The organism is Flavilitoribacter nigricans DSM 23189 = NBRC 102662, assembly GCF_002646595.1.
Classification (GTDB): Bacteria; Bacteroidota; Bacteroidia; order Chitinophagales; family Saprospiraceae; genus Flavilitoribacter; species Flavilitoribacter nigricans.
In genome coordinates, this window is the sequence record NZ_PDUD01000027.1 from 57,672 (window position 1) to 115,342 (window position 57,671).

At 50.0% G+C, this 57,671-nt stretch carries 40 protein-coding genes (2 of these 40 cut by a window edge); 23 read left to right on the plus strand and 17 right to left on the minus strand.

What is annotated here, in order from left to right:
* The 5 genes from CRP01_RS22990 to CRP01_RS23010 all read left to right on the plus strand — a co-directional run.
* Window positions 1-289: the 3' end of a nitroreductase family protein gene (locus CRP01_RS22990; RefSeq protein ID WP_099152457.1), read on the plus strand. It extends 392 nt beyond the left edge of the window; the window shows 289 of its 681 coding nt (coding positions 393-681); the start codon falls outside the window, past its left edge; its stop codon occupies window positions 287-289.
* A 334-nt stretch (window positions 290-623) separates the two neighbouring features.
* Window positions 624-1,493 carry a sigma-70 family RNA polymerase sigma factor gene (locus CRP01_RS22995; protein WP_099152458.1) on the plus strand — a complete coding sequence of 290 codons (870 nt, stop codon included), beginning with the start codon at window positions 624-626 and terminating at the stop codon, window positions 1,491-1,493.
* A 401-nt stretch (window positions 1,494-1,894) separates the two neighbouring features.
* A complete protein-coding gene (locus tag CRP01_RS23000; protein ID WP_099152459.1) occupies window positions 1,895-2,500 on the plus strand; it encodes a hypothetical protein in 606 nt (201 codons plus the stop codon).
* 838 nt (window positions 2,501-3,338) lie between these two features.
* Entirely contained in the window at window positions 3,339-4,481 is a 1,143-nt protein-coding gene (locus CRP01_RS23005; protein ID WP_143473502.1) for a hypothetical protein, read from the plus strand.
* Window positions 4,482-4,625: 144 nt separating this feature from the next.
* Window positions 4,626-4,850, plus strand: a complete 225-nt coding sequence (locus CRP01_RS23010) for a hypothetical protein (RefSeq protein WP_099152461.1) — start codon at window positions 4,626-4,628, stop codon at window positions 4,848-4,850.
* 91 nt (window positions 4,851-4,941) lie between these two features.
* On the opposite strand, the gene CRP01_RS23015 is transcribed toward CRP01_RS23010, so the two are convergent.
* From CRP01_RS23015 to CRP01_RS23040, 5 genes are all read right to left on the minus strand, one after another.
* A complete protein-coding gene (locus CRP01_RS23015) occupies window positions 4,942-5,166 on the minus strand; it encodes a hypothetical protein (protein WP_099152462.1) in 225 nt (74 codons plus the stop codon).
* A 66-nt stretch (window positions 5,167-5,232) separates the two neighbouring features.
* Window positions 5,233-5,661 carry a hypothetical protein gene (locus tag CRP01_RS23020; protein ID WP_143473503.1) on the minus strand — a complete coding sequence of 143 codons (429 nt, stop codon included), beginning with the start codon at window positions 5,659-5,661 and terminating at the stop codon, window positions 5,233-5,235.
* 12 nt (window positions 5,662-5,673) lie between these two features.
* Complete coding sequence (locus CRP01_RS23025; protein ID WP_099152464.1) at window positions 5,674-5,925, minus strand: hypothetical protein; 252 nt, start codon at window positions 5,923-5,925, stop codon at window positions 5,674-5,676.
* A 1,274-nt stretch (window positions 5,926-7,199) separates the two neighbouring features.
* Entirely contained in the window at window positions 7,200-8,723 is a 1,524-nt protein-coding gene (locus CRP01_RS23035) for a hypothetical protein (protein ID WP_099152466.1), read from the minus strand.
* A gap of 157 nt (window positions 8,724-8,880) precedes the next feature.
* Entirely contained in the window at window positions 8,881-9,462 is a 582-nt protein-coding gene (locus CRP01_RS23040) for an RNA polymerase sigma factor (protein WP_099152467.1), read from the minus strand.
* Window positions 9,463-10,274: 812 nt separating this feature from the next.
* Here CRP01_RS23040 and CRP01_RS23045 point away from each other — a divergent pair.
* Complete coding sequence (locus CRP01_RS23045) at window positions 10,275-11,705, plus strand: hypothetical protein (RefSeq protein ID WP_099152468.1); 1,431 nt, start codon at window positions 10,275-10,277, stop codon at window positions 11,703-11,705.
* Window positions 11,706-12,164: 459 nt separating this feature from the next.
* Complete coding sequence (locus tag CRP01_RS23050) at window positions 12,165-12,368, plus strand: hypothetical protein (RefSeq protein WP_099152469.1); 204 nt, start codon at window positions 12,165-12,167, stop codon at window positions 12,366-12,368.
* Between the two features lie 81 nt (window positions 12,369-12,449).
* On the opposite strand, the gene CRP01_RS23055 is transcribed toward CRP01_RS23050, so the two are convergent.
* Both CRP01_RS23055 and CRP01_RS23065 read right to left on the minus strand, forming a co-directional pair.
* Window positions 12,450-13,634, minus strand: coding sequence for a hypothetical protein (locus CRP01_RS23055; protein ID WP_099152470.1), 1,185 nt, complete (start codon window positions 13,632-13,634; stop codon window positions 12,450-12,452).
* An 803-nt stretch (window positions 13,635-14,437) separates the two neighbouring features.
* A complete protein-coding gene (locus CRP01_RS23065) occupies window positions 14,438-17,071 on the minus strand; it encodes an MGH1-like glycoside hydrolase domain-containing protein (RefSeq protein ID WP_099152472.1) in 2,634 nt (877 codons plus the stop codon).
* A 216-nt stretch (window positions 17,072-17,287) separates the two neighbouring features.
* Here CRP01_RS23065 and CRP01_RS23070 point away from each other — a divergent pair, with 216 nt between their 5' ends.
* The 3 genes from CRP01_RS23070 to CRP01_RS23075 all read left to right on the plus strand — a co-directional run bounded on the left by CRP01_RS23070 (window position 17,288) and on the right by CRP01_RS23075 (window position 19,685).
* Complete coding sequence (locus CRP01_RS23070; protein ID WP_099152473.1) at window positions 17,288-18,481, plus strand: MFS transporter; 1,194 nt, start codon at window positions 17,288-17,290, stop codon at window positions 18,479-18,481.
* Between the two features lie 150 nt (window positions 18,482-18,631).
* Window positions 18,632-18,784 (plus strand): hypothetical protein, encoded by a 153-nt coding sequence (locus CRP01_RS42415; protein ID WP_170110502.1) that lies wholly within the window; start codon window positions 18,632-18,634, stop codon window positions 18,782-18,784.
* A gap of 118 nt (window positions 18,785-18,902) precedes the next feature.
* Complete coding sequence (locus CRP01_RS23075) at window positions 18,903-19,685, plus strand: hypothetical protein (RefSeq protein WP_099152474.1); 783 nt, start codon at window positions 18,903-18,905, stop codon at window positions 19,683-19,685.
* 63 nt (window positions 19,686-19,748) lie between these two features.
* Here CRP01_RS23075 and CRP01_RS23080 read toward each other — a convergent pair whose 3' ends face one another.
* Complete coding sequence (locus CRP01_RS23080; RefSeq protein ID WP_099152475.1) at window positions 19,749-20,561, minus strand: sterol desaturase family protein; 813 nt, start codon at window positions 20,559-20,561, stop codon at window positions 19,749-19,751.
* A 355-nt stretch (window positions 20,562-20,916) separates the two neighbouring features.
* On the opposite strand from CRP01_RS23080, the gene CRP01_RS23085 reads away from it, so the two are divergent.
* Together CRP01_RS23085 and CRP01_RS23090 are read left to right on the plus strand one after the other, a co-directional pair.
* The gene (locus CRP01_RS23085; protein ID WP_099152476.1) at window positions 20,917-21,879 is read left to right on the plus strand and encodes an ROK family protein; all 963 of its coding nucleotides are present in this window, start codon (window positions 20,917-20,919) and stop codon (window positions 21,877-21,879) included.
* A gap of 373 nt (window positions 21,880-22,252) precedes the next feature.
* A complete protein-coding gene (locus CRP01_RS23090; protein WP_099152477.1) occupies window positions 22,253-23,164 on the plus strand; it encodes a TIGR01777 family oxidoreductase in 912 nt (303 codons plus the stop codon).
* Between the two features lie 437 nt (window positions 23,165-23,601).
* On the opposite strand, the gene CRP01_RS23095 is transcribed toward CRP01_RS23090, so the two are convergent.
* Together CRP01_RS23095 and CRP01_RS23100 are read right to left on the minus strand one after the other, a co-directional pair.
* Window positions 23,602-24,033 carry an LNS2 domain-containing protein gene (locus tag CRP01_RS23095; protein ID WP_099152579.1) on the minus strand — a complete coding sequence of 144 codons (432 nt, stop codon included), beginning with the start codon at window positions 24,031-24,033 and terminating at the stop codon, window positions 23,602-23,604.
* 106 nt (window positions 24,034-24,139) lie between these two features.
* Window positions 24,140-25,045 carry a M23 family metallopeptidase gene (locus CRP01_RS23100; protein ID WP_099152478.1) on the minus strand — a complete coding sequence of 302 codons (906 nt, stop codon included), beginning with the start codon at window positions 25,043-25,045 and terminating at the stop codon, window positions 24,140-24,142.
* 198 nt (window positions 25,046-25,243) lie between these two features.
* Between CRP01_RS23100 and porW the strand changes: the two genes are divergently transcribed.
* Window positions 25,244-28,243 carry a type IX secretion system periplasmic lipoprotein PorW/SprE gene (gene porW, locus CRP01_RS23105; protein WP_099152479.1) on the plus strand — a complete coding sequence of 1,000 codons (3,000 nt, stop codon included), beginning with the start codon at window positions 25,244-25,246 and terminating at the stop codon, window positions 28,241-28,243.
* Between the two features lie 119 nt (window positions 28,244-28,362).
* On the opposite strand, the gene mscL is transcribed toward porW, so the two are convergent.
* Together mscL and CRP01_RS23115 are read right to left on the minus strand one after the other, a co-directional pair.
* Complete coding sequence (mscL, locus tag CRP01_RS23110; RefSeq protein WP_099152480.1) at window positions 28,363-28,788, minus strand: large-conductance mechanosensitive channel protein MscL; 426 nt, start codon at window positions 28,786-28,788, stop codon at window positions 28,363-28,365.
* Between the two features lie 312 nt (window positions 28,789-29,100).
* Window positions 29,101-31,380 carry an aconitate hydratase gene (locus tag CRP01_RS23115; protein ID WP_099152481.1) on the minus strand — a complete coding sequence of 760 codons (2,280 nt, stop codon included), beginning with the start codon at window positions 31,378-31,380 and terminating at the stop codon, window positions 29,101-29,103.
* Between the two features lie 298 nt (window positions 31,381-31,678).
* On the opposite strand from CRP01_RS23115, the gene proB reads away from it, so the two are divergent.
* A complete protein-coding gene (gene proB / locus CRP01_RS23120; RefSeq protein WP_099152482.1) occupies window positions 31,679-32,776 on the plus strand; it encodes a glutamate 5-kinase in 1,098 nt (365 codons plus the stop codon).
* A 435-nt stretch (window positions 32,777-33,211) separates the two neighbouring features.
* Complete coding sequence (locus CRP01_RS23125; RefSeq protein WP_099152483.1) at window positions 33,212-34,165, plus strand: fasciclin domain-containing protein; 954 nt, start codon at window positions 33,212-33,214, stop codon at window positions 34,163-34,165.
* Between the two features lie 215 nt (window positions 34,166-34,380).
* Here the strand turns inward: CRP01_RS23125 and CRP01_RS23130 are convergent, their stop codons facing one another.
* The gene (locus CRP01_RS23130) at window positions 34,381-35,511 is read right to left on the minus strand and encodes a radical SAM family protein (RefSeq protein WP_099152484.1); all 1,131 of its coding nucleotides are present in this window, start codon (window positions 35,509-35,511) and stop codon (window positions 34,381-34,383) included.
* 590 nt (window positions 35,512-36,101) lie between these two features.
* Here CRP01_RS23130 and CRP01_RS23135 point away from each other — a divergent pair.
* From CRP01_RS23135 to CRP01_RS43475, 3 genes are all read left to right on the plus strand, one after another.
* On the plus strand, window positions 36,102-40,253 hold the full coding sequence (locus tag CRP01_RS23135; RefSeq protein ID WP_099152485.1) for an ATP-binding protein: 4,152 nt from the start codon (window positions 36,102-36,104) through the stop codon (window positions 40,251-40,253).
* A gap of 177 nt (window positions 40,254-40,430) precedes the next feature.
* Entirely contained in the window at window positions 40,431-40,802 is a 372-nt protein-coding gene (locus CRP01_RS23140) for a four helix bundle protein (protein WP_099152486.1), read from the plus strand.
* A 485-nt stretch (window positions 40,803-41,287) separates the two neighbouring features.
* Entirely contained in the window at window positions 41,288-47,131 is a 5,844-nt protein-coding gene (locus CRP01_RS43475; protein WP_099152487.1) for an HYR domain-containing protein, read from the plus strand.
* Between the two features lie 179 nt (window positions 47,132-47,310).
* On the opposite strand, the gene CRP01_RS23150 is transcribed toward CRP01_RS43475, so the two are convergent.
* On the minus strand, window positions 47,311-48,639 hold the full coding sequence (locus CRP01_RS23150) for an adenylate/guanylate cyclase domain-containing protein (protein WP_099152488.1): 1,329 nt from the start codon (window positions 48,637-48,639) through the stop codon (window positions 47,311-47,313).
* Between the two features lie 261 nt (window positions 48,640-48,900).
* Here CRP01_RS23150 and CRP01_RS23155 point away from each other — a divergent pair, with 261 nt between their 5' ends.
* The 5 genes from CRP01_RS23155 (at window position 48,901) to CRP01_RS23175 (ending at window position 55,637) form a co-directional block, all read left to right on the plus strand.
* Entirely contained in the window at window positions 48,901-50,646 is a 1,746-nt protein-coding gene (locus tag CRP01_RS23155; RefSeq protein WP_099152489.1) for a BamA/TamA family outer membrane protein, read from the plus strand.
* A gap of 479 nt (window positions 50,647-51,125) precedes the next feature.
* The gene (locus tag CRP01_RS23160) at window positions 51,126-52,652 is read left to right on the plus strand and encodes a sensor histidine kinase (protein ID WP_099152490.1); all 1,527 of its coding nucleotides are present in this window, start codon (window positions 51,126-51,128) and stop codon (window positions 52,650-52,652) included.
* Window positions 52,653-53,038: 386 nt separating this feature from the next.
* A complete protein-coding gene (locus CRP01_RS23165) occupies window positions 53,039-53,767 on the plus strand; it encodes a response regulator transcription factor (protein WP_099152491.1) in 729 nt (242 codons plus the stop codon).
* A 213-nt stretch (window positions 53,768-53,980) separates the two neighbouring features.
* Window positions 53,981-55,066: a hypothetical protein gene (locus CRP01_RS23170; protein WP_099152492.1), complete on the plus strand. Its 1,086-nt coding sequence runs from the start codon at window positions 53,981-53,983 to the stop codon at window positions 55,064-55,066.
* 124 nt (window positions 55,067-55,190) lie between these two features.
* Entirely contained in the window at window positions 55,191-55,637 is a 447-nt protein-coding gene (locus CRP01_RS23175) for a nucleoside deaminase (protein WP_099152493.1), read from the plus strand.
* A gap of 132 nt (window positions 55,638-55,769) precedes the next feature.
* Here the strand turns inward: CRP01_RS23175 and CRP01_RS23180 are convergent, their stop codons facing one another.
* The 3 genes from CRP01_RS23180 to surE all read right to left on the minus strand — a co-directional run.
* Window positions 55,770-56,915 (minus strand): cystathionine gamma-synthase, encoded by a 1,146-nt coding sequence (locus tag CRP01_RS23180; protein WP_099152494.1) that lies wholly within the window; start codon window positions 56,913-56,915, stop codon window positions 55,770-55,772.
* Between the two features lie 120 nt (window positions 56,916-57,035).
* Window positions 57,036-57,323 (minus strand): hypothetical protein, encoded by a 288-nt coding sequence (locus CRP01_RS23185; protein WP_099152495.1) that lies wholly within the window; start codon window positions 57,321-57,323, stop codon window positions 57,036-57,038.
* A gap of 144 nt (window positions 57,324-57,467) precedes the next feature.
* On the minus strand, window positions 57,468-57,671 hold the 3' end of the coding sequence (surE, locus tag CRP01_RS23190; protein ID WP_099152496.1) for a 5'/3'-nucleotidase SurE. 600 nt of this gene lie beyond the right edge of the window; the window shows 204 of its 804 coding nt (coding positions 601-804); its start codon lies beyond the right edge, outside the window; it ends in the stop codon at window positions 57,468-57,470.

Consider the following 57,671-nt stretch of genomic DNA (forward strand, 5'->3'; position numbering starts at 1 on the left):
AAAGGCCTACGATCTGGTAAACGGAGAAAAGCACAAGAATTACTACGTAAACGAATCGGTCGGAATTGCCACGGGCGTATTGCTGACCGCGATCCATAATGCCGGGCTGGTCTCATTGACCCACACACCGAGTCCGATGAATTTTTTGCATGAGATCCTGGATCGTCCCGAAAATGAAAGAGCCTTTTTGCTGATCCCGGTCGGCTATGCGGACAAAGAAGCCAAGGTGCCTAATCTGCAGCGGAAAACGAAGGAAGAAGTGGTGGTTTATTATAAGGATAAGTCCTGATCCGGTACCGCTCTAAATTTTTTTGTAGGAAAAACGGGAAAATAGAACTAATTCCGGGCAAACTACGTTTAATAATTGATGGAGGCAAAAACTATATAGACTGCACCCAATCTCAAGCAGAGAAACGATTTTAACCAGCCTAATATCACGAGCTAACACACACAGCCTGGATATCGCCGAAGCAGATGCTTTGGATGACACTAACACACCCTCCAGCCAAACACCTAAAAGTGCCCTAGGTAGCAAGCCTAATCACACGTTAACTTTACTTTACAAAGATTTGTTAGATGCCGGTCTGGTGATCGGATATTTATCACGGTAGAAAACAAAATTCATGCGAGCATTAGTTATTACTCATAACATTACCCGTCGGGACAGTATGTCGATTGAGAAGTACCTCAATGAGGTCTCTAAATACGATGTACTCACCCCAGAGGAAGAACTACGTCTGTTCCGCCGGTTCAAAGATGGAGACGAGGCTGCTTTTCAAAAGATTATTCGCAGTAACCTTCGCTTTGTCATCTCTGTAGCCAAGCAATACCAGCATACTGGTTTGAGCCTGGACGATCTGATCAACGAAGGCAATATAGGTTTGATAAAAGCTGCCCAACGGTTTGATGAAACCCGCGGGTTCAAATTTATTTCCTACGCCGTCTGGTGGATTCGCCAGTCCATTTTGCAGGCGATCGGTGAGAAATCGAAAAAGATCCGCCTCCCGGCCAACTACCAATCCCGTATTCAGGAAGTAGTACGTACCCGTAACGAACTGTACCAGGAACTGGAACGCGAACCCAGCCTGGCCGAGATCGCTGCGGTAACGGACCTGAAGGAAAGCGATATTGAGAACTGCCTGCGGGACGTCAAATACTGTAAATCTCTGAACGAACCGGTAGGTGAGGACGAAGACAGTGCTTCTCTCGAAGAAATGCTGGCCGATGCCGTACTGCCCAGTCCGGACTCCGATCTGGTAGGTACCGAATCACTGCGTATCGAGCTGACCGAACTACTGGGTTCCCTGAGTGCGAGAGAAGCCGAGATCCTGTCCATGTATTTTGGACTGAATCGCAAGCAGCCGCTGAGCCTGCAGGACATCAGTGATTATCTGGACCTCAGCCGCGAACGGGTGCGTCAGATCAAAGATCGTGCACTCCGGAAACTGAAACGCAAAATATTTAACGAAGGAATGGTTTTTAGTGTGAACTAAATCGGTGGGCAAGGCCGTCCGCAGGACCGTCAACCTACCGCTAATGCACGTTTAAACCGAGATATACCGGGCACCCAGGCCGCCAATGTGTGGTCTGGGTGTCCTGCATTTTGGACCCACGGTACGGGCGTATGTTTCCGTAAGGGGATATTGTAAATGCAATTTTCCCGCTGGGCCCGCGCCTGGGACCGGCTTTTCGTCCACACCTGATACAAAGTGATCTGGTCCTGACGGATTTGCACCGTCGGGATTCCCAACCAATTTCACGTCAGTACACCTCGTCCGATCTTCACAAAGAGCGAAGTGGAAGAGTATACTTAATACAGCTTGCCGCACTGCAAGTTGTTCGTATGCAATTCCGGTTTCGGCCGGTATTTATTCATCCACTAAAAAATCGGACAATGAAACAATTAGTCAGCGGTTTCCTGGTCGGGATCTCGGTCCTCTTCGCCCTGGAAGGGTGGTGGAGTGATCAACTGGAAATGACCATTCAGGAAACCACCAAAGAACGGGACGAATACTGGGCGCAGTATTACTCCGCCAAACTCTCGGAAGAGCGATCGGATTGTTTTCAACTCAGAGAGCAAGATCGACTGGATTGTGAGGATCAACTAAAAGCGACCTGGAAGGAGGCCTACCGTCAGGGGGAAGCTGCCGGAAAAAGTGAGGCCAAAAACAAGTATGAGGACCTGCTTGCCCGGAACCGGGAATTTATCCACGTGCTTTTCCGGCAAAGAGATTCATTGCGGGTAGAAATGAAGAAGATCAAACTGAACCGGAAAACGCCGGTCTACCGGGATCATTCAGCTCCAAGGTCGGCCAAAGTAGTGCGGAGTACCCAGGAGGAGCCACCCATTGCGATTGCCAGAGGTAGTGTGGCCCCCGGTACTTCGAAGTTGCCGCTACTCGCGACTTATGTGCTCGGAATGATCTTCCTTGTGCTCATCATTACTCTGCTGCTACTGCGTCTGCGGCAAAACAGAAAACGCAGAAGATTTCGCCTGTAAGTAATGGCACTCCGTGCTCGTAATATGAAATCTCTTTGATATCTGGATTTATTGAGGAGAAGATCGTATCGAACGTTTACCAACCATTCCCAAATTTGCTGATCGTGAGGATAGATCCCACGCTCGTACTGCCAGCCTTAGCAAATTTAAATTTCACCATAGTTTTACACGGCACCCGGAAGAACTCCGTCGGGTGGAAACAGCGGCGGAAGTGAGCTTATGCGCTGCGTGAGGTCTAAAGGAAGCCTCCGCCCCAAAAGCCCGTCCACTTGGCTAAAGGAGGCAGAAGCTACCGAAAGGCCAAAAATTAAAATGCCCGCGTGACATAGATCTAAGGTTTAGTTTAATTATGAAAAATGGATTTAAGTCGACATCCTTTTGACTGTCGAACAATAGTGTTTCTGAAAATCTCTTTGGCCGGCAAAGCGATCTTTAGGAACACTTTTTCTTTATGTCCGGGCTCAGGGACGAAAACTTTTAGACATCCCTTTTGGGTCGGAAAACTTACGGCCTGTGCAACTGTGGCAAGGCCGTGTTTTGCTGATGTAGTAAAGATAATAATTGTTTTTAATTAACTGAAATTCAATTTATTATCGAATCGAGTAGTGGGAAGGCAAGAGCCGGGGAAGGCGACTTCAAACGCCAAGTTTGGAGACTTAGGCGAAAATTTTCGCCTACCGGGATAACTGATCAGTCTTGCCTTCGGATTTTGGAGAGCGATCAACGCAAAGCGATCGGACGGATGCCTTTTTTAGCTTCTATATTAGTTTTTTTTACTGAATGTTAAATTTTCAATATTTTTAAGGCGAATGACTGCACCTCAGTTAAAAGCAGGGTAATGACAGCAAAACAAGACGAACACAAAAAAAGGAGCAACCGGTTTAGAGATGCTATTGATCAACACTTAGAAAAGATAAACATGCCTCCGGAGGAGCTGTATGCCTTTTTTAAAGTGGAACGGAAGTATTTTCGGAGTGCCAAGTTTAATTTTCCCAACAATCCGGCGCAGCAGAAGCCCTTCACGATCGACTTTGTGAGTAAGATCGTAGCTTACTGCGGGATCAAGCCGACCACCTTTCTGCTCACCAGGGACGAGTTCGAAAACTGGGAAAATAACTTTCCGGAGGAAAAAGACCCAAAGCATTACTATTTACGGGCTTCTGATCTGAAAGGGTGGAATAATCAGCACGACAACCGTAAAGTTATCGACTTGGATTATTCCCCTGGCGATGAACGCGAGCGGGACGAATTTGCTACGCGTTACCGGGAAGCTATAACTCCGTTCATTACTAAAACTACGGACATTTTTTATGTTTCCGAATTTTTGGGTAAGGGGTCATTTCTGGAACCTGGAGTGATCATGGATGCTTACCAAAAAGCCCATGAGGATATTTTTCTGGAAATAGAGAAACAATTGGAAGCAAATAAGGATTTTAAATACACACGCATTCTGCGTTTACCGGCCAGTCGGTTTTACAACCGTTCCCTACCTTCTGAAAAAATAGTAGAAGCTATTAAATATTGCAGCATTCCCACTTTCCAGCATATCTACCGTTGTTTACAGAAATATGAGCAACAGGTGTCTTTTATTGTAGCACCCGTTACCCATTTATTGTCTTTTGGCCTTTTGCAGGGAAGCACAAAAGTCATATTATCGGAGCAGTATAAATATATTCACGATGAAATTCTTGATCCTAATGACCTGATTGTGCCCGCAGTTTTATATATTGATGAGTGTCCCGAGGGAGAACATCCTTTAAACAATCTTTGGGATATTTATCTAAAGGAATTCAAGAAGATGTTCTGGCGACAGAATATCCGTATCAATAAGCTCAATATCATGGGCGTAACAAAAAAGGCCCACGATGAAGTTACTACCAGCTCGGCGGCAATAATGGATGATGCCGAACTGGATCTTCCGTCTGCATTAAAAGAAAACATCTGCGCCAAGCTGGATTTCATCCGGGATTATACACTTTAACCTATCCTTTAGAGATAGGAAAAACTATCTTTGCGCGCATTTCGTTTTTTGTGAGAACTATAATTGTTAACTAAACCAATTTCTAAATTTAGAGTATGCGTTCATTACTATTATTTCATACTCTAAACTAAGGATCATTATGATATGAGCAATAAAGAGAAAGATATTGAAGAGATAAAACTCCAGACATTCCGCGAGACCGTAAAATTCCTGAAGCGTTACGCCAGTATTCCCCCCAACGGAGTAATTCCTTATAACTTTTTTGTGGAAAGTGGATTTGATGCGGAAAAAGCCCTGCGGCTGAGAGATGAATATTCCAGGAAGCTGGATAAGAAGTATGGGCTGGATGATATTAAAAAGTCATTGTAAAGCCAGGTAGCAAAAGTCCAATAGCGGAAAATTTAAGCGCCCGGCGGTTGACTGCCCGGCGCATGAAGTATTAAATATACCCTACCTTCTTTTAGAAAGTAGGAAACAGATCATGATCCCTGGCTGAATGAAAATCCTCTCCAATCGAATAAACCGAATAAAGATCTTTTGATTCAAAATCATTCGTTAGCTGGCGCTGATCGGTGTCTACCGAAGGTTCGCATTCCGTAGCCGGTAAATAATCCTCCCGCAAAGAATAGGAGGGGAGTGTCTCGCCTGGGATGTAGGGAATGTCCCAAAAATCAGAATTGTGCATTTTATTTGTTTTTGGTGAAGCAATAAGTCTTCAGACACATCCGGACCTGCTCCAGGATCGTTCGTATTACAAAGATGCCTGGTCGTAGTGTCTTTGCCTGAATTCCGTTTCCTTGGTCTTGAAATAAATGAAGTTGATATCTCCTCTCTGAAAAACCGGCTTCACAATCCCTAATGCAGATATCTCACTTCCTTCGGGCGGAGGTACCTTATTGGTGAAACAAATTATGGATTGCTTGCCTTTCAGATCTCGTAGAAAATAGAACCCTCCTAAATGATTAATGAAAAAAGAGGCGGTCACTTCTCCTACCGCAACGACCGGCCGGTTGACCTGTTCCTGAACGTCAAAGTATATGGAGCTGATATTCAGCTCATCCTCAGAAGATCCGGAATCGATCGAGGGGGGCAGACAGGTGATATAAAATACCACCAGTAAACCGAACAGAACAAATAATCTAAATTTAATGAGGGCTAATCTTCTACTTCTCATTCTCATGACAAAATGGATTTAGTGAGTGTTGCGAAATATCCGGGAACGATTTTCGGAAAGCAGCCGGTTTCTGGATTGCTCCCCTTTTTGGTAGAGATACTGTTCAACGGCCTGCCGGGATCCCAGCTTCCTTTTCAGTAGATTGATCCCGCTAATTGCGGAAAAGGTGGCTTCATCCCGGATCAGTTCCTCTTCAATACTTCGGCACTGATCGGCGGGCAATTCGTTAAAACAGTATTTCAGCAGATTTTTGAAATTTGCGTTTTTCATGGCAGTAATGGAATGTTTAATGAATTGGTTATGGTTTGGTGACTATGAAATGCAGCCGTTGCCAACTGCGATTTTCTAAAGTGTTTAGAACCAATGCTGATTAATATTTCTGTATTGGCAATTGTATTAGTTATACTTCACTGCGGATGGAAACGTGAGTGCTAAAACTGATTTTTTTATTTTTTTCTTCAAAGGCAAGAAAAATGAGTTGCAATTAGCCTTTTATTGTCCGAAAATGCAGCTTAGATTGAATTTTAAAATATTGATTATCAATATTTTATGTTTTTAGCCTCTTTTTTATTAAAGATTTAGCCAGTCTTATGAAGGGGGTGGAAATTTTGGGAAATCTTGTGTTGGGCTATAAATTTGTATATGTGATTAAAAGTCTGCCAAACAACAATAGTAGAAATGCTATGTATTTGTAAACCAGGTTTTTAATCAATTATTTGTCTAATGTCCGGGCTAAAAAACTGGTCCGGAATCTGATCATCTTCGGCCATCTTTGCCCAAAATCTGTAGGGTAAAAATTACACATGAATTGATTTACAGATTGGAGCAAAAAACATTTCGAAAGCCAACAATTACCGAAAATGCAAGACCCTATTACCGGAGGTCCGATCGCATTCGGTTAATGAGAAAATTTTCAACAACAAGGTTCTAATTACACGATTAAATACCTGAACCCTCCAGTTTGGTAGGGAGAGACTTTTTGCTAAATTTGGAAGCCATTCCCAATTAACGCCTGCGAATGGTACTGCTATCCATCAGAGCAACCAGTGATCAGTTGATACTGTCCGACTTACACCAAAAAAAGTCCCCAGAGGCTGCCACCTCCGGGGATCCAAGAAAAACACAAACCATTCCACTTGAAAAACACAGTTTTTAACTGGTGTAGTTGGCTCTCAAGTATTCTAAATCAGTATCAGCTGATCCTTTTATGTTGACTTTTCAAAATGGATGGTTATTTCAATTCAAAACGGCAGATTACACAATATCGATGTCGTTTTCAATGACGTTACACCTGAACAGTAAAGGCCATACCGACCTAAGTATTCGATGAGGAAATATTTTCTCCTCCTTTAAGGTATACTGATGAGCTGGGGCATTTTGTGAGACTAGCTGATAAATTTCTCTGTCTCGGGCATAACTAAAAACTGACCAGGGGACCGCTAAGCTTATGTAATCCGGGGCTATTAAGCGGCCAAGGCGATGCAACAAAAACTTCAAGTTTTTCATGATTAATTATTTTGTGGACTAAGAATATGTTTAAGCCATTATTGGCTGAGTAAATCATGTATAAATTCCCAGAGCGTCTCGTACGGAATGATCTCCATTTCTGTATCCATTTGGGCATTCCGGAGTTTTTTCAACCAGTCGGCGGCGTGTCGTTCTACCGCAACGGGATGAAAGTTAGCACTGGGCAGACACAGCAGCATGTGAAGAAAATACAACCCGCGATTTTTGGGTCTTTTCTTCTGCTGAAGTCGATAGATATAGGTTTTCCAGCTCTCCATTTTGTCAATAATGATGTTGAACCGCTTGCGATGTAAGGAAAACAATACGTTCAGGGCGATCAGATCAATATTGTAGCCGAACTTATCCTTACTGAAAATGGGGAGCTCATTTAGCATTCTCCCAATACGGAACTTTTGAAATTTCTGCGGCTCCGGCGGCGTAATTTTCCCGATACTGATCAGGAACTGGAGATAGGCGTTTATCAGCGTCCATCGCTCTTGGGCGACCTGGTATTGTCTATTAAATTGCTCTTTATTCGACTTAGCCTGGTGGTAAATATCAAAGGCTTCTTTGTATTCTCCGGTGCGGAAGCAAAGTAAAATGCGGCAGTACTGCACGTGTAGCCAGTCGCTGTAAGCCTTTTGCTTGTCGAGCAACTGTTCGCAGTCCGTGGCAGCCTGTCTGGCCGCCTCGTACTGTTTGGCCTGAATAAACGCCTGGAGTTTTTTGAAGGCAAAAGTAAACTGGATGGTATTGTGTGCCCCCCTTTTGTTTTTCCCGAAATATTCAATAGCCTCATCACAAACTTCAATAGTCTTCCGACTGTCCCCCTGAATTTCGTGCTGAAGGATGCGCACCATAAAATATAGCTGTGAAAATCGGAACGACTTCACATTCAGTTGTTTAAAGGTCTTCTTTAACTTCTCGCTGTACTCCTTCGCTTCCTGATAAAGCACCGGATCGGTGGATCTTTTCCGGGTAGCTTTTACCATAAGCAAGGCATAGTACTTTTCGGCCTCCTGCTCGGCGTGGCGCAGTTCGCTGTAGTCTTCTACGATTTTGTCGTAGTACCGGCACTGTGCTTCTGTTCCGCCGTTGACGGCGTAGTGGATCCGTAGATCAGCGGCCAGTTCCATGGCCACCTGCGTGATCTCGAACTTCATCGCTTTGCGCAAGGTCTTTTCGGCGAGAGGGATGGCTGCCTTCCGGGCACCTTTACCGATCAGGATCTTGACTGCCGCGAGTTGCTTGAAGCAGTAGTAATAAGCGGTTTGAGTCTTTTTGTAGCGCGCCTCGTTGGGGCTGATGAAAAACACCGTATTGTACAGGCGTTTCTGGAGACGCAGCTTTAACTTCTGGTAGGCGGCCCGCGTGGTCTCGGAGGGATCCGGCCCATACAGTTCCTCGAGGGCACTGTCGTCATTGAGGAAGCGGCCGTTGGCAATCCCGGCAAAGAGCTTGTCTAACTTACCCTGAGTTGCGCTGGTTTTTCGACCAACGATCTCTATTTGCCGGATCTTCTGTTTAGTAGTTAGATTAACCAGAGATATAAGATCTTCCATGTGGATCGAATAATTACCGCTGTAAGCCGATCCCTAACGCCGGAGCGTTCCGGGTGGATCACCCACAGCGGGGTGATTTTGCTGGTTCCCGACCCTGGGGCCGGGAACCAAAGTTTCTTTAATTCAGATGACGTTCAGAGAATGACGGTCAAATTATTTAGGCCAGGATCTTCTCCCGGCTGATCAGTTTGCGCAGTTTATTTTTCGCCTGCTGGAAATATTGGCGCGCATTCTCCTCCGATGTCAAATTCAGATCTTCAGCGATCTCACGGTAAGGATAACCGTTCAATCGCAGGCTAAAGACCTGTCTTTGGGTTTCACTCAGTTCTGCAAGCAGATGCTTCAGGAAGTCAGAGTATTGGAGCTCGTACTCGAAGTCATCAGCTTCCTGGTCGTTACGGGTTTCCGGGACCTCGTTCAGGCTGTAGCACGAGTGCTTACTTCCTTCTCTTCGGTCAATGTCGTAAGTGTGGTTAACAGTGATCTTACTCAACAGATTCAGTAACGTTTCCAGTTTTTCGGCAGTGAACCGATAAATGTCGTATCGGGTGTAAAACGTTAAGAATACATCTTGGACGACATCTTCCGGTTGGAATACTCTGCCGAGCTGGTTTTGGCGATTTACCGCGATCGCGAAGATTTTGTGGCGATAGGCATTGTAGACCAGATTGAAAAATAGTTCCCAGTTCTTGGCCTCCATGGCCCGCAGTAAACGCCTGCGAAGTTTGGTTTCCATCATGATTGCTCATTTTACATCATCCTGCTAAGGAGGGATGGTTAAAAAATGGATTTCAAATACCAGTACCTTTGTACATGGTGGTCTGAGTTCTTCTGATGGAAATGGTAATTTGTGTTTCAGCTTGTTTTTTGCCAGCAAATGGTCAAGCTCATAATTCATATACTTACCGGTGATAAAAAACGTGAGCCCTCTGCTCACTTTTTTTCAAAAAGCACCCATAAAGCACCGAATTGGATCTGTAGACTGCATTAGTAGGGCACTCGATCGATGACATAGGAATCCCCTGTCTATGCGGTACCATTGAGCATAGATTGATCATCTATCGGTTAGACCAATAGCAGTCCCGTGTACCGCATTGGCAGTTGCGGCTTCGGCTTACGCGGGTAGTTGTAATTGTTGGGTAAAAACTTTGTTGTGGACTGGTAAACGCACTAAATTGTACTCGGCGAATAATCTACCTAAAATGTGCGAACCGGATCTGGCAGGATCCATACGGTCCGAACGACCGGGAATTATTCGCATGCTAATAATTGCGAATGACTATGAAATTTTTGGCTGTGGGCACCTTACTTCGGTGCAATAGTCTTCTTTGGCCTTTGTGGACGGGAAAGGACGTGCTTATTTTGGAGATTAAATGATTTGCTTACCTGCAATTAAACCCTTTTTCTTAAAAAACGGTGAAAATTTATTATAAAAAGCAAGCAAACTGCCGAAAAAGATTCTACTAAATGCTAATATGTCGATCTTTTCATCCGATAGTTGGATAATTTTTGGATATTTATCCAATCAGGATAATCTAAACCCACATACACTTGGAACTCAATCAGCAGGACCGCGATCTTTTCTGGTTAGCGCTCCGGCAAAAATACCGTGAAGACTGCCGGGATAAGAACATGAAACCGACTGACAGTACCAGTTCTCCGCTATTTGGTTACGGGGAATATGATCCTACCGTTTCCCTGGCCACTCACCGATCATCGCCGACCATTAAAAAATTCATGATGGATCAGGGGGTCCTCAATCGAGTTGAAGCCGCCAGATTTAATGCCGACCACCTGTATAAAAAGCTGATCAATAAAGAACCACCCATCAAGTTAAATGACTTTTATCTTAAAGCTTGCCTGCGGTATATCAACGGGACGACCACTTTCCCGGAATTCCGGACAAAATTCAAACAAAAACTGGAGCAGGAAAAAGTATACTATCGGGGATTCATTTTTTCGAAAAACCTCAGAATAGTCAAGGAATTTTCCTTTTCTGCAAATTTTTCCATGCCATCACCTTTTCCCATCGAGCAATGGAGGCTGCATAAAAGCAGCCATATTGATGAGGATGTACTCTACTCCGGAAAGGGGGAACGATTGGGCGGTAATCTTTACTGTCAGCTCGATAATGTGGCGTCTAATCGCAGAATGTTCTTCATTCTGTATACCGGCTACGGTGACTTCCGGACCCTGCCCTATCTGCTGGGCTCCTTTCAGGGCGTTTCCAATGATGAACAACCGACCTCGGGAGAGATCATTCTGATTAAAAGCGATCGGGATAAGGTTTTTTTGCCCGGGCAGGGTGATCGGAACAAAGCACTGGAAGCCTTGGAAAAACGGGAAACCCGTCTGGCAGAGGCCTATCTGTTACTCAATCGGAATATTTTTGGCAGTTCGAAGTCCTTTCCCTTGAACACCGAGCAGTTTGCCATGCTTTCTCCCCACGATCAGCGGCTACGGGATCTGGTGGGGATCTATCGCACCATCAATTACAACAATAACGGTAATATCATAGAATCCTGGTTTGAAGTAAAGGAATCCCTTGAGGCATTTCTATACACACGCTTTGATGCCGGCAGAAGGGGAGAAAATATCCGGCAACGCTGTGAGATGAGCATCTCTTCCTATGAGGGCAACTACTATCTCCACGTTTACGGCTACCATATGGGACACGTGCACAATTATGCCGTTTACAATTTAAATTACCGACCCCAACAGAATGTTCCCGGTGAAGTACTGATGGGGGCATTTTGCAGCTGCAGTATCAACAGCCGGAAACTTTCAGCTCATTATATGCTGGGAATGAAGGTGCCATCGGATGTCGCGCCGGATCCCGAAACAGGACTGCAACCCAATCGACTGGATAAAAAAGATATCGAGACCAATTGTAAGGAAGATCCCACCCTGGATCTTTTGGTGCGGGAGCTGCAGGGCATATTGGAGGAAAAGGGTTTCAACCGGCCCTCCTCCAGGGATTAAACGCTATTCTGCACGATTCTTTCCTGTTCTGCGTCCTTAGATCCTGTCTGAAATTTCGCAAAAAAATTGCGCACGCTCCTTCACATCCGTCCGCTTGCTGACGTATACATACCGAAACGCGGCCACAAACACAGCTTGATTCCGGCCGCATCATCCACTATTCCATTCCAACACACCAAGGGACCCATTTTGGGGTCCGTTCACTGCCACCAGGGGGACATCCTCGGATGCCCCGGTTATCGTCCAGTTGATTTGAAGCTTCAACTGCTGGCCGGGTAACACGCCCGGTTCGGCTTGATCATTCTTTGCATTGGCCAGGGGTGAAGTACCGCTGGCGCCAATCACTGTCTTCCGGCCAAATGGTCGGTAGAAGAAGGGGCAACCAATGCATTCCAGGAAATGATGATGGCCATTGCGCCGGGCATAGTACTGATTTTCTAACCATCAAATCACAGTATTATGTATTTAGTACGCAATGTTGCTTCGGCAAAAATTTCCTCAGCGATCCGTAACGTTTCCGTCTTTGCCCGGATCGCCCTTTTATGTCTGACCCTCGGTACGCTGTCTACAGCCTGTACGGAGAACGAAGACGATATTGAGTGTGGTACTCCGGAATTCCCCTGCGATGACGAGGTAGTTACGGATGATATGATCGAGGTGTAAACAAACTATGGTAAAGCCAGTTTCGGTAAGATGGCTATAACCTAGGTAACCTGATCAGATGAACGGTATCGGCTGACTTAATCAGTCGGTACCGTTTTTGGTTAGATCGGCGATCACTTCCTCCAGCCACTTGGAGAGCGCGGGTTTTCGTTCCCGCATGTGCCGTTGGATCCGTTTGAGCTGTTTTGGCGTCCGTTTTTTTGATTCTACCCGGTAATCCACGATCCGCTCCAGGATCAAAACCATATCGAGATAAGATTGGCGGCGGGCTGGGGGAACCGGATAATTGTTGCGACGAAAGAACAAGCGGGCATTCTGCAGAACATTGTACATCTTATCGATATCCATATGGCCCGTCAGAAGACGATAATATCCCACCCGTACGGCGAGTAAATGTTTCTGGATACTGTAAAAATAGGATTTGACACTGACCTGATCCAACTCATCGGCCGCCGCTTCGAACTTATCCTGAAAGAAAAATGAATAGGCCCGGACCAGGGCAATTGCGGAAACCTGTACCGGTTGCGGCAACAGGCTACCGTAGCGGTCGATCAGCTTTTCGATCTTGTCGAAGTCCTTCAACCCGGCCGCCGTTAGCCCCGCGTTCAAAAAATTGCTGTCCGGCAATACCCCATTTACCAGCAGTAGATCAGTAAGGAGCCCCCAGTGCTCGATATTTTGGCGTACCTGGAGGAAAAGGCGGTCGCCCTGATTGTTTCGGTAAGCACAATAGTTGAGCAAATAACGGATGCATTTGTTTTGCTCGGGTAAACTGACGAGTTCCAGCTTTCGGTATAACACGAGATAACCAAAAGCCCGGCACAGTCCGGGGAAGGCACTGTCCGTTTTTTTGAGCAAGATCAACTCCCGGTACAGGTGGATCAGTGGATAGCGGCGGTTGGCCAGAGGAGCGGTCTGTTCCAGTATTTTTTCCTGTTGCTGTTCCCGTTCGGCGATGGTGGAGGGCTCTTCGATAATGCCCGAGCGATAGAGATCTTCACAGACCTGCACCAGTGTGGTCATCAGATGGAATATATCCAAGGCTTCGAATACCTGCCGGAGTTGCTCGGGGGCATTGCGCTTATCCAGCCGGTCGTTGTAGGGCGACTCAAACTGCATTTTATAGTATAAATAGGTAGCATAGCGATTTTCCAGACTATCCCCGTTCTGCCGGATCGCTTTCCGGAAACGCTTCATGGAGATCTCCCAGTGGCGGGGATTATTCTGGGCCAGGGCAAATTCGGCATTATAGCGGTAGCGACTCACCAGATCTTCCTCGTGCCGAATAGCCGCGATGTAGTTCTCAATGGCCCGATAGAGGTCCGAGCAAAGGTTATAGATCTTGGTTCGTTGTTGCTTCCGGTCCTTGGAGGTGACCTCTTGCGGATATATCCGGGCGAAGAGATGAGGAACAGAAAAACCCCTTATTTCCCCTTTTTTGTTGAGTAATACCAGATCAAGGTCTTTTTTTTTATAGAAAAATTCGGCAAAAATTGGAAAATAATCTCAGTAAATTCAATCAACTGTGGCTGTTGGTGAAAGAACGGGGATTGCAGGAATTTTTTGAATAAAGTGCGGTGATGTTTGTTTAGTAAATAAATGGCATTCAGGAGATTGACAGGGTAGATGGAGCCGTTTTTAGGCATGGGTTTAGCAGTTTTGTAACTCCTTTAGTTAGGCGTTTTAGAAAAGAATATTCATTTGATCGTGATAAAAATCGAAAAAAAATTCTACAAAAATGACAAATGCTGACTATTTCTTTTCCCGGCCTTTATGCCTTGATTTGTAATCGTATTACAAATCTCCAGTTATCCAACTATACCGGCTAAAGGGATTTTGGAAAATCTCCAACCACTTTACGTCGAGTATGTCTGACAGTTGCCTGCTTACCGAACTGTCCTAATTCCCAGTTGTAATTGTGCGTGCTCTCTCTTTTTAATCTATGTTGTCGGATTATCGCGTTTGTCATGATGGATGGCGACGTGATTTTCCTGCATTTATAATCAGCCTGGCGATGACTGGGTGTAGGCATAAATCATCCTCTAATTCGTAAGGCCAAAAAACACCTCCTACAACTTACTAATCAAATAAGCCACCACCCCCGTCCAACCGGTCTGGTGGGATGCACCGATCCCTTCCCCGGTATCTCCGTTGAAGTATTCGTAAAACAGGAGCAGGTCCTTAAAATGGGGATCCTGCTGGTAGCGGGTTGCCGCTCCGTGGACCGGGCGTTGCCCATTTTCATCCTGGGAGAACAACCACACCAATCGCCGGGCCAGGGCTTTGGCCACTTCCTGCAGGTTGTGGCTTTGGCCGCTGCCGGTAGGGAAGTCCGTTTGCAACTGATCGCCGTAATACCGGTGGTAGGTTTGCAGGGAGCGGATCAACAGGTAGTTCATCGGGATCCAAACCGGACCGCGCCAGTTGGAGTTGCCGCCGTAAAGAGGCGTACTGCTTTCCGCCGGTTCGTACTGCAGATGAAAGCTGGAGTTGCCGATCTGGAGGACGTAGGGATCCTGGTGGACTTTGGACACGGAGCGGATCCCACCGGGAGATAAGAACTCCGCTTCATCCAGCAGGGGATGCAGCATCCGTTGCAAGCGATCTTTGGGTACCAGAGACAGAAGTACATCCTGACCGTCTACCTGTTCGGGTACGACGACGTATTTCTTATGGTGTTTTCGGTAATCCCGGAACCAGCGCATCCGCTTACGGAAATCGGGTAGCTGCTCCAGCGTTTCCCATTTGATCACGAGGGATGCAAAAAGGGTGGACAGGCCCACCAGGGAGCGGACTTTGATCGGCAAATGCCGCCCACTCGGCAGGGTGAGCACATCGTAGAAAAAACCCTCTTCTTCATCCCAGGCCTGGGGACGCGCCAGACTGAATTCGTTGAGCGCTTCGGCGATGTACACGAAATGCTCGAAGAATTTAGTAGCCACATCCTCAAAAGATGGATCGTGAACGGCGATCTCCAGGGCCATTTCGAGCATGTTGAGGCAATACATGGCCATCCAGCTCGTGCCGTCGGCCTGTTCCAGGATACCGCCGCCCGGTACGGGCGCACTGCGGTCGAAGACGCCGATATTATCCAGCCCCAGAAAGCCGCCTTCAAAAATATTGTTGTTGTTCTCGTCCTTGCGATTGACCCACCAGGTAAAATTGATGATCAGCTTCTGGAAGACCCGCTTCAGGAAAAATATATCACCGGTACCGGTATGGGCCTTGTCGAGACGGTACACTTCCAGGCAGGCCCAGGCGTGCACCGGAGGGTTGACGTCGCTGAATTTCCACTCGTAGGCCGGCAACTGGCCACTGGGATGCATGTACCATTCCCGGAGGAAAAGGACCAGCTGGTGCTTCGTAAAATCCGGATCCAACAGGGAAAACGGAACGCAGTGAAAGGCCAGGTCCCAGGCGGCGTACCAGGGATACTCCCACTTATCCGGCATCGAAATGATGTCCTGGTTGTTGAGGGTGTGCCAGTGGGCGTTGCGACCGTGTTTCCGCTCGGGTGGGGGAGGGGGCAGGCCGGGATCTCCCTTGAGCCAGATGCTTACATCGTAGTGGTAGTGTTGTTTGGTCCAGAGCATACCCGCCAGGGCCTGCCGCTGGATATTGGCCAGATCCGCCGGTAAATGCTGGGGCTGGAACTGCTCGTAAAACTCATCCGCCTCCCGAATACGAGTGGTAAAGGTTTCGGGAAAAGCTGCTCCCAGCGGGTCGGCCAGCGATCCGTCGCGGCTCAGACGGAGACGCAGCTCCACCGATTCACCGGCCGGGATATCCAGGGAGTAGACCGGTGCGCATTTGGTCCCATAGTCCCTACTTGCCAAAAGGTCCATCCGGCCCTGGACCACTGCATCATTGATCGCATCCTTGACGAATAGCGACGAATTGGGGCGCCCGAAGATCCGGGCCTGATTGGTCTCATTCTCGGTGAACAGCAGGTGTTCCGGCTTTTGCAGGTAGGCAAAATAGGTACCCAGGCGCTCGTGCTCCGCCCGGATCTGCATGTGTTGCCCGCTCTGGCCGACCGTGCTGATCTGGGGTTTTTCCTGGATGTGCCCGTAGCTCCACCAGTTGCGGAACCAAAAGGTCGGCAAAAGGGTCAGTGGGGCACTTTGTGGCCCGCGGTTGTGGGCGGTGATCCGGATGAGGATATCCTCCGCATCGGCCTTGGCGTATTCAATGAATACATCGAAATAGCGGTTGTCGTCGAACGCGCCGGTGTCCAGCAGTTCGTATTCACTTTCGGTGCGACTGCGCCGGGCGTTGGTCAGGATAAGGTCGGCGTAGGGAAAAGCTCCCTGCGGGTATTTGTAAAGGTATTTTTGGTAAGTATGGGTCGGGGTATTGTCGAGGTAATAATACAGTTCTTTTACATCCTCCCCGTGGTTGCCTTCGGCATTAGTCAGACCGTAAAGCCTTTCCTTGATGATGGGATCCTGACCGTTCCACATAGCCAGGGCAAAACAAAAATTACAGCGGATATCACTGATCCCTGCAATTCCGTCTTCTCCCCAGCGGTATTGGCGGCTGCGGGCGTGGTCGTGGGGGAAGTAATTCCAGGCATCTCCGTTGGCGCTGTAATCTTCCCGGACTGTTCCCCACTGGCGTTCGCTGAGGTAGGGGCCCCAGTGCAGCCAGTTTTTCTCTCCGGAATAATGGGCTCGTAATCGCTGATTTTCTGCTGAAGACATGACTACAATTTAATATAAATGTCGGCATTTCATAAGAATGGTTATAAAACAGCTGTCCCCCTAAATCGTTCGAAGGCATTTTCCTACCTTGGGGAAGCGAGGAAAGAGAGGTGAGGAATGTCGAATTGGCGGTGAGGAAATGGGAACCGAATTCAGGATGACTGTTGGGACCAGGATAGGCTCGAGCTTTCCCGGGATCCAGTTAAGAACTAAGCAATGAAAGAATCCGAAATAGCGACTACACCCCGGACCTTTTGGGTGTTGCCGATCATAGTTTTTTCTCAGTTTGCGGGCGGATCGATGTGGTTTGTCGGCAATGCCGTGGTGGACGATCTCCGGGAACTTTTGGATCTCAGCGCCGGTGCGGTGGCGGATATTTCTTCTTCCGTTCAACTGGGATTTATGGCGGGTACGCTGGTATTTTCCATTCTGTCCATCGCGGATCGTTTTAGCCCTTCCCGGGTGTTTTTGTTTTCTACAATAGCCGGTGCGGTTTTTAATATCGCGGTCATCTGGTTTGGGACCAGTCTCTTTTCCGTACTGCTTTTACGGTTTATGACCGGTTTCTTCCTGGCAGGGATCTATCCGGTAGGAATGAAGATCGCCGCGGACTGGTACAACAAGGGGCTGGGTAAAGCACTGGGTTATCTGGTGGGAGCCCTGGTACTAGGTAAAGCCTTTCCCCACTTTATCAAAGATATTACGGAAGGTTTGCCCTGGCAGATCGTCCTGATCGCTACTTCTGTGCTGGCGGTGTCCGGCGGACTAAGTCTGGCGCTGATCGTCGGGGACGGCCCTTACCGGAAAAAAGGTGCCCGCTTCAACTGGACCGCCATCCCGGAAATATTTTCCAGCAAAGACTTTCGCTCGGCGGCCTTCGGTTATTTCGGCCACATGTGGGAGTTGTATACCTTCTGGACTTTTATCCCGCTCATTCTGCTCACTTACGTGCAGACCAATGGTATCGAGTTGGCCATTCCCCACTGGACTTTCATCATTATCGGGGTGGGGGCTTTTGCCTGCGTGGCCGGCGGGTACCTCTCGCTGCGGACCGGCAGCGCCCGGGTGGCTTTCGGCATGTTACTTACTTCGGGAATCTGTTGTCTGATCTCACCCTGGCTTTTTCAGCTGCCGCTGATCCCCTTCCTGCTGATCCTGTTGATCTGGGGATTTGCCGTCGTGGGCGATTCCGCCCAGTTTTCCGCCATCGTGGCCAAAACGGCCGTCCCAATGTACGTGGGTACCGCCCTCACCGTAGTGAACGGCATCGGCTTTACCATCACCGTTTTCAGCATTCAGTTCTTTAGCCTGTTACTGGAAAGCTGGCCGCCGCAATATTTGTTTTTGCTGTTGGCGATAGGCCCGCTGTTCGGACTGCTCATGTTCGGTCGGCTGCTTAAGCGTTTTTAAGATGGCTTGCCAGGTTTTTTGGAAAATACTGTCCCTTTTCATTATTTGGGCTTTATGTCAGTACATACTGACCGAGGCGATTGGGAAATTCCCGAACCACATTGCGTCGGGTATAGGAGAAACATCCATCCTCAATCTGAAAGTTGCCGTATGAAATCCACGCTCTTCTTGACCTTTACCATTCTACTTTGTTTTTCCCTGGGATCGGTGGAAATGGTCCAACAGTTCAGCTTCCCCACGCTTATGTTATCGGCTAATTCCCTGGCTTTAATGGTTTGTACGCTGCTGGGGATATTGCATTGAATCTTCGGACGGGCACGGCTGCTTTTCAGGAATTTACGACTGCTTTTCGTCTCATGGATAATCGGACCGGAACCACTGGTCCGCTGCAGGTAATTATCAAATCAATAAAATCAGCACCATGCAACGAGTCGTCGTTTTTCTCGCCTTTTTATTCGTCATGACATCCGTAATCGCCCAAACCGAACCGGTCACCCCGGCTCTCCAAAATTATTACCAACTGCTGGAGGGATCGCCCGGATCCGGCAAATACCGGGTCAGTTTGTCTTCAGATATCGATACGAGCTGGACCAAATGGACAAACCGGGGCTACAATTTTGGTTTTGACAACCGAGTGACGCCGATGTATACCTATATCGACGGGATCGTCAGCACCCCCTACATGGTGCAGGTACGGGGCAATGAATTCGAAAGGAACAAGAAGCGCTGGGGATTTCACGTTTTCGAAGGGTATGCAAAGGACGATAAGTCCAGGATTACCCTGTTGGTCAATAAACACATTGAAATGGAAAAACCGGTTGCGGAAATGTACTATTACGGTACCGTATACAATCATTCGGCCCCGGCCTACAACTGGTTTCGGATTGGATCGGATGTGCGGCAGCATTCTTTCCTGTTCAGTCGGGATAAGGCCCTTTTCTACGGTTCTTTGCAATTGACGAACACCCTGACGCTGGGTAATGTGGGTAAAGAAGACCTCCGCCCGGAAGCTCCGGAAGGTGATGATGAGCAGCACTACGCCGAAAGCGCCAAACACGTCAATTACCAGGCCCTGAAAGCAGGCGGCGACGGTACCATGTTTTACGATAAGGATCACAATATTGTAGTGATCAAGATCAACGGGGAGTGGATGAAAATGACGGTGGAGCCCCTGCCCGCGGACATTAAGTATGAATTTGAATAGGCAGGGAGCGGCCGAGGGGAAAGGTGGATCCGCTAACCAACAGGATCCACATTTTTCGCCGGGCTACGATCCCACCGTGGAATTGGTGTCCGGTTCCGTTTTCTGCTGGAAGATTTTTTCGTAATCCGGACTTTCCGTACCCATCCACTTGTCCCAGAAGGTGAAATACAGTCCGTAGTTAAACCGGAACTGTTTGTGGTGCAGATCGTGGTGTGTGGCCCCGATTATCCATTTGGCAACGGGATTGCGGAGGAAACTTTTCGGATAGATCTCCACGCCGGCGTGGTTGATGGTACCCGAAATGGTCATGATGAACAGCAATACGAACAGTACGTAAAGATGCATGGGCAGAAAAATAACGATCAGGGGTACCACAATAGCCTGCAGGATCGATTCGGTGGGGTGGAAAGAAAAGGAGGTCAGCGAGGAAGTTTCAATACTGTCGTGGTGCCATTTGTGTACTTTGCGGTAGATCTTCGGCCGGTGCATCCAGCGGTGCAGCCAGTAATAGTAGGTCTCGTGGATGAACAGCGCAATAAACAGACTAAGCGGATGGTACCACCAGGGGAATGCCGACCAGTCGGTGGTAATATGCGTATAGCCCTGTTGCCAGAGAATGATCAGGGCGGTAGCGGAGAACGCGAAGATCACCGAGGTAATGGCCGAGCGCCGGATCTCCATTCGGATCTGTTGCTCCTGCTTGGGTTTTAAATTGAGGATGCGGTGCGCCACCCGGGGGCGGAACCACACGTAAAAAATGTAATGGTACACTCCCGAAACGATGAGGTAGCGCATAAAAACAATAACGAAAAAGATCAGGGTGAGCCGAAAGAAGTGATACGGTTCCAGAAAAGGCGTATTGAGAAAACTCTCCATAAGTCTTGGACGTGTTTTTTGGGTTTGGTCCCTAAAATCAAAATTTCCATCTTGTAACAAAGATATTGCAAAATTGATGGGCAAATCGACAATTATTATTCTTACTCCGAAAGGGATCGTTACGGCAGCCCGGATGAGCTGAAAAATTTGATCGCCGCATGAGTTTCTGAAGACCGCAATGAAAGGGCGGCGGAGTCTATCCCGCACTTCGCTGCAAGCCGGCCGAAGTGCGGTTCTGGTGGCAACGCAAGCGTCAATACCGCATACTTAGTGTATTTTTTCCCCTAATATGCCAATTACGTCCGTCGGATCATTATTTTTGTGCACAATTTACACAGCACTTAAAGCGATTTGAATGAAAACGAAGGTAGTTGTGGGTGTCGATCTGGGTGGCACCAATACCAAAGTAGGCCTGGTGGATCGATACGGAGAAGTTCTGGCTTTCCGTCGATTCAAAACTGATTCCCATTTGCCATTTGCGGATTTCCTCCAGCGACTGAAAGGGCATATTGACGAAATGGTGGAGACCACTACCGAAGACATCGAGGTGGTTTCGGTCGGTATCGGCGCCCCGAACGTCAACCATTTTACCGGCGAGATCGTAGATCCGGCGAACCTGGAATGGCCTTCCGGTGTCAAACTGACCGAATTGGCGGAAGCGGAGATCGGCCTTCCCGTACGGGCTACCAACGATGCAAACGTAGCCGCACTGGGCGAAATGGAGTTCGGAGCCGGCAAAGGCATGAAGAACTTCGTGGTGCTGACCCTGGGTACCGGTCTGGGCAGTGGGGTAGTGGTGGACGGCAAATTGCTGCTGGGGCAGGACGGACTGGCCGCCGAGATCGGTCACGTCAATGTACGTCCGGACGGACGCAACTGCAACTGCGGACTGAAGGGCTGCCTCGAAACCTACGTTTCCGCTACCGGTATCAAACGTACCGTTTACAAATTGCTGGCCGATCGCCAGGTGGACAGCCGACTCCGGAACCTCAGTTTCAATGAACTTACCGGCGAAATGATCACCGAGGCCGCTCTGGCCGGCGATGCCATTGCCGCCGAAGCCTTCATCTATACCGGCGAGATCCTAGGCACCAAGCTGGCGGATATCGTTGCCTATTTCAACCCGGAAGCCATCATTCTGAGCGGTGGCCTGACCCGGGCCGGCAGTCTGTTGTTACAACCTTCCCGTAAGATGATGGAAGAGCGCCTGTTCAAAGCGTTCCGCGGCCGGATCAAACTGGAGATCTCACCGGTCACCGGTTCTAACGACGCGGTGCTGGGAGCTGCTGCATTGGCGTGGCAGGAGTACGAGAACTGAACCACCGAAGCTGCCGACCTGTAAAGCGTGCCGGTGGAAGCCAGGGAACAAAGACGGGGCGTTCAGTTGTAAATAAGCAGTGGCAAATTCAATGGCAATTTCAATCCCTCAAAAATAGGCGCCCCGGTCAATGACGGACCGGGCAGTTGCCATTTACTGGCTATTGGATTTGCCATTAAAAAAATCATATACGCTTTTCTCAGAACTGAACGGCCCCAAGGCATCCAACCGGATCTCTCCCACCTGCACACCGGCCGGGCTTTCCACCGCTCAACTTTAACACGTTTCCACATTCCTACGTTTCCACATTAGCACATTCAACACTTCCCCATTTTTTTTGTTCCAAAGGCATTATACACGAAAATTAACCTACATGCCCACAGTACTCATTGGAGGAGGTAGCGGATTGATCGGCACCCGTCTGAGTGAATTATTGACCGAAAAAGGATATACCGTCTGGCACCTGAGCCGGACACGGGATCCCGATGCCCGCTACAAAACTTTCCACTGGGACAGCGAAAAACAGCAGATCGACCAGGAGGCTGTGGATGGCGCGGATTACATCATCAATCTCGCGGGGGCCGGTATTGCCGATCAGCGCTGGACGAAAAAACGAAAAAGGGTCATCATCGACAGTCGGGTAGATACCACCCTGTTACTGCGGGATGCCATTCAGCGTTCGGCCGGTGCACCTAAGGCATTCCTGTCCGCTTCTGGGGCCAATATTTACGGCGACCAGGGAGATGAACTGCTGACGGAAACCCATCCGCCGGGAGACGGCTTTTTCGGCGTATCCTGTGTAGCCTGGGAAAAGGCCGTGCAGGAGGTAGCTGAACTCGGCATCCGGACGGTTATTTTGCGAACGGGCGTGGTGCTGACTACCAAAGGGGGAGCCCTGCCCAAAATGACCATGCCGATGGCTTTTATGGCCGGCGTTTATTTCGGCGACGGGCAACAGTGGATGTCCTGGATACATATCGACGATATCTGCCGGATGTACCTGCACGGCATCGAACAGGAAAACGTAGAGGGCCCCTACAATGCTGCGGCGCCCAATCCCGAAAGGAATAAAGATTTTATCGAGACGGCGGCCGAAGTGCAGGATAAACCGGTGATCATGTTGTCGGCTCCGGTCTTTGCCCTGAAACTGGGACTGGGGGAAATGTCCCACGCCGTTCTGGACAGTGTGAGGCTTTCGGTAGAAAAGATCCTGGGTACCGGTTTTACCTTTGATTTCCCGGAATTGAGAGAAGCGCTGGCTGAAGTTTTCCGGGAAGAAAAGTAAGGCCGGCAGAGCACAAGCCGGTTGCCGGCGCTCAGTACTCCAAAATACACAGTCTGGAATTTTTATGGTGTCGGATGTTCGGCAGGGAAATGTCCGTGATGGCCGCTGATCTTCTTCCGTAAATGTGGATCAGGCTGGAATCGTGTAAATAATCGACGTCCATCGTGTGAATCAGTGATTTATCCAAAAAGAAGTAAAGCCGGTCCTGGTTGAGCGTTGCTTTTCCCCCTCTCCCGATCTCCTTGTCTCCCGATCTTAGTTAATGTGATCAATTGGACCTCGGCTTATTAGCTTGTTGTTATCACCTGGCTGATCCCTAACAACAAAAGCCCCTAAGCACGGCATTCGACGCACTTAAGGGCTCTTGGTTCTATTTTTTATGCTACCTGTTGATAGACAGCCGGTTAGGGTGTGAAACAAAAGAAGGGTACGTAGTACTACTCCTTAAAAACTTCGATCTCGTGGGTTTGTACCACCAGATCCGTAAATTTCCCCTTGAATCGAGTCGCCTTAACGATGTGGTTGTCGATCCAGTGGTAGTTTCCACCCCGCGGTTTGTTCATCAACAGAGCGTGGTATTTGAAGTTATGCTTTTTCAACCATTCTTCGGTGATTTCCCGGTGCTCTTCCGTTCTGGAGGTAAAGAAGGTAATGACGTGACCTTCATCGTACCACTTATTCAGAATTTTGAGTGCATCCGGATAAGGAAGCGTTGTGCCCATCCTTTCCGGTTCTTCGTTGGGAATATCGTCGCAAATCGTGCCATCAATGTCAATCAAAAAGTTTTTGACTGTTTCCGGAAGTAGAGGGCTGATCGTCTCTCCCTTCTCGTTGAAGGCAGTGTGCAACTGATGATTTTCGGTAGCCATGAAAAAAATATTTCTTAATAAAAAAATGCAATAGAACAGCAAAAATACAATTAGCTCGGCAAATGGACCCCGGATTTCCCGAAATTTCACAAAAATTTAAAAAGCGTTAGAAATCAATGTATTCCGTCGGATCGATCGGTTTGCCTTTGTACCAAAGTTCAAAATGGAGGTGCGGACCGTTGGACATCGTGCCGGTATTCCCGATCACCGCAACGGCCTCGCCGGCCTTTACGTAGCTGCCTACTTCCTTGAGTAACACGGAATTGTGCTTGTAGAAGGTGATCAGGTTACTACTGTGCTGAATACCGATGGTATTACCGGTCTCGAGCGTCCAGTCGGACAGAAAAACGTAGCCGTCCATGGCCGCCTTGATGGGCGTATTTTTGGGCGCCAGCACATCCACACCGAAGTGCTCTTTATCCGGCATGAATCCGGCGCTGATCTCTCCGGAGATCGGAGAGGAGAAAAATAAGCGTTCCAGTGGGGTATCTTTCGGGGAGAGGTTGGTGGTGCGTGGTGCCTGGGCTTTTACGCCTACTTCTTCCAGCGTCAGTTCGTTGCGCAGTTCGAGTTCTTCTTCGGAAAGTTCGGCGGCGGTATCGGCCACCGCTTCGTCCATCATCTCCGGATCTACCTTGGGAACATCGTCTTCGGTAACGACCTCTCCGACGAGAATACGACGGAAATTTTCGGAATATTTGCGGTGGGTAACCAGTTCATCTTCCAGTTCTTCCACCTGCCGGTAGAGTTCCCGGATCTCCTGATCCTGCATGACGTCGCCGTATCCCGGCACGTATTTACGGAGCGGAGTGAATGCGATCATCAGCCACACCAAAATGGCCATGATCACCAGCACGCTACTCAGCAGTACGTAGATATTCAACAAACTGAGTTTCGTAGAATTCACCTCTTCAAAGGTCTCATCGTTCATCACCACCAATCGGTAGGTATTGGACAGACTTTCCCGAAAACGCTGCCATTTTCCCTTGTGTATTTGGTTTTCCTCTGACATAACCTTTAATTATCGCTCAGAATAAAATAATTTTGTGCGCTTTTAGTTTAATACTCAGCAAGGTGTACATTAATTTTCAGGCGCAACATCTATCGATCGGCTGATCCGATCACCGCGCAAAAATAAACACAAAACGGGGCAATAGGTAGAAAACCTACCCGTATCGCTCCGTAATAAGGATACTTTAACGCTTTTGGTATGTATTTTGGTTTAAAACGCTCATTAAAGATTATCGGTATTGGCGGGATGCTTTTCCTGCTGGGTGCCTGTACTACGCAGAAACGAAGGGGAGACTTGTCCATGATGGGTAAGCTGTGGCACAACACCACGGCTCACTACAACGGCTATTTCAATGCCGATGAGATAATGACGGCCAGCTTCCAGACGCTTGAAGATCAATATCAGGATAACTACAACCAGATGTTGCCGATGTACGAATACATCGCTACGGACAACCACCAGACGGTTGTCAGTGATCTGGACGAAGCCATCAAAAAGGTGAGTGTAGTGGTGAACCTGCACCGGCAAAGTAACTGGACGGACGATTGTTATTTGCTCGTGGGGCAGGCCCAGTTCCTGAAAAAGGATTACGAATCAGCGGAGGAAACGCTCCGGTATATGATGGACGAATTCAGTCCCGCAAAGATGGCCAAGCTGGAGAAAAAGACCGCAAAGGCCAGCAAAAAGCGTGGCGGTAAGACTACAACGTCCAAATCCAAAAGTCCGGCCAAAGATGATAAAGGGGAAGTACTGAGCGGACGCGATGCCGAAAAGGCACGGAAGCGGTACAACCGCGAACTCAAGAAAAAGCGGCGCCAGGCCAAGAAGAACAGCAGCAAAAATCGCAAGAAAAAATCTTCCAGCCGGAAAAAAGACGAAGCGGAAACCCCGAAACCGGAAGTAGAAACTCCGGCCGAGACTCCGGAAGAAGCCACCGAAGAGGCCGCCAGTCCGGAACCCGTGGAGACTGCTCCCACTACCATCCGCCTGTCCGACAGTAACGAGCCGCTGGTGGATCCCAATCCGCCCAACTATTTCCTCAAGCACCGCCCGGCTTACCAGGAAGGTGTACTCTGGCTGGCCAAAACCCTGATCGAAAGAGATAATTACGATAATGCGCTGCGGCTGCTCAGCCAGCTGGAGCGGGATCCCAATACATTTGACGATGTGCGCGACCAGCTCGCCGGCGTACAGGCTTACTACTTTATCAAGCGCAAAGACTATCCGCAGGCTATCGGTTTCCTGGAGCAGGCAGTAGCCAGTAACCTGGATCGCAACGACCGCGCGCGTTACGCCTACATCAAGGCGCAGCTGCAGCAGCGGATCGGCCAGAGCGGAGCGGCTTACGCCAGCTTTGAGGAAGTACTGAAGCTGAGTAACATTTACGAACTGGAATTCAGCGCCCGGCTGAACATCGCCCAAAATAAATGGCGCAGCGGGGAAGGTACCGGTGAAGAAGCCAAGCGCAATCTGGAAAAAATGCTGAAAGATCCGAAAAACGCAGAGTATTCGGATCAGATCTACTACGCACTCGGTGAGATCGCCCTGGAATCCGGTGATCGGACGGAAGCTATTTCTTATTTCCAGCAATCTCTGAACTCCAACTCCCGGAATAACAATCAAAAAGCGGAGGCGTATTACCGCCTCGGACGGCTGTTCTTCGAGGAGGAATCCTTCGTGGACGCCAAGTACTATTTCGATAGTACCCTGCAGGTCATGCCGGCAACGGACAACCGCTACCAGGAAGTGAAAAAACAGGCGACCAATCTCACGGAGATTGCCGCTAATCTGGAACTGATCACCCTGCAGGACAGTCTGCTCCGCATCAGCCAGATGACGGAAGATGAAAGACTGGAACTGGCCACGATGATCAAGCAAAAGCAGGATGAGGCCAAATTGCAGGCCAGCCTGGCCAGCGCCAATTCCGGTGGAAAATCACTGGGTAACCGGGATCGTTTCGGTGGAGCCCGCACGGTTTCCAACCGCGGCGCACTGAAGAAAGAGTCGAGCTTCTTTGCCTACAATGACCGGGCACTGAAGAATGGTAAACGGGCCTTTGATCGCAAATGGGGTGACCGGTCCCTGGAAGATGACTGGCGCCGGTCCAATCGCTCCTCCTCTTTTGGTACGGAAGAAGAAACGATCGTGGAGGAAACCGTGGTGGCAGCTATCGACCCGAACAACGTAAGCGAATATCTCGGGGATTTTCCGAAAACGCCGGCCGATGTGGAAAAGGCCAACAGCCTGATCCGCGAAGCCATGTTCACCCTGGGATCACTGTATCGCGAGAGATTGAATAATTACGGTCAGACCGTCAATATCCTGGAAGAGTTGAACGAGCGTTTTCCGGGCAGCAACTACGAACTGGATTCGTGGTATCTGCTGTACCTGACCTATAAGGATATGAATAATTCGGCCAAGGCGGACGAGTATTTCAACAAGATCATACAGAAGTACCCCAGTACGAATTACGCCAAACTGCTGAAGGATCCGAACTATGCATCCGAATACCTGGACGAAGAACGCAAGCTGAATATGGCTTACGACAATGTATACGCCCAGTTCAGCAACGGCCGCTACCAGGAAGCTTACAATGCCAGTAACGTGGCCCTGCAAAAACTGGTAGGACAACATCCGCTGAAGCCGAAGTACGCACTGCTCATGGCTATGAGTATGGGCAATATTAAAGGCAAGGACGCTTACGTGCAGGAGTTGCAGCGGGTAGTAGCTACTTATCCCGATAGTGAAGAACAAAAGCGGGCCAAAGAGATCCTGCGGGCGCTGGGCGTTGCCGGTGCGCGTTTGCCGGGTGGTGCGGAGGAAGCCAACTCCAATTTCACCTACAGTGAAAATGAGTTGCACTACGTCATCGTCGTGTTCAACGAAGGCCAGGGGCAGTTAAATGATCTGCGGGTGAAGATCTCAGACTACAATGAGAAATACCACAAACTGGATAAGATCCGTCCGGCCAGTATTTACCTCGGTCAGGATAATAAGACGCCGGTAGTGGTGCTGCGTAAGTTTAAAGATAAGAACGAGGCCATGCGTTACTACGACGGTATTCAGAAAAATAAAACCGAGTTTGTCGAGGCCGGTATTCCTTTCGAAGTAATGCCGATATCGCAGAACAACTACCGCCAGATCATCCGGGCCCGCTCGGTAGACGGCTACAAGGAGTTCTTCGACAGCAATTATTGATCCGGCTTTGCCCGGTAGCTATACAAAAAGCGCCCCAATACTTCACAGGAAGTATCGGGGCGTTTGTGTTTTACCGAATTGCCCGGCAGCGTAGACCGGAGATATCCGGTCGCAACCGTTTATCCGTTTTGCTGCTTCAGCAGGTCGCGGATCTCGGCCAGCAGATCTTTTTCGGTAGGGCCGGGAGGAGGAGCGGGTGCGGCCTCTTCGGCTTCTTTTTTCTCCGTAAGTTTATTGTAAGTGCGAACGATCATGAAAATGACAAAGGCAATGATCAGAAAATCGATCACCGTCTGAATGAACGCTCCGTATTTGATCAGAACGGCTTCGGTAACGACCTCCCCGTCCGCACCGATAACGGCATCCTTGAGCGTAATGGCCAGGTCGCTGAAATCGACTCCGCCCAGCGCGAGGCCGATCGGCGGCATGATCACATCACTGGTAAAGGATTTAACGATAGCTCCGAACGCACCGGCAATAATGACCGCTACGGCCAGCTCCAGTACGTTTCCCTTCATGATAAAAGCTTTAAACTCCTTCCACATAGAGGTATTTTTTTAAGATTAATGAATAAACTGATCCAGTCAGTTATATGGTTTTGGTCAACAATGGCGGAGGAATAAAGGGACTGCTGTCCGTATTATTTGTTTGGGAGCAACTATAAACTACGGTAAGAAAATGAATTGAGATCCATGGGATTTGCCGTTGAAAGATACACCGCTAATTGGAATTTCCAAAATACCGATGAAAACGGACGGCAAAAAAATAGGTGTGCGGCCGAAGCCACACACCCTATCTGTTCAGTTCATCCGGCGATCCGCAGTAAAAACCGGACCATCGGATCGTCACATTATCGCTTATGCGCCCAGTTCCTGACGGATCTTGTTCAGTGCCGAACCGGCATTGACCCAGGAGATCTGCGCCTGGTTGTAGGTATGGGCTACTTCGAACTTATCTTCCGTTCCGTCGGCGTGTTTGGCCACGACGGTCAGGTTTTTACCGGGGGCCATCGTGTCCAAACCGAGGATATCGATATGGTCATCCTGACGGATCTTATCGTAATCCGCAGGATTAACGAAGGTCAGTCCCAGCATACCCTGCTTCTTCAGATTGGTCTCGTGGATCCGTGCGAAAGATTTTACGATCACGGCCTTCACACCGAGGAAACGCGGTTCCATAGCTGCGTGCTCGCGGCTGGAGCCCTCTCCGTAGTTCTCTTCGCCAAATACCACGGTGCCGATGCCGTTGTCCCGGTACTTCAGACCGGAATCCGGAACGGCCATGTATTCCGCTTCGGTAGCGCTGTCTACGTAGTTGGCTACTTTATTCGCTTCGCCGTTAAAGTAATTGATCGCTCCGATGAAACAGTTATTGGAGATATTTTGCAGGTGTCCGCGGTACTTCAGCCACGGTCCGGCCATGGAGATGTGGTCCGTAGTACACTTGCCTTTGGCTTTGATCAGCACCCGCATGTCCTTCAGCTGATCCGATGTGATCGGCTTGAACGGGGTCAGTAGCTGGATACGATCGGAAGTCGGATCTACTTTTACTTCAATACCGCTTCCGTCGGCAGCCGGAGCTTCAAAACCGGCATCTTCCACAGAAAAGCCTTTGGCGGGCAGTTCCACGCCGGTGGGCGGATCGAGCATCACGTCCTGACCTTCCTCGTTTTTGAGTTTGTCGGTCAGCGGGTTGAACGTCAGGTCACCGGCGATGGCCAGAGCCGTTACGATCTCCGGAGACGCCACGAAAGAGCGGGTCTGCGGGTTACCGTCGTTCCGCTTGGAGAAGTTCCGGTTGAAAGAGGTAATGATGGAGTTGGCCCGGGTAGGATCGTCGGTATGACGCGCCCACTGTCCGATACAGGGCCCGCAGGCATTAGCCAGTACCACGCCGCCCATTTCCTCAAAAGCCGTCAGTTGTCCGTCGCGCTGTACGGTGTAACGGATCTGCTCGGAACCCGGCGTGATGGTAAATTCTGCTTTCGCTTTCAGTTTCTTGGCAACCGCCTGCTTGGCCAGCGAAGCGGCGCGATCCAGATCTTCGTAGGAAGAGTTGGTACAGGAACCGATCAGTCCAACCTCCAGCTTTTGCGGGTAGTTGTTCTCTTTCACCGCTTCGGCGAATTTGGAGATCGGCCAGGCCAGGTCCGGCGTATAGGGGCCGTTGATGTGCGGCTCCAGGGTAGACAGGTCAATCTCGATGACCTGATCAAAATATTTTTCGGGATTTTCGTAGCATTCGGCATCACCGGTCAGGTGTTCGGCCACCTGGTCGGCCAGTTCGGCTACATCCGCGCGGTCCGTAGCGCGCAGGTAGCGGCTCATGGAGTCGTCGTAACCGAAAGTAGAGGTCGTGGCACCGATCTCCGCACCCATGTTACAAATGGTACCTTTACCGGTACAGGACATGGATCGTGCGCCCGGGCCGAAGTATTCAACGATCGCGCCGGTACCACCCTTTACGGTCAGTACACCGGCTACTTTCAGGATCACGTCTTTGGAAGAAGTCCAGCCGTTGAGTTTTCCGGTCAGCTTAATGCCGATCAGTTTTGGCATTTTCAGTTCCCAGGGCATGCCGGCCATTACGTCTACAGCATCCGCACCACCAACACCGATGGCTACCATTCCGAGACCGCCCGCATTAGGCGTGTGGGAGTCCGTACCGATCATCATACCGCCGGGGAAAGCGTAGTTTTCCAGTACGATCTGGTGGATGATACCCGCGCCCGGTTTCCAGAAACCGATGCCGTATTTATTGGAAACGGAGGATAGGAATTGGTATACCTCCGAGTTGACGTCCTTAGCTTTTTGGAGGTCGGTATCCGCACCGATCTCCGCCTGGATCAGGTGATCACAGTGTACAGTTGAGGGAACAGCTGTTTTATCCCGCCCACACATCATAAACTGCAACAGGGCCATCTGGGCCGTGGCGTCCTGCATCGCTACACGGTCCGGTGCAAAAAAGACATAATCTTTACCTCGATTGAACTTTTGGAGTGGGGACTCTGGATGTAAATGAGAATACAGAATCTTTTCGGCCAGTGTGAGGGGATGCCCCAAAGTTTGTCTGGCTTCTTCAACTTTTTTGGGGAGCGATTCGTAAAACCCCTTAATCATATCAATATCAAATGCCATAGTAAGAATTTTAATGTTAACAGCTAGGATAAAACAGGTTGACAAAAGTAAAAGATAATGTCATATTTTGTAGCATATTGCCAGTATTTACAACACCTGAAGGCTCTTTTCGTTTGCATCCTCCAAAGAAGAGCAACAAAGTTTGTTAATTTAGAAAGCTTGCCGCATTATTGCGACTGCAAATAGCCGCCGGTCGGGTGCCGGAAGCTGCTCTTCGGCTTGAAAATCGAACCTTTTGCGAGCGATTTTGACCGACTGAACGGGAAAAAACCGCCCGGTGGGCCTAAATTGGAATATAATGACGGAAAGATCCAAAGATCCCCTGTACAACTGCGTAGTGGTAAAAGTGGGAACCAATGTGCTGACCCGCCCGGACGGCCTGCTGGACATGACGAGTATCAGCGGCCTGGTCGATCAGATTGCCGAGCTGAAGCGACTGGGGATTTCCGTCATTCTGGTCTCTTCCGGTGCGGTGGGGGCGGGCCGGAGCCTGCTTCCGCTGAAAGAACAGACCAACAAGGTCGTGCGCCGGCAGGTACTGTCCTCCATCGGGCAGGTCCGGCTGATGGAGATCTACCGGCAGTTCTTTCTGAATCACGGACTTTTTTGCGCCCAGGTACTGGCCACGAAGGAAGATTTTCGCGATCGTCGGCATTACCTCAATATGAAAAACTGTTTTCTGGCTTTACTGCGGGATCAGGTAGTGCCCGTTGTGAATGAGAACGACGTCATTTCCGTGACCGAACTCATGTTTACGGATAATGACGAACTCGCCGGGCTGGTAGCGGCCATGATCAATGCCGAAGCGCTCATCATTCTCAGTAGTGTGGACGGCGTACTCGACGGCCCTCCGGATGAAGCCGCAAGCCGCGTCATTCCCGAGATCGATCCGGCGGATCCCAAATGGGAGAAATTCATTCTGCCTTCCCGCTCCTCCTTTGGTCGCGGCGGAATGCATACCAAGTTCCGTATTGCCGGAAAGGCCGCCAAGGTGGGGATCGCTACCTATATTGCCAACGGTCGTAGGGCCGACGTGCTGCCCGGGATCGTACAGGGCGAAAATTCCGGCACTTTGTTCCGTCCGAAAGAGGGCGTGTCCGGTTTCAAAAAATGGATCGCCTACAATGAATCGACCCCGAAAGGAAAAGTCCGGATCAATGCCGGAGCCGAAGAGGCCCTACGCTCCCCGGACCGGGTCACCAGTCTGCTCCCCGTAGGCATCGAAGCGGTGATGGGTACTTTTGAAAAAGGGGACATCATTCACATCCTGAACGAAAAAGAAGAGATCATCGGTTGGGGCATTGCACAGTATGACTACGAAAAAGCCCGGAGCAATGTAGGCAAGAAAGGCAAAAAAGCCCTGGTTCACTACGATTATCTGTATATAGAAGGATAAGCCGGCCGGTACAGCGATATGCTCTGTACGCTGTTTTCAAATGTTAAAGTTTATTAAACTAATTTTTGGTCGAACATGCTGATTGACAGTGTGTTGAAGAGGTGAGTATATGAGTGTGGAAGAAAGAATAAACGCTCTGTTTAGTAAATTACCGATACTCGGGGCAAGATCGCTCAGGTGATTTTTGCTGCTATCCGGGTTACCAAAGGCATTGTAATCATTATTGATAAAGTACGAATGCCGGGTAACATCTAGGCTTTACGGCGCATTATTAATTAATCTAGGTGCTGTCCGTTGCGGCAGCATTTTTTTATCCTATCGCCACTCATATACGGATTTTTTTTAAAACTGTTAAAGTTCTGAACACAGAACTTACAGCCGTGTTATAGACACAAAAGAAGTATTATTATTCTGTAATTAAAATTTTAAACAATCATGCTTAGTAAACTAAGACTTCCATGGGCGCTGCTCATGGGACTAGCCCTCCTATTTGGTTTCACAGCCTGTGACGGTGTTGATGACGATGATCTAGGTACCAATGAAGACAAAAATATTGTAGAAGTAGCAACTGAAGACTCCCGTTTCTCCATGCTGGTAGACGCTTTGGTGCGTACCGGTCTGGATGATCTGCTGGACGACGAAAACTCTGATTTTACCGTCTTTGCACCCACCAATGATGCCTTCAACGCACTAGGAATAGACCTCTCGACCCTGACTGACCAGGAACTGGAAAATATCCTGTTGTACCACGTATTCGCGGACGATGTACGTTCCGGCGAGATCCAGGAAGGAAAAACCTACTTGGGTACTGCCGCTAACATCGGTCCGAACAACGAGCCGGTTTCTATTGTAGTAGAAAGAAGCGGTTCTACCGTAACCATTAACGACGCTGCTACCGTTGTAGAAGCGGATATCGTAACCGAAAATGGTGTCATCCACGCTATCAATACGGTACTGATGCCATTGGATATTGTTGGTCACGTAATGGCTAACGATGATTTCTCTCAACTGGCTACCGCACTGGGTAATGCATCCGGTGACCTGGTATCTACGCTGAGTGCCGATGATCAGACTTTCACCGTATTTGCACCGACTGACGCTGCCTTTGCTGCAGTGAGTGATGTAGTTGCCGGTCTGACGGCCGACGAACTGGCATCCGTACTGACCTACCACGTGGTAGCCGGTGCCAACGCCACCAGTAGTACGCTGACTGATGGTCAGTCTTTCACTACTGTGCAGGGCGAGAATTTCACGATTGACATCGATGGTAACAATGTAACCATCACTGATGCCCAGGGCAACATTGCCAATGTCATTTTTGTGAACGTTCAGGGAACCAACGGTGTGGTACACGTCATCGACAAAGTAATTATGCCAAACAACCTGTAATAAGAATAACAATAGCATTATTAATTGGTCTGAGTGCCGTCTCCTTTGTGGGACGGCACTTTTTTTTGTCTGCCCCAGACATGGCCCACGTCTATTGCATGCCAGCGGGAAGAACTAGCCGAACGGCAAAGGCTTACACCATCAGGTGCGGGTTGAAACAAGCTGAAGGCCCCGCACTGGCCCGACAAACAGAAATCGCCTACGAGATATACTGGTTAGGTAAGGAGTCCAACATCCATCCCCGACTCGATCTCCTGAAAGTAGTTAGCCATTACCTGTTCATTGGGATCCCAGTCACCACAAAGATTCCCATTGGAGTGAAAAACCAGTTTTTGAACCAGGGAAGTCTCATTGCAGTCCATCAGCGCCCGGTAACTGGAGGTTTCCAGGTTTACTTCCAGGGTGTTTTTATAGCGGTAACGTTCATTATAGTAATAATAACCGGCAGTACTTCCGAGATAGGTCCAGTTACGACGTTGCCGGTTCAGATCCGGCATGATCGTCCGGAGCAAACCGTCGATCGGGACCCGGTTATCTTCAACCCACTGTTTGGTACTATTCTCGATATAAGTATCATCCAGTCGGCTGAGTTCCCGAAAAACTACCTGTGAGACCCCCAGAGACAGTTGCCAATCCAGATACTTTTCCATTTCGTTCACATCATTGACGCCCGGTTTGGTGAGTATGCACGAACTCTTCACCGGCAGCCGGCCATTAACTTTTCGGATCAGTTCTTCGTATGCGACATTTTGCCAAACGGCTTGGTTGCGATTGATGTACATGATCCGTTGGTTGATCCGCTCTTTGTAGTGACAACGGGAGATTTCCAGGCGGTCGAAGGCCAAGTCCTGCAGAAGAAAGATCAGATCGGGAGAACGATGCAGGCCGGAGCCATTTGTATACAGTACCCGTTCGTTAAAGCGAGGGATGCCTTGTTGACTTTGTAACAGTTGAAGCAACCGAACCAACCAAAATGGATCACTCGTGGCTTCCAATCCGGACAGACTGAGGCCGAGGTTTTTAAGGCCGGCCAGATCGGCCAGGACCGCAGATAGTGCACTAAAATACCGGTCGTGATCAGTGATAAGCTGTAGCGCAGTGAGCTGTTTCTGGTGTTTTCGCTGTAACTCCTCCGAACAAAACCGGCAATGAGCATTACAACGGGTTGGGTTGGCGTAGGGGGTGAAAGTAAGTCCGGATCGAAGACTCCAGGTCCGCTTTCCAATATTGACCTGTTCTGATGCTACTGTCTCATAAAGCAACCACTTGCCGCTACGCAACGCGGCAAGTTCTTGCTGGTCATCCGGCCGGAGTCGGAGGTTTCTCAGGGTTTGGGTGGTTTTCATTTAGTGGGTATCTTGGACTATATGGTTTAGCAAAATTGAACGTATACCGGAATGCATTGGATGTTGTGGATAGCAAAGATAGGTTATCCGGATTTTAAGGATTTGACCAATCTCTATACCCAAAAACAGATGAGGCTAGTATACAACTACAAGTGTCGGAAAGCCGAAAAATATACCCACAGTATTTTAATGTGAATCCCGGAAAATAGATTTAGCAGACTGCCGTTCAACGTCCATTTGTCGATAGAGGAATCCTGATCCCTGGGGTGCGGGACAGGTGGCTCGGATGCGTAGTAAAAAGGATAGTGGCGCACAGCAATCGGATATAGACAACTGCGAGCAGTTGCTGGAAAAGGTGGCGCATAAAGGAATGATCAACAATGGGTTCGTTGAGCAAGGCTTAACAGATGTGATAACTACCTACCCTTGTTTACACATTCAAAGAACCCTCCGAGTACGATCGTACGGTCGGTGGCGTGAGCGGGCGATAAATTAAATTTATCGCCCGCTTATCCTACTTGGTGTAGTAGTTCTGACGCTATACTCCTATCTTTGCCTTTACCTTCTGCTCTTCGGAGAAACGATTGGCAATGCATTATTCTTTTCGATTAATACTTATCCTCAACTTATGCTGGCTGTTGGCCATATTGCTGCCGGCTCAGGATTATACTGCTGCCAGAACCTCCACTTTCTCTTTCGATAGTCTGCCGGATGTATCCGTTTCTTACCGCAATCATTTTCAAGGTGAAGATTTTTCCTATTCCAGTGTCTGCCTTGCGGGAGCGGTGATGGACCACCGGGGACGACTGTGGCTGAATAGCTGCGGTGTCTTACGTGTCATCAATGCAATTACCGTACTACAATTCGACGGTTATGAATTTTTTCCGGTCGAGTTAAAAATGGCGGATGGACAGCGTTTGATCAATCCTGCATTTATGGGAATAGATCGGGAAGGCCGGTTGTTCGGTAGATACAGTAGAGAGGCTGCACTGATATATTATGATCCGGAGAACGGATCTACCCAGAAAATTTCTTTAGCAGAAGAAGGAGCAGATAAGAAGGATTTAATTCATGCTCAATACTTACAAGGATGGACCTTCGCGCTACTCAACGATCGGAGCCGAAATGAGTTGCAACTGCTTTCTCTCCATCAGGGGCATATACAGGAGGAAGTCCGGGTAGAAACCTATGGGTCATCAAATAGCAGTAAACACCTTTTGTATCCAAGCAACCGGACCTCTGAATCAGTTTGGTTAATCAACGGTAATCTTCCGCTGCACCGGTGGGAACGGAAAGATAAGAAGCTGTACGATTACGAGCGTAGCGATTTTAAATTCCCTGCTACCGCTTCCGAAAACGTTCTGCCGGAACACGAGATCAATTTTTCCATTGCAGAAAGTAAATCTGGTGAAGTGTACGCAGTATCGCAACACAATTCGGGCAATAACCTTTTTTTACTGGACCGGCAGGAAAATGTCTTTAACGCCATCGCAGATCAGTTTCCCCCAGACTGGATGCCGCTACATATTTATCAGGATCAGGCGAATAACCTTTGTTTTTTATTTCAGGATCGATACGAAGCATACCGGGCAATTCTTCAGGATTCTACCGGGAAACGATATGATTATTCCGCGGTCGTTGAAGGTATCAGCGATATAACCGAAATAAAATCCAAGGATTTTTTCCAGCAGCTTTTCATTACTTCCAAGAATGGACTGTACAGCATTGGGATCAGGCCCCATGAGTTAATGACCCAGGTACTCACGGACAAATGGGTAGCCGGTTTAGCGGAATTGCCCGACGGACGGTTCATAGCCGGCATCATTCCGTCGGGTTTTTCTGTGGTGGACAAAAATTTGAGAACAGCACTTTTTGCTGATCTGCCGGATCATAGCTGTTTGCCGGGACTCGTCACTGGTCGTATGTTTCAGCAGGTAGTACCGGATTCACTCGGTAACTATTGGTTTCTCAATGAGCAAAAACTAGTGCGTTACCACTTTGCCTCGGGTCAATGCAATACCTATGATCTGCCATTCCGGGTTTCTCTTTTAGCTTTCGTTCGAGAGGATCTGATCGCATTGGTTCACGCCCAAAACCGCCTGCTTTTTTATGATATATCGACCCGAACCATCCGGAATTTCGGCCCGGAAATACCGGATCAATTTCCTGCGAAGATCCGGGGCCTGCACCTAGGCACGAATGGGTTGCTCTGGATTCCAACCAATAGCGGTCTGTGGAAGATCGATCTGGATAACGCCCACGGTGAAAGAATACAATTACCCGGTGATCTTAATGATGCTCGTATCATTGGCTTTTTTGAGGACGAACAGCAGCGTCTCTGGTTGGGTACTTATTACCACGGTCTACAGATATACAACCGGAAAACCGGGGAAATCAAGAGCATCGATCGTCGGCACGGCCTGTCCAGCAACGCAATTATGAGTATCATTGGAGATCGCGGGGGGGATATCTGGGCTACCACGGAAAATGGGATCAATGTACTGTCGGCCGAAGGCGAGATTTTGTTTGAGCTGCACCGCGAGGATGGCCTGACCGCGGAGAGATTCGAGCGCTTTGATCCGCTATTGACTTCGGACGGTAGACTTTTGTTCGGCAGTCCTCAGGGGGTCAATATTATCCAGCCCGAGGAGATGAAGGAACACTACAAAAAATCTCTGGGCAATCAGATCTACCTCACGGAGCTGTCTTATTTCGACCGGACCCGGGATAAGGAAGTAGTTCGCCGTTCCGGTTTTGCGCAAGTGGGTACTATTCAATTACCTGCGCAGCATCCCTACCTGAAAATAAAGTTTGCCCTTTCCAATTACCTAGAGCCTGGTCGTCACCGCTATGCCTATCGCCTGGAGGGGCTGGACGAAGATTGGATATATCTCGGCAGCCAAAACGAATTGAACTTTAATCGCTTACCCCCCGGCAGATACCGTCTTTTGATCAAAGGGGCCGATCACCGCAACAACTGGACCTCCGAACCGGTAAGCATTCCCATACATACGCACGACTTCTTTTTCAAACAGATCTGGTTTTATGTCCTTATTATCGGAGTAATCTCTTTCCTGGCAATGGTTTGGATCCGCCGACTGAAAACCGAAGTCAAAAGAAGGACCTTGCAGATACAGCACGATAAAGAGGTCATTGAACAGCAGGCGCAGGAATTGCAAAAACTGGATGAGCTCAAATCCCGCTTCTTTACCAATATCTCTCACGAATTAAGAACGCCCATTACCCTGATCACGGCACCGGTAGAGCAGTTGCTGCAAAAATCGGCCGGGCAATTGGGGCACAAGACTAAGAAAAGTCTGCTGATGGCACTCAACAATGGTCGGAAACTTTTACGACTGGTGGAAGAATTGCTTGATCTTTCCCGCCTGGAAGCGGATAAAATTCAACTGGAGGAGAGTCCGACCCCTCTGGTTCAGTACTGTCGCAGGATCTTTCAACAATTTGCCTCGGCGGCGGAGGCAACGCAGGTAGAGTATGTGTTTATCGATCGTTGGCCTGAGGAAGAAAATACGGTGTGGCTGGATCGGGGACGCCTGGAAAAAATACTCAGCAATTTGTTGTCCAATGCTTTGAAATTCACCTCCTCCGGTGGCAGCGTGCATTTTAAACTGTGGCAGCAGGAGGATAACATTCTGATTGAAGTGAAAGACACCGGACGGGGTATAGCTCAGGAAGATCTTCCCCATATCTTTGACCGCTATTTCCAAACTAAAAATACCAGCCTGGCCGAAGAAGGCGGCACCGGAATCGGGTTGGCACTGGCCCGGGAACTAACCCGTGTCATGGAGGGTTCTTTGAAAGCGGAAAGTGACTGGGGGCGGGGGAGTACCTTTACCCTTTCACTGCCTTACAAACCCGCGGCCGCGGTGGCCGTTCCGGCGGAAGTAATTCTGGAAGGTGCCCTGGATAACAGTAACCAGAGCCGGCCGGAGGTTGTTCAACCGGTAATTGTCGCCAATGAGCCGCTTCCGGGCCGCCCCTGGCTGCTCATTGTGGAGGACAATCCGGATATGCAGCATCTGCTCTCTTCGCTTTTGAGTGAACAATATGCCTGCCTCCTGGCCGCAAACGGCCGGGAAGCCCTGGAGCTTCTGGCTGATTCCGGATTCCGTCTGCCGGCGCTTATTCTTTCCGATATCATGATGCCCCAAATGGACGGATACGCACTATTGGAACGTCTAAAGGAGATGCCGGGACTCCAAAAGATCCCCGTGATCATGCTCACGAGCAAGTCCGGCGAAGAAGATAAGTTGCGCGCGCTGCGCCTTGGGGTAGACGATTACCTGACCAAACCGTTCACTGCCGAAGAATTGCAACTCCGGGTGAACCGACTCATTACCAACTCCCGGCGGCGGTCAGCTTTTCAGCAGACGGATAAAACTCCGGAAACGCTGACCCCGGATGCCGATCAACTCTGGCTGCAAAAATTGGAAACGGCAGCCATCCAGGCTTTGGATCAGGCATACGGTTTATCCAAAAGCTACCTCGCGCACGAAATGGAACTCAGCGAAAGGCAGTTATTGCGACGAATTAAAGGACTCACCGGGCTGACCATTCATCAGTATATCCTGGAAATTAAGCTCCAGAGAGCACGCTATCTGCTGGAAAAACGAACGTACACTACGCTAAAGGAGGTGGCCCGCGCCTGTGGGTTCAGTTCGGCGGGCTACTTCAGTAAAGTGTACGAGAAACATTTTGGGGTGCGACCGGAGGTGCGGTGAGGCTCGCTGTTGTTCGGTGCGCTCATTGTTTGGCTCGCTTTGCTCGCGTTGCGGGTTGTTGGCTCACAGTGTTCGCTGTTGGTTGCTGCGCTTTTGTTGGGGGGGTGGGTTGCGTGGTATTAGGATTTCTTTTACTTTGTAGGTGCTTTATTCTAAAAACGCGCAAATCTTATAACCATGCCAAAGTCCTATCGGGAGCTGGAAATTTATCAGCTTTCCTTCGATCTTTTCGTAAAAACACACCGCATTTCCCATCGACTTCCAAAATATGAGCTCTATGAACTGGGCAGTCAGTTGCGCCGTGCTGCTGATTCAGTAAATTCTAATATTGTAGAGGGTTACGGCAGAAGTTGTTACAAAAAAGATTTTCTGCGGTTCCTAATCTACTCCCACGCTTCAAACGATGAAACCATTAATCATCTAGAAAAACTCAAGGCACTCTACCCCGAGCTCCAGGAAGAACTGAGCATACTTCTCAAGCAATACCAGCTACTTGGCACCAAAATTAATCGCTTCATTACTTACGTCACCAAAAACTGGCGCACCTAATCTAAAAAAACACCTCCCAACCCAACTGGCGAACTGCATGAGCCAAACAACCCGCAACGTGAGCAAAGCGAGTCAACAGGAGCGCAGCGACCAACAGCGAACACCGTGAGCCAAACAACCCGCAACACGAACAAAGCGAGCCAACAGGAGCGCAGCGACCAACAGCGAACACCGTGAGCCAAAAAATGAGCGCAGCGAATCCAACGCGAACTCAGTGAGCCAAAAACAGGACATCCCCATTCAAAAATAGGACATTCCCATTCCCCAAATACTCAAATGGCCCGTATCTCCAGGTTTATGGCCCGTTTTTCACCGCCACCCGTTTCTATATTTATCCCGTCAACTCCCCCCATTTATCATTCATTTTGAACAGCACACGAAGCTAAGGTGCCGGTCATTTGACCGCCCTTGGCCCTGGGGAGCTATTCCTTAATCTAAACTATACGGACATGAACATTTTGCGGAACATTAAACGAACTGATCCTATGAACGTATGTACAACTTTGACCTTATGGTTGCTCTTTTTACTCCCAACAATTGGTGGGGCGCAAAGCTATCTGGAAATAAATCCGGACTACGAACAAGTAGGCGCTAATGGAAGCTATCAGGATTTTCAGATTCCGGATGATCCCACTTTGGAACGGCTTGAATTCATCCTGAAAGGTGGTGATGGCGGCAGATACCGGAAAGACAATGGAAACTGCGTAGCCGACGGGGGAGAAGGGGCCCGGATAAGCATGACCTTCAGAATTGGGGAAGGACGCAATGACCTGCACCCGGGAGGAACTATTCGTTTCATTATCGGCAAGCATGGTGGGAATGTAAGTCCCAGCACAAATGACGATGATATTGCCGCCGGTAGTGGCGGTGGTGGTGGCGGTACTGCGGTATTGTACCTGAACCCTGATGTCGTTGCTCCGGATAACATTCCAGCTACGAATTTATCCGAGCAAACCACCGATTGGGTAATACTTGCGGTTGCCGGTGGCGGTGGTGGTGCTTATGGCTACATCGATACCTATTTTGGGTTCCCTTGCGAGACGAGAGCGGGTACAGGCGGACAAACCGGATTGGATGGATCCGGCGGCGGCGGTGGTAATAATGTCGGTGGCGAGAACGGAGAAGGGGGGCAGACCGGCGACAATTTTTATAACGGTGGTGCCGGTGGCGGCTATCTGACGAACGGCGATCCCGGAAGTGTCGAATACCCCGAAAGAAATGGAAAAAAAGGAGGCATCACCGGAGGGAACGGTGGTGGTAATGGCGGCTTTGGCTACGGTGGCGGCGGTGCGGGCAGATCTACCCAAAATGGCGGTGGCGGCGGCGGTGGCGGCTTCTCCGGCGGCGGTGGCGGTAATAATGCGGGGAGTTCCAGCTACGCAAACAACGGTGGCGGCGGTGGTAGTTTCATCACCGAAGCCTACGTTTTGAATACGGCCCGGCGGGAATATCTCGGAAATACGGGTAATCCCCAGGATGGATATATTGAATATGGTTTCCGGAGTAACGGCTCGGTGGCCAGATGTAAAGATCGCACTATTGATCTGGAGGATGGAAGCCTTACGATCGTACCGTCAGATGTAGATGATTTCAGCACGGTGCCGAGCGGCCCCCGTTCATTAAGCTTTGTGACTAACCTATCAGGGCAGGAAACGCTGGCACCTTCCTTGGATTACGATTGCAGTAATATTGGAGAAAACATCGGCACCTTACAGGTCATGGATGAGGACGGGAATACAGATCGCTGTACGTTCACAGTTACCGTAATGGATCCACCAACGGCAATCTGTAAACAACCGCTTAACGGCGCACTTTTGCTTACGGTAAGTCAGGATCAGCCGGTCAGCCTTACCGTAGCCGATGTGGAGCAGAATACTTTCGATTACTGCGGAACCATTGTTGATAAGTATCTCGAACAGGAGGAATTTACCTGCGCGGACGTCGGTCTGGTTAGTCAGGCTAGGCTTTTCGTGGTGGACAATGACGGCCATATCGGCAGTTGCACGATGAATATTGCCTTTGTCGAACCGAATCCCCAGGTCATCTGCCCGCCCGACGTAACGGTGGATGCATTTGATAACCAATGCCGGGCTTTTGTGTCAGGTCTGGCCCCGGGTTATATCGATGCTCCCTGCGATCTTTCCAATTACCAAACTCCGGTATATACCAGCACGATTACGCCGGAATCGGCACCCGATACGGATCCGGTCTGGGATAGAAGTTCTAGCGGCGGTATCAATGGAGCTGTTTTTCCGGTCGGGACCTCCACGCTCCGCTATGAGCTGCTGAGGAATGGAAACCTTATTTCTGATTGCACTACTACGATTATTGTCGAAGATAATTCCGGGCCCAATCTGGTGTGTCCGGATGACATAATCGTTGCTTTGGGAGCAGAAGAATGCGATGTACAGATCACCCAGGATCTGTCCCCAACGACATTGAACGATAACTGCGGAGGTACCGTCCTCACCTGGTACGGGACCCATACCGGCTCCCCCGTTCCCATCAATACCGACCTGGGTAGTGGCGTCGGCTCCATCCCCGCTCCAACGCTCGACCCCGGCGTCGCCACCTACTGGTACGAGGCCCGAGACGATGTCGGCAATATTTCCACCTGTTCTTTCTCTATCACTGTCAATGGCGAAACCGAATTGAGCGCTATTTGTCAGAGTCTGCCGGTAGAAGCCGTACTGGATGAAAACGGCCTGGCAATGCTAAATCCCGAAATGCTGGACAACGGCTCTTTCGATGCCTGCGGGCCGGTCAGTCTGTCGTTGAGCCAATCCAGTTTTGACTGTAGTGATATCGGAGATAATTTTGTGCAGTTGATCGTAACCAATAGTGACGGGCGGACGGACAATTGTACGGCATTGGTTCGGGTAATCGATGATCAGACAGCGGTATTGACCTGCCCGGCCGCAAGAACGGCCAATACGGATCCGGGAAATTGTAGTGCGACCATTAGCGAAGGGCTGGCCGCAACCTTTACTGACAATTGTGCTTACGCGGCCCTCGGCCATGCGGTATATCCTACAGGAGAGACACCGTCCGGAAATACGCCGGGGCAATTGTCGGAAGTGATCCTGGAACCCGGCATATACACGCTGGCCTACACCGCTTACGACCGGAATGCCCAGCCATATTCCTGTACTACGCAGATCACGGTTCTCGATGCCGAAGCGCCTACCGCCCGTTGTAAAGAGCAGCCGACGGTCATCTATCTGGACGAAGACGGGCGGGCGAGCATTACGCCCGAGCTGTTGGATAACGGTTCTTATGACAATTGCAGTGCGGTCAGCCTATCCCTGGATAAAACGGATTTTGACTGCGAGGATCTCAATAAAAGTTTCTTTCTGATCCTGACGGTGACGGACGCCGATGATAATTCTGCTACCTGTTTTGCCAATGTGAGTGTCGGAGATATGATCCCTCCGGAAGTTGTCTGCCTGGACCTGAGTGTAAGCTTGGACGCAGAGGGGGCAGTAGCTTTTGATCCCAATACATTGTTTGTCGAAGCTACCGACAATTGCGAGGTGACGGTGCAAAACGTTTACGAACCGCTTACGTTCACCTGTGCGGATATCGGGATTCACGAATACTTGTTCGATCGCAGGGATGCAGCGGGCAATGCCAGCAGTTGCATCGGAAAGGTGACCGTACTGGATCAGGAAGCACCGGTGGTGAACTGCCTGGACCTGATGGTGTCTTTAGAGGCAACCGGAGCGGTGGTATTTGATCCGAATACGCTTTTGGTGGAGGCTTCGGACAATTGCGACTTGCAGGAAAGCGAGCCTTACTCCCTGGTTACCTTTACCTGCCAGGAGCTCGGCTCCTACGAGTATACCTTTATCCGTCGGGATCTGAGCGGCAATGAGGGGCGTTGCACCGGTACGGTGACGATAGTCGATGATGCTGCCCCCGTGATCCGTACCCGGGATATTACGGTCTATCTGGATGAAAACGGCCAGGTGAGTATCACTCCCGATCAGGTAGATGGCGGCTCTTCGGATAATTGCAGTTTGAGCCTGACGGTGAGCCCCAATCAGTTTGACTGTAGTCAGACCGGCCTGCGGGAAGTGCTGCTGACCGGCGTAGATGGTTCGGGAAACAGCGCCAGTTATCCCGCAGCGGTGACCGTAGTGGACGGTATAACGCCCGAGATCACCTGCCCGGAAGACATCGTGGTGGCAACCGATCCGGGTGTTTGTTTAGCCACCATCACGGAAGGTTTAGTACCATCTTATTCGGACAATTGCGGGATCCAGTTTTTTGCCACCCGTATTCTCGAATACACCGCCGGAGGCATCCAGGTCGGCGTAGTGGACGAATTGGATTATTTCCCCAGTGAACTGACGTTGGAAAGCGGATACTACCGTATAGCCTTCGCGGTATCCGACGGGAGTGAAGAGGAGCCGGTCGCAATTTGTAATATGAATATCACGGTCGAAGACCGGGAAGCTCCTAATGTACAATGCCAGGACCTGACGATTTATCTGAATGAAGCCGGTGTGGTAGTCTTTGACCCGAACACCTTATTCGTTGGGGCCTCCGATAACTGCGGCCTGGAGGAATCTACGCCGCTGGCACCGGTCACTTTCTCCTGTCAGGATCTAGGAAGACAGGACTTTTACTTCATCCGCCGCGATCCAAATGATAACACGGCCGCCTGTACCGGATACGTAACTGTTGCCGATGCGCTCCCTCCGGTTCTCGAAACCAGAAATATCACCGTTTACCTGGATGAAAACGGTCAGGTAAGTTTAACTCCCGATCAGGTAGACGATGGCTCGGAAGACAATTGCAGCCTTAGTCTTTCGCTTAGTCCGAATGAGTTCGACTGTAGCCATTTGGGCGTACAGGAAGTAGTGCTATCCGGTGTGGATGATGCCGGCAATGAGTCAACGGCCACGGCCCTGGTCACCGTAGTTGATGACCGCCAACCCCAGGCCGTTTGTCAAAGTGCTACCGTTCAACTGGATGCCAGCGGGCAGGCCGAATTGGATGCTACCCTGCTGGATGGCGGCTCTTCCGACAACTGCTCGGTAGTTACCTACGCGCTGACCAGCCGATCCACCATTTTTACCTGCAGTGATCTGGGCGAAAGTCCGGTCACCCTGACGGTATGGGATCAGAGTGGCAATAGCAGCAGTTGTACAACCACGGTCCTTACCGAAGATAATGTGAGTCCGGTCATTACCTGCCCGGCTGACCGGCAGGTGCGCTTGGGTAACGGAGAATGCGAAGCCGTAGTATCGTACGATGCGCCGGAGTTTTCCGACAACTGCTCGGCTGATTTGAGTCAGACCGGCGGACTCGGCAGTGGGGCCACATTCCCCATCGGGCAGACGGTAGAGTCATTCGTCGTGACGGACGGTAGTGGCAACCAGGCAAGTTGTTCGTTCACCCTAACCCTCAGCAGTCGCCAAAAAGACAGCGATAAGGACGGCATCGTTAACAATTGCGATAACTGCCCGCAGGACATCAATGCCGATCAGGCGGATTTCGATCAGGACGGGGTAGGGGATATCTGTGATATTTGTCCCGGCCAGGATGACCGTCTGGATGCCGATGGCAACGGTACACCGGACTGCCTGGAAGGCGAAGATCCCTGCGCCTCGGGTATAGTTGTGATCGATGAGGATGGAGATCAGGTAGACGACCGCTGTGATGTTTGTCCCGGCGTCTTCGATCCGGACCAGGCTAACACCGACGGCGACATGTTCGGCGACGCCTGTGACAATTGCCCCGAAATACCAAATGACAATCAGAAAGATGAAGACGCCGATGGAGTGGGAGATCAGTGCGATCAGTGCCCCGGTCGGGACGATCGACTGGATGAAGACGGAAATGGCATCGCCGACTGTCTGGAGCAGGAAATCGATCCCTGTGACCCGGCTCTGGGCGACCGGGATGGCGACGGCATCGGTGATGATTGTGATAACTGTTGGCGGAATTTCAATCCGGATCAGGCGGATATCGACGGCGATGGCAAAGGCGATGTCTGCGATAACCGGAATAACAACAATCTGATCGGCACCGCTACCCAACTGGCTCCGCTCAACCGTTTGGAAGTTTACCCCAATCCATTCCGAACCCAGCTAACGATCGGCTTCACCCTGCCGGAAGCCGGTGCTGCCACCCTGGCGGTATTTGACCTGGAAGGCCGGCAGGTGCAGCGATTGGTTTCCGGGGAGTTGGCGGCCGGTGAGCACGAGGTCCGTTGGAATGGCCGGAACGGAAACAACCGGCAAATGCCCGCGGGACTTTATCTGATCAGACTAGTAAGCGGAGATGCCGTAAGCGTGCAGCGAGTGATGCTGCAGCATTAGGCGTTCGAAAGAAACTTTTCAACATGGCGGCCCGGTAATTATCAGGAACCCAAGAACCGCTAATGTTCATGCATTTAATTTTGGAGGGGCATCAATACTTTGCCTCTCCTTTTTATTTTTGAATGGCAAATTGAAATTGCCCTTATTCTAAAACTAGAGATATGGATAAAACTGCTTGACTATCCGGCCGGTTCGGCTACCCGCCAGTTGGTCATTTCGGCGGTAATAAAACCCAGGGCCTGATTCCAGGCACTGCCGAGTTGTTCGGTATAATCCGGCCCCATCTCCTCCTGAATGGTTTCAATCAGGCAATCCCGTACTACGGGATAATATTCCGGTTTTACGCCGTATTTCTCGTGGCTTTTGCCCAGTGACCGGAGGCCCATTTTTAGCAATTCGGGTCGACTGAGGGAATAGACGATGCCACCCAGCATGTGCATCAGCAGTCGTCCCTGGGCGACCATATCCCGGCCGAACAAGCCCCGGACGGCGGGTGCTTTCTTAAAGACCTTATCGTAAAATTTCTTGGCAAATTCTTCTTCGTTCTTCAGGATGTAATCGAGCGAGGATTGCAGTTCGAGATTCATGTCCGGTTCGGTGAATCCCTTGAGTTCGTACAATTTGTAGATCTGGTCTTTTCCCTCCAGCTGCTTTTCGAATATGCTGCGGATCTCCAGGGTGTTTTCCGGCAGCCCCCGGACAACCTGTTCGGAAAGCAGGATGTTGGTCTGGAACTCCTTATTGCAGGCCTGGATGCGGCTGGTAACATTAATGGGATCGCCCACAATGGTGAACTGCCGGTGTTTGGGATGACCCAGGTGACCGATGTACGCCCGGCCGAAATTGATGCCGATCCCAATCTTGAAAGTCGTATCGAAATCTTTCAGCTCGAAGCGGTTCAGGCGTTCGATGGCGTACTGCATGCCGAGCCCCGCCCGGATGGCATCCATGCAGTTTTGCTGGCGGGTACCGCCGCCAGTACCGAAAATACCGATGATCTCATCTCCCACATACTGGTAGATGATGCCGTTATTGATCAGAATCGGATCGCCGAGTACGGTATAGAAGCGGTTGAGCATATGGGCCATATCAAAGGCCATGTGCTGGGAAGTGATGCGGGTAAAGTTCCTCAGGTCGCAAAAGAGGATAGCGATATTGCGCTCTTCGGCTTCGCCTTCGGGAATGGTTTCCAGTTGCAGCTTATTGACTTCGGCGCTGGACCACACCAGGCGCTGGATCTGTACGTCCCCCTTGACGTGGCACTGGCAGGCCAGGCGGACGGACGGATCCCATTTGCGCAGGTGGGCAGCCTGCTTTTCCAGCATATTGCGCGGGGAGAGGTTCTGGTGTCCGCTGATTACCCGGATCCGGCAGGTCGTACAGCGACCGTTTCCGCCGCATTCGTGTAAATGGGGGATCTTGTGTTCAATAGAAGTGTCCAGGATGGAAGAGAATTCATCCTGCACTTCAACGACTTGGTTGATGCTTGTGTAATGTATCTGGGCCATAGTATGAAATTGTACGGAAAAGATAACCGCTATTATGGTGTCGGAAAAGCACCGTTGATCCTGTGACGGCTGCGGCTGCGCCGATTGGTGGTTTTACTTATTAAGGCTGATCCGGTGAACGGGGCAGTTCGCCAGTGAGGTAACCAACTATCCCTCCGAAATTGACCGGAGCCCAGCAATACAAAAAGGCGTAATTTTGGGCGAAAACGGCCAAGCGGAGTATCTGAGGTGAAATACATTATCCCATACTTATTGTTGTTAATGCTGCTTCCCTTTCGGGGAACGGGCCAGTCCGATTACCAATTGCGCGTGGTGACTACCGACCAGTTCACCCCACTTCCGGAAGAACTGACCCGGGATCTACCGGTCCGCTTTTCCGATACGCTGGCTTTGAAAAGCGCCCTCCAGACCTGGGTACTGGAACTGCACGGCCGGTCCTATCTGGAAGCTTCCGTAGACACCTTGATGCGGGTAGCGGACGAGTATATCGCATTTTTGCATTTGGGCGATCGCTACCAGTGGGCCGCGCTGACCAACGGCAATGTGGATCCCGTATTCCTGGATAAGGTGGGCTTCCGCGAACGATTGTACAGCAACCGGCCGTTTGCCTACCGGCAGGTGCAGGACCTCCTGGAATCACTCTTACACTACGCAGAAAACAACGGCTATCCTTTTGCCAAAGTCTACCTGGACAGCATCCGCACCGAACCGGGCCGGATCAGCGCTCTGGTGAAAATGGATAAAGGGCCGCTCATTACCATCGGTGAGATCGAAGTGGTCGGAGATCTGCGGCTCAGCCCGGTCTACCTCTCCCGTTATCTCGGTTTCAGTGCCGGGGATCTCTACAATCGCGAGAAGGTGCTGCGCATTCGCGAACGCCTGCGGGAATTGCCCTTTGTTACCATTCAATCCGATCCGGTGGTTGCCTTTCGGGGAGAAACGGCCAATATTCGCCTGGCGCTGGCCAATCGCTCCGCCAGTCGATTCGATTTTCTGATCGGGGTTTTGCCCAACAGTCAGCAGTCCGGTCGGCTGCTCATTACCGGAGATTTTACCGCGGAGCTGCAAAACCAGTTCGGAGTAGGCGAACGCCTCTACGTTGCCTTTGAGCAACTCCGTCCCCAGACCCAGGAACTGAATCTCCAATTCAATTATCCCTATCTGCTCGATCTGCCGTTCGGTACCGATCTCAGCTTTGAACTTTACAAACGCGATACTTCCTATCTGGATCTCAACCTCGATTTTGGTCTGCAGTACTTACTGGACGGGCGGGATTACCTCAAGGCCTACGGCAACAGTTATTCCTCCACTTTATTGACCGTCGATACCCAGCGGATCCGGCGGACGGGTGTTCTGCCCGATACGCTGGATGTACGCCGCACGGGTTTTGGGCTCGAATATTTCCACGAGGCGCTCGATTATCGCTTCAATCCCAGAAAGGGCTGGTCTTTATTTCTGCGGGGAGGAGCGGCCATCCGGCGTTTGCCGCGAAACAACCTGATCAGCCAGTTGGATATTGCCGATCCTTACGACGATCTGCCGGAGCGCAGTTTTCAGTACCGGATCCTAAGCCGCATCAGCGCCTACCTGCCGTTGTTTCGGCAAAGCACCCTTAAAATGCAGGTGCAGGGCGGCTACATCATCTCCAATCTGGGCCTGCTGGCCAATGAGCAGTTTCGCATCGGAGGCGCGAAGCTCTTACGGGGTTTCGACGAAGAATTTATTTTCGCCAGCAATTACACGGTAGCGACCCTGGAATACCGCCTGCTAATCGGCCAGAACGCTTACCTCTATACTTTCGGGGATCTGGCGCGGGTGGACAATCGGACGGTCAAGACGCTGCCGGGTACCAATTCCGTGAATTTTCCCTACGGCCTGGGAGCCGGGATTACTTTTGAGACCGCAGTTGGCCTTTTCGGGATCAACCTCGCTTTTGGCGCCGACCGGAATACCCAGATCGATCTCGGCGCACCGAAGGTGCACTTTGGGTATGTGAGCCGGTTTTAAAAAGTGTAACTGATTGGTTGTTAGTTACGTATGCAGGTCTTGGAGACATTTTTTTCTTTTTCACCGCCAAGGCACGAAGACGCCAAGTTTTAAGATCTTAGTGATCTCTGCGCTCAAGAACACAAGGATTAGTGGATTTTCCACCGAAAAATCTACTAATAATTCAGTGCCCTGGCGTCTTCGTGCCTTGGCGGTGACTAATCTATACTTCTGTCCAGGACCATAATCGGTAATCTCCCGATCGTGCTATCTACAGATAATCAAAATATTAAATGTTCGTTAAAGTAAACCGTGGCAATGCCTGAATCGGTAACTTTGTTGTTATTGATAGCGTTCTATTCATAAACTGTACACGCCTTTCTATACTGGATTCAACACGCATAACTGATTGTAAATGAACCAGCGTGCTCTTTTTAAGGTCATAATAATAGTAAAGCGCCGGCGTATTTAAAGCAGCATTACACTTAACCTCCTTTTTAATGAAAAAATCGATCATCTGGGCAATTATCGGCTTATTGACTGTAGCGGTACTCGGTGTACTCTGGCTGCAGATGGACCTGATACGCACTTCCATAAAAGTAAATGAGAACAAATTCGATAAGGCCGTTTACGAAGTGCTGAATAAAGTTGCCGAGCGTCTGGAAGAAGAAGAAAAGCGTCAGGCGGCCAAACAGTACCTCAATGGTTACGCCGCCCGTTTCATCCAGGAAGAACGGATCAGCAGCATGGGGAACGGAGGCCTGCGAATGGATCTTTCCATCCGGACGGGTTTCCAGGGCAATGCCGGCAATCTGTCCCAGCATTTGCTCGATCAGATGGCGGTTGCGGATACCTGCTCCTGCTACAAATGTGTACAGGATCGCACCGAAAAACGGGATCTGCTCACCCGTTTCTTTCAATACCGCAATACCGACCAACCGCTCGATCAGCGCATCAATCTGGAACAATTACAAAATATACTGCAGGAAGAATTAGGCAATTCCGGGATCGATATCGGTTACGAATACGGGGTACTTTCCCGCTCCAGCAATAACTTCGTACTGGTTAATGACCACTACATCATTGATAACTCCGGTTCCAATAACGCGGAATATCGCCATATCAAGGAATCCGGATACGCCGTGACGCTTTTCAGCAAGGATGAGATCCCACCCGGGATGCTCATGATCTTTTTCCCGACGAAAGCGACGGAAGTGTGGAGTGAGATCCTGCCCAACCTGCTGGGAACCATCTTCTTCTCGGCGATCATCCTGTTGTGTTTTGCCTATACGATCTTCATCATCTTGCGGCAGAAAAAAGTGTCGGAGATGAAGAACGACTTCATCAATAACATGACCCACGAATTTAAAACGCCGATCGCGACGATCTCCCTGGCGGCGGATTCCATTACCAGTCCGATGGTGATGAGCCACCCGGATAAGTTGCAGCGTTTTGCCAATATTATCAAGCAGGAGAACAAACGCATGAACAGCCAGGTGGAAAAGGTACTGCAAATGGCGGTGATCGATAAGCGGGAGTTCTCCCTCAAGCTCACGGATGTCAATCTGCACGATGTGATCTACAATGCCGTGGAGAACATCACCCTGCAGGTAGAGAAGAAAGAAGGTACGGTCAATACCGACCTGGAAGCCACCCAGCCGATCATTCAGGGCGACCTGACCCACATCTCCAACATCATCAACAACCTGTTGGACAATGCGAATAAATACTCGCCCGAACAGCCGGAAATCACCGTTTCCACGCGCAACCGGGCCAATGGGGTAGAAGTGGTCGTTGCGGATAAAGGTATCGGGATGACCAAAGAAGCCCGCAAGCATATTTTCGACAAATTCTACCGGGTGCATACCGGCAACCTGCACGACGTAAAAGGCTTCGGTCTGGGACTGAGTTACGTGAAGGCCATCATGACCGCGCACAAGGGCCAGGTGGATGTGAAAAGTGAGCTGGGTAAGGGCAGTAGCTTTATTCTGTTTTTCCCATTACAGGTGGAGAACAAACAAAGTTAAACTGCGGTGTGTTTGAGATTTATACTGATGTTGCAGCGTCTTACGGCTGAGGAACCGTACCGTCCGGAGAACGTACCGGGCAGCTTGCTACCGGTCCGGAACAACTGCACATCCGTCAACTTTGACTATAAACGCCGGGTTTCCGGTATATTATAAAATGAAAAAATCGCTCCGGATCCGGAGCTTCTGGAGGTATTGGTAAGGAAAAGGGTGTTGAAGCGGAAGCCTTAAAGCGTGATTTCCGAATAAAATCCGGCCCATGTGGGCAGCATGTTAAAAAAAAATCGGTATCCGTCGGCTATATGTTAAAATTAGTGAAGGCATTTCCGCGTTCTATAGTCTAAAACCACCCGTGAAATACTAATATTTTAAGAAAAAGAAATATTATGGCTAATAACCGAATACTCCTAGTAGAAGATGACCAAAATTTTGGCGATGTATTAAGGTCCTATTTAGAAATGCATGATTACGATGTAACTTTAGCAACTGACGGCTTACAAGGTCTCGAAAGTTTTAAAAGAGGAGAATTTGATCTGTGTATTCTGGATGTGATGATGCCCAAAAAAGACGGTTTCACTCTGGCTAGAGAAATTCGAGAAAGAGACACCGAAACGCCCATTATCTTCCTGACCGCAAAGACCATGAAAGACGATGTACTGCAGGGCTTCAAGATCGGCGCTGATGACTACATCTCCAAACCGTTCAACTCTGAAGAATTACTGTACCGTATCCAGGCTATCCTGAAGCGGTCCCAGCAAAAAGCGGATCCCCGCGAAGAGATCAAAGAATTCAGTATCGGTAAATTCCACTTCAACTATCCGCTGCGGGTATTGACCTACGATATGGGCGGGACCGAAGAGAGCAAGGAAAAGCTTTCTCCGAAAGAAGCCCAACTGTTGCGGATGTTTGCTATGTACATGAATGATATCCTGCCGCGTTCGGAAGCTTTGACCAAGATCTGGGGAGAAGATAATTACTTTACCGCCCGCAGTATGGATGTATTTGTGACCAAGCTTCGCAAGTACCTGAAGCAGGACGAAAATATCGAGATCGTGAACATCCACGGTAACGGATTTCAGCTGCTGGTAAAAGCCGAAGAGGAAGCGGAATCCTGAATCTGACCGCCCGAAATATCCCGACGGATGCCAAAAGGTTTACCTGACTCCTGAAGTTTGGTAAACCTTTTGTACATCCGAGTGTCATTTTTGGGGTCCGTGTGCCAGCACGGGTGCGTTTCCATAATGTTTCATAGTGGTAAATTTTTTATTTTTATCCGAAACATATATCTTCGCTCATCTGTTATTTTAAAAAATGAATGCTACTCCATTTTGGAGACTACGCATAAATTTAGTTTTTGGGATTATGATATGGCTGGACGGTCGAGGAGCCGTCTGGCTTTTTTTTTGCCCATTCTTTTCTTCCTTGCCTGTAAGGGCGATCCCGTAACCCCTCCTGCTCCCGAAACTCCCTTTCGGGCTTTCTACCACTGGCAAACGGAATTTAAACTCGATAGTCTGGAACGCGACTGGCTGAACGCTACGGGAGCTGATCGCATTTACGTCAAATTCTTTGATCTGGACCGGGATGCCGGGGGAAAAGACATCATTCCGCTGGCCTCGGTGCAAATGGATACTACCGGTTTGCAGGGGCGCCGGGTGATCCCCACCATTTTCATCACCAACCGGAGTATGCTGCAACTGCCGCCCGCGGAAATTCCCCAACTGGCCGGCCGGATCACGGAAAAGATCGACCGCCAGTTCGCCGGCCTGGGGCAACCCTTACGCGAACTGCAACTCGATTGCGACTGGACCCCCCAGAGCCGGGAAACCTATTTCGCTTTATTGGAGGCACTAAAGAAAAATTATGCAGGCAGGGAGGTGCGGCTGTCCACCACCATCCGGCTGCACCAGTTGCGCTATCCGGAACAAACGGGTGTGCCGCCGGTAGACCGCGGCGTATTGATGTTCTACAACATGGGTAACCTGACCGAGTGGTCCGAACCCAATTCGATCCTGAACCTGGAAAAAGCGGCCGCCTACCTGCCGGATGGGCTGCAATATCCCCTGCACCTGGATCTGGCTTTACCGATATTCCGGTGGGCTGTGCTGTTTCGCGACGGAAAGATGATCAAGCTCATCAATGAACCAACCGATTCGCTCCTGCAGCAGCCACAAAAACTTGAACCTACCCAGCCGGGCCGTTACCGGGTACTGGAGAATCATTACCTGGATGGATACTACCTCTACCGGGGTGATCAGTTGCGGGTAGAAGCGGTCAGTACCGAAGCCCTGCGGGCCGCCTACGAGTTGGTGAAACGGCAATACCCGGATGCCGCCCGGAGTCTGATCTTTTATCATCTGGACCGGCAGGTGCTGGACCGGTATCGACCGGCTGATCTGAAGGGCCTGAACTGATGCCGGCACATATACTGACGTAAAATTGTTTTGAAGATCCTGACTATCACAAGCGCGTCAGCACCAAACCATTTTGCGTGAAGCATACTTATTCATTCGCAGTAAATTCCATACTGATAAAACTATGTCCAATCCATATCCATTTATGCAGGAAGCCTTACAACAGGCGCACAAAAGCTACCGGGAAGGAGGGATCCCCATCGGCTCGGTGGTCGTACACGGGGATCAGATCATCGGTGCCGGCCATAACCAGCGGGTGCAAAAAAGCAGCCCTATTTTGCACGGAGAAATGGACGCACTGGAAAACGCCGGTCGCCGCTCCGCTGCCGTCTACCGGGCGTGCACCCTCTATACCACCCTTTCCCCTTGCTCGATGTGCTCGGGGACTATCTTGCTATACGGCATTCCAAGGGTGATCATCGGTGAAAACCGGACTTTTCTCGGAGAGGAGGAATGGTTGCGCTCCCGCGGAGTAGAGGTGATCGTACTGGATAATTCCGAGTGTTACGAATTGATGCAGCGCTTTATCCGGGAACGTCCGGAACTATGGAATGAGGATATCGGAGAATGACCGGAAGATGGGGTAAGCTGGCCTCACCCCATCTCCCAATCACCCCATCTCCCAGTCACCTAGTCTCCCAATCACCCCGTCTCCAAGTCACCCTATCTCCCAGTCTCCAAGTCACCAAAACGGTGCATATCACTACAATTCCACCAGCGCCCGTTCCAGATCTTCGATCAGGTCATCTACATCCTCGATGCCGATGCTCAGGCGGATCAGGGAATCGGTAAGGCCCACTTTGAGCCGCTCTTCCCGCGGAATAGAAGCGTGGGTCATGCTGGCCGGATGGCCGATCAGGGATTCCACACCACCCAGCGATTCGGCCAGGGTGAACACTTCCGTAGCGCTCAGTACCCGGATAGCGTCCTCAAAAGTATCTTTTTGCAGGTCGAAAGACACCATGGCTCCGAAGGCGCGCATCTGCTTTTTGGCCACTTCGTGGTGGGGATGATCTTTAAATCCCGGATAGTACACGTTGGCCACCTTCGGATGTCCCTTCAGGAATTTAGCCACTTTTTTGGCATTCTTACAGGCCCGGTCCACCCGTACGTGCAGCGTCTTGATGCCGCGCAGCACAAGGAAACAGTCCTGCGGACCGGGAATGGCACCCACTGCATTCTGAAGAAAACCCATTTGCTCGGCAATGGCTGCATCCTTAACGATCACCGCGCCCAGCACTACGTCGGAGTGACCACCCAGGTACTTGGTTGCCGAGTGCAGTACAAGATCGGCTCCCAGGTCGAGTGGCGTCTGCAGGTAGGGTGAAGCGAAGGTGTTGTCTACACAGACCAGGAGCTCTTTATTGGTCGCCAGCTCCGAGATCGCCTGAATATCCACTACGTTCAGCATCGGATTGGTCGGCGTTTCGATCCAGATCAGTTTGGTTTGGTCGTTGATACGCTCGGCTACATTTTTGGGGTCGGTCATATCCACAAAGTGGGATACGAGCCCGTAGCGGGCGTGTATTTTGACCATCTGCCGGTACGAACCGCCGTACAGGTCATTGGACAGGATCACTTCGTCTCCGGGATTGAGCAGGCGCATAATGGTATCCATCGCCGCCAGTCCGCTTCCGAAACAAAAGGCCCGCTGGCCGTTCTCGAGTGCTGCCAGGTTCTTTTCCAGAACGCTCCGCGTGGGGTTCTGGGTCCGGGCGTATTCGTATCCTTTGTGCTTGCCCGGTGATTCCTGGGCGTAGGTTGACGTTTGGTAGATCGGAGTCATCACGGCTCCGGTGGATGGGTCAGGGCTAACCCCCGCATGAATTACTTTTGTGTTGAATTTCATGGGTTATAATTTTTCGGCAAATGTAGGGAAAATTAGTGGTAAGTAGACTGCTTGCCGGCGGCCGGGCAGTTGCCTTTTTCGGGCTTCGAAACGGGGCTATACCGGTGCCGGGCGGCAACATTATCCGAAAAGGCTTTCCCGGAAATAGAGGAACCAGACGACGGCGTAGACAATGGTCATAATGAGCAATCCGCGCATCGACTGCCCCTGGCCACGGGACATGAATACGTTCATCGGAATAATATTCAGACAGACGGCGATCAACGCCAGGCTCCGCGGGCGAAACCCACTTCCCAGATTGTTATTGATAATGTAGTCGGACGCGGACAGTAAAAGCGCATACCCGACAAAGGGCAGGAGCAGGCCGACAACCAGCCCGATCCATATTTCATTTCTGTTTTTTAGCATGCTAAAGGATTTTTAAAAAAGGCCAGCTCGGGGCCGTTATACCTGACGCGAAGTGGTTTGGAATTTATCCGAACCACTTCGCGTCAGTATATGCTGTATTCAAATTGGTTTGGATTTCCCCAACCAATTTTACGTCAGTATAGATCAGGCCGACCGGAGATCGGCACTGCTTGGATAACTGATCTTTTCCATATCTTTTAACAGAGGGATGGCTTTGTAGTTCGTCAGGTCGTGCATGGAAGGTACCACCGAGATGTAGCCGTTCTCCAGCGCCCAGAGGTCGGTATCTTCTCCGCTGTCCATGTTGACGAACTTTCCGGTGAGCCAGTAGTATTTCTGTCCGCGCGG

Bases quoted from the DNA above. Each gene is read 5' to 3' on its own strand.
- CRP01_RS42415 (WP_170110502.1), top strand. From the start codon at position 18,632: ATGAAATCCACGCTCTTCTTGACCTTTACCATTCTACTTTGTTTTTCC.
- CRP01_RS23010 (WP_099152461.1), top strand. From the start codon at position 4,626: ATGAGCAATAAAGAGAAAGATATTGAAGAGATAAAACTCCAGACATTC.
- proB (WP_099152482.1), top strand. From the start codon at position 31,679: ATGACGGAAAGATCCAAAGATCCCCTGTACAACTGCGTAGTGGTAAAA.
- porW (WP_099152479.1), top strand. From the start codon at position 25,244: ATGTATTTTGGTTTAAAACGCTCATTAAAGATTATCGGTATTGGCGGG.
- CRP01_RS23135 (WP_099152485.1), top strand. From the start codon at position 36,102: ATGCATTATTCTTTTCGATTAATACTTATCCTCAACTTATGCTGGCTG.
- CRP01_RS23130 (WP_099152484.1), bottom strand. From the start codon at position 35,511: ATGAAAACCACCCAAACCCTGAGAAACCTCCGACTCCGGCCGGATGAC.
- CRP01_RS23100 (WP_099152478.1), bottom strand. From the start codon at position 25,045: ATGTCAGAGGAAAACCAAATACACAAGGGAAAATGGCAGCGTTTTCGG.
- CRP01_RS23015 (WP_099152462.1), bottom strand. From the start codon at position 5,166: ATGCACAATTCTGATTTTTGGGACATTCCCTACATCCCAGGCGAGACA.
- CRP01_RS23035 (WP_099152466.1), bottom strand. From the start codon at position 8,723: ATGGAAGATCTTATATCTCTGGTTAATCTAACTACTAAACAGAAGATC.
- CRP01_RS23175 (WP_099152493.1), top strand. From the start codon at position 55,191: ATGTCCAATCCATATCCATTTATGCAGGAAGCCTTACAACAGGCGCAC.
- CRP01_RS23065 (WP_099152472.1), bottom strand. From the start codon at position 17,071: ATGTCTTCAGCAGAAAATCAGCGATTACGAGCCCATTATTCCGGAGAG.
- CRP01_RS43475 (WP_099152487.1), top strand. From the start codon at position 41,288: ATGAACGTATGTACAACTTTGACCTTATGGTTGCTCTTTTTACTCCCA.
- CRP01_RS23020 (WP_143473503.1), bottom strand. From the start codon at position 5,661: ATGAGAATGAGAAGTAGAAGATTAGCCCTCATTAAATTTAGATTATTT.
- CRP01_RS23150 (WP_099152488.1), bottom strand. From the start codon at position 48,639: ATGGCCCAGATACATTACACAAGCATCAACCAAGTCGTTGAAGTGCAG.
- CRP01_RS23000 (WP_099152459.1), top strand. From the start codon at position 1,895: ATGAAACAATTAGTCAGCGGTTTCCTGGTCGGGATCTCGGTCCTCTTC.
- CRP01_RS23165 (WP_099152491.1), top strand. From the start codon at position 53,039: ATGGCTAATAACCGAATACTCCTAGTAGAAGATGACCAAAATTTTGGC.
- CRP01_RS23160 (WP_099152490.1), top strand. From the start codon at position 51,126: ATGAAAAAATCGATCATCTGGGCAATTATCGGCTTATTGACTGTAGCG.
- CRP01_RS23075 (WP_099152474.1), top strand. From the start codon at position 18,903: ATGCAACGAGTCGTCGTTTTTCTCGCCTTTTTATTCGTCATGACATCC.
- CRP01_RS23070 (WP_099152473.1), top strand. From the start codon at position 17,288: ATGAAAGAATCCGAAATAGCGACTACACCCCGGACCTTTTGGGTGTTG.
- CRP01_RS23185 (WP_099152495.1), bottom strand. From the start codon at position 57,323: ATGCTAAAAAACAGAAATGAAATATGGATCGGGCTGGTTGTCGGCCTG.
- CRP01_RS23080 (WP_099152475.1), bottom strand. From the start codon at position 20,561: ATGGAGAGTTTTCTCAATACGCCTTTTCTGGAACCGTATCACTTCTTT.
- CRP01_RS23050 (WP_099152469.1), top strand. From the start codon at position 12,165: ATGTATTTAGTACGCAATGTTGCTTCGGCAAAAATTTCCTCAGCGATC.
- CRP01_RS23095 (WP_099152579.1), bottom strand. From the start codon at position 24,033: ATGGCTACCGAAAATCATCAGTTGCACACTGCCTTCAACGAGAAGGGA.
- CRP01_RS23085 (WP_099152476.1), top strand. From the start codon at position 20,917: ATGAAAACGAAGGTAGTTGTGGGTGTCGATCTGGGTGGCACCAATACC.
- CRP01_RS23090 (WP_099152477.1), top strand. From the start codon at position 22,253: ATGCCCACAGTACTCATTGGAGGAGGTAGCGGATTGATCGGCACCCGT.
- CRP01_RS23040 (WP_099152467.1), bottom strand. From the start codon at position 9,462: ATGATGGAAACCAAACTTCGCAGGCGTTTACTGCGGGCCATGGAGGCC.
- CRP01_RS23115 (WP_099152481.1), bottom strand. From the start codon at position 31,380: ATGGCATTTGATATTGATATGATTAAGGGGTTTTACGAATCGCTCCCC.
- CRP01_RS22995 (WP_099152458.1), top strand. From the start codon at position 624: ATGCGAGCATTAGTTATTACTCATAACATTACCCGTCGGGACAGTATG.
- CRP01_RS23180 (WP_099152494.1), bottom strand. From the start codon at position 56,915: ATGAAATTCAACACAAAAGTAATTCATGCGGGGGTTAGCCCTGACCCA.
- CRP01_RS23155 (WP_099152489.1), top strand. From the start codon at position 48,901: ATGCTGCTTCCCTTTCGGGGAACGGGCCAGTCCGATTACCAATTGCGC.
- CRP01_RS23025 (WP_099152464.1), bottom strand. From the start codon at position 5,925: ATGAAAAACGCAAATTTCAAAAATCTGCTGAAATACTGTTTTAACGAA.
- CRP01_RS23005 (WP_143473502.1), top strand. From the start codon at position 3,339: ATGACAGCAAAACAAGACGAACACAAAAAAAGGAGCAACCGGTTTAGA.
- CRP01_RS23125 (WP_099152483.1), top strand. From the start codon at position 33,212: ATGCTTAGTAAACTAAGACTTCCATGGGCGCTGCTCATGGGACTAGCC.
- mscL (WP_099152480.1), bottom strand. From the start codon at position 28,788: ATGTGGAAGGAGTTTAAAGCTTTTATCATGAAGGGAAACGTACTGGAG.
- CRP01_RS23140 (WP_099152486.1), top strand. From the start codon at position 40,431: ATGCCAAAGTCCTATCGGGAGCTGGAAATTTATCAGCTTTCCTTCGAT.